Source organism: Kitasatospora sp. NPDC004531, from assembly GCF_053602195.1.
Map to the genome: position 1 here is coordinate 1 of NZ_JBSGDD010000022.1, position 55254 is coordinate 55254.

At 73.0% G+C, this 55254-nt stretch carries 55 protein-coding genes and 3 tRNA genes; 40 read left to right on the top strand and 18 right to left on the bottom strand.

The window, feature by feature from the left end; genetic code table 11:
- Both ACWEMJ_RS12380 and ACWEMJ_RS12385 read right to left on the bottom strand, forming a co-directional pair.
- On the bottom strand, positions 1-365 hold a 365-nt coding region (locus tag ACWEMJ_RS12380), incomplete at its 3' end, for a carboxyl transferase domain-containing protein (RefSeq protein WP_452136959.1).
- A 353-nt stretch (positions 366-718) separates the two neighbouring features.
- Positions 719-1123, bottom strand: coding sequence for a PLD nuclease N-terminal domain-containing protein (locus ACWEMJ_RS12385; RefSeq protein WP_452136960.1), 405 nt, complete (start codon positions 1121-1123; stop codon positions 719-721).
- A gap of 75 nt (positions 1124-1198) precedes the next feature.
- On the opposite strand from ACWEMJ_RS12385, the gene ACWEMJ_RS12390 reads away from it, so the two are divergent.
- From ACWEMJ_RS12390 to ACWEMJ_RS12410, 5 genes are all read left to right on the top strand, one after another.
- A complete protein-coding gene (locus ACWEMJ_RS12390) occupies positions 1199-2656 on the top strand; it encodes a menaquinone biosynthesis decarboxylase (protein WP_452136961.1) in 1458 nt (485 codons plus the stop codon).
- On the top strand, positions 2653-3552 hold the full coding sequence (mqnP, locus tag ACWEMJ_RS12395) for a menaquinone biosynthesis prenyltransferase MqnP (protein ID WP_452136962.1): 900 nt from the start codon (positions 2653-2655) through the stop codon (positions 3550-3552). The genes ACWEMJ_RS12390 and mqnP overlap by 4 nt, the downstream gene beginning before the upstream one ends.
- A gap of 192 nt (positions 3553-3744) precedes the next feature.
- Complete coding sequence (locus ACWEMJ_RS12400) at positions 3745-5487, top strand: RNA ligase family protein (protein ID WP_452136963.1); 1743 nt, start codon at positions 3745-3747, stop codon at positions 5485-5487.
- A gap of 1 nt (position 5488) precedes the next feature.
- A complete protein-coding gene (locus ACWEMJ_RS12405; protein ID WP_452136964.1) occupies positions 5489-8281 on the top strand; it encodes an RNA repair domain-containing protein in 2793 nt (930 codons plus the stop codon).
- A complete protein-coding gene (locus ACWEMJ_RS12410) occupies positions 8278-8655 on the top strand; it encodes a VOC family protein (RefSeq protein ID WP_452136965.1) in 378 nt (125 codons plus the stop codon). The genes ACWEMJ_RS12405 and ACWEMJ_RS12410 overlap by 4 nt, the downstream gene beginning before the upstream one ends.
- A gap of 6 nt (positions 8656-8661) precedes the next feature.
- Here the strand turns inward: ACWEMJ_RS12410 and ACWEMJ_RS12415 are convergent, their stop codons facing one another.
- Both ACWEMJ_RS12415 and ACWEMJ_RS12420 read right to left on the bottom strand, forming a co-directional pair.
- Complete coding sequence (locus tag ACWEMJ_RS12415) at positions 8662-9372, bottom strand: MOSC domain-containing protein (RefSeq protein WP_452136966.1); 711 nt, start codon at positions 9370-9372, stop codon at positions 8662-8664.
- An 82-nt stretch (positions 9373-9454) separates the two neighbouring features.
- Complete coding sequence (locus ACWEMJ_RS12420) at positions 9455-10195, bottom strand: cyclase family protein (RefSeq protein WP_452136967.1); 741 nt, start codon at positions 10193-10195, stop codon at positions 9455-9457.
- 78 nt (positions 10196-10273) lie between these two features.
- Between ACWEMJ_RS12420 and ACWEMJ_RS12425 the strand changes: the two genes are divergently transcribed.
- The 6 genes from ACWEMJ_RS12425 to ACWEMJ_RS12450 all read left to right on the top strand — a co-directional run bounded on the left by ACWEMJ_RS12425 (position 10274) and on the right by ACWEMJ_RS12450 (position 15905).
- Complete coding sequence (locus ACWEMJ_RS12425; protein ID WP_452136968.1) at positions 10274-10939, top strand: UbiX family flavin prenyltransferase; 666 nt, start codon at positions 10274-10276, stop codon at positions 10937-10939.
- Between the two features lie 117 nt (positions 10940-11056).
- Positions 11057-11518: an Lrp/AsnC family transcriptional regulator gene (locus ACWEMJ_RS12430; RefSeq protein WP_030462120.1), complete on the top strand. Its 462-nt coding sequence runs from the start codon at positions 11057-11059 to the stop codon at positions 11516-11518.
- Positions 11519-11569: 51 nt separating this feature from the next.
- Positions 11570-12535: a threonine ammonia-lyase gene (locus ACWEMJ_RS12435; protein ID WP_452136969.1), complete on the top strand. Its 966-nt coding sequence runs from the start codon at positions 11570-11572 to the stop codon at positions 12533-12535.
- Positions 12536-12587: 52 nt separating this feature from the next.
- Positions 12588-13751 (top strand): aminofutalosine synthase MqnE, encoded by a 1164-nt coding sequence (gene mqnE, locus ACWEMJ_RS12440; protein ID WP_452136970.1) that lies wholly within the window; start codon positions 12588-12590, stop codon positions 13749-13751.
- A gap of 205 nt (positions 13752-13956) precedes the next feature.
- A complete protein-coding gene (locus ACWEMJ_RS12445) occupies positions 13957-14865 on the top strand; it encodes a L,D-transpeptidase family protein (RefSeq protein ID WP_452136971.1) in 909 nt (302 codons plus the stop codon).
- A gap of 95 nt (positions 14866-14960) precedes the next feature.
- Complete coding sequence (locus tag ACWEMJ_RS12450) at positions 14961-15905, top strand: beta-ketoacyl-ACP synthase III (protein WP_452136972.1); 945 nt, start codon at positions 14961-14963, stop codon at positions 15903-15905.
- 187 nt (positions 15906-16092) lie between these two features.
- Here the strand turns inward: ACWEMJ_RS12450 and ACWEMJ_RS12455 are convergent, their stop codons facing one another.
- Entirely contained in the window at positions 16093-16734 is a 642-nt protein-coding gene (locus ACWEMJ_RS12455; RefSeq protein WP_452136973.1) for a TetR family transcriptional regulator, read from the bottom strand.
- Positions 16735-17040: 306 nt separating this feature from the next.
- On the opposite strand from ACWEMJ_RS12455, the gene ACWEMJ_RS12460 reads away from it, so the two are divergent.
- Positions 17041-19341: a serine/threonine-protein kinase gene (locus ACWEMJ_RS12460; RefSeq protein ID WP_452136974.1), complete on the top strand. Its 2301-nt coding sequence runs from the start codon at positions 17041-17043 to the stop codon at positions 19339-19341.
- A gap of 106 nt (positions 19342-19447) precedes the next feature.
- The gene (locus tag ACWEMJ_RS12465; RefSeq protein ID WP_452136975.1) at positions 19448-21061 is read left to right on the top strand and encodes a hypothetical protein; all 1614 of its coding nucleotides are present in this window, start codon (positions 19448-19450) and stop codon (positions 21059-21061) included.
- A gap of 35 nt (positions 21062-21096) precedes the next feature.
- On the opposite strand, the gene galE is transcribed toward ACWEMJ_RS12465, so the two are convergent.
- Positions 21097-22062, bottom strand: coding sequence for a UDP-glucose 4-epimerase GalE (gene galE, locus ACWEMJ_RS12470; protein WP_452136976.1), 966 nt, complete (start codon positions 22060-22062; stop codon positions 21097-21099).
- A gap of 113 nt (positions 22063-22175) precedes the next feature.
- On the opposite strand from galE, the gene ACWEMJ_RS12475 reads away from it, so the two are divergent.
- Complete coding sequence (locus ACWEMJ_RS12475) at positions 22176-23294, top strand: S1C family serine protease (RefSeq protein WP_452136977.1); 1119 nt, start codon at positions 22176-22178, stop codon at positions 23292-23294.
- Between the two features lie 82 nt (positions 23295-23376).
- Here the strand turns inward: ACWEMJ_RS12475 and ACWEMJ_RS12480 are convergent, their stop codons facing one another.
- Positions 23377-24528: a sensor histidine kinase gene (locus ACWEMJ_RS12480; protein WP_452137025.1), complete on the bottom strand. Its 1152-nt coding sequence runs from the start codon at positions 24526-24528 to the stop codon at positions 23377-23379.
- Between the two features lie 275 nt (positions 24529-24803).
- On the opposite strand from ACWEMJ_RS12480, the gene ACWEMJ_RS12485 reads away from it, so the two are divergent.
- The 16 genes from ACWEMJ_RS12485 (at position 24804) to ACWEMJ_RS12560 (ending at position 40217) form a co-directional block, all read left to right on the top strand.
- On the top strand, positions 24804-25211 hold the full coding sequence (locus ACWEMJ_RS12485; RefSeq protein WP_452136978.1) for an NADH-quinone oxidoreductase subunit A: 408 nt from the start codon (positions 24804-24806) through the stop codon (positions 25209-25211).
- Positions 25202-25843, top strand: coding sequence for an NADH-quinone oxidoreductase subunit B (locus ACWEMJ_RS12490; protein WP_452136979.1), 642 nt, complete (start codon positions 25202-25204; stop codon positions 25841-25843). Before ACWEMJ_RS12485 ends, ACWEMJ_RS12490 begins: the two co-directional genes overlap by 10 nt.
- Positions 25840-27267, top strand: coding sequence for an NADH-quinone oxidoreductase subunit C (locus tag ACWEMJ_RS12495; protein ID WP_452136980.1), 1428 nt, complete (start codon positions 25840-25842; stop codon positions 27265-27267). Before ACWEMJ_RS12490 ends, ACWEMJ_RS12495 begins: the two co-directional genes overlap by 4 nt.
- Positions 27264-28223 (top strand): complex I subunit 1/NuoH family protein, encoded by a 960-nt coding sequence (locus ACWEMJ_RS12500; protein ID WP_452136981.1) that lies wholly within the window; start codon positions 27264-27266, stop codon positions 28221-28223. The genes ACWEMJ_RS12495 and ACWEMJ_RS12500 overlap by 4 nt, the downstream gene beginning before the upstream one ends.
- Complete coding sequence (locus tag ACWEMJ_RS12505) at positions 28220-28780, top strand: NuoI/complex I 23 kDa subunit family protein (RefSeq protein ID WP_452137026.1); 561 nt, start codon at positions 28220-28222, stop codon at positions 28778-28780. The genes ACWEMJ_RS12500 and ACWEMJ_RS12505 overlap by 4 nt, the downstream gene beginning before the upstream one ends.
- Positions 28777-29394 carry an NADH-quinone oxidoreductase subunit J family protein gene (locus tag ACWEMJ_RS12510; RefSeq protein WP_452136982.1) on the top strand — a complete coding sequence of 206 codons (618 nt, stop codon included), beginning with the start codon at positions 28777-28779 and terminating at the stop codon, positions 29392-29394. Before ACWEMJ_RS12505 ends, ACWEMJ_RS12510 begins: the two co-directional genes overlap by 4 nt.
- 2 nt (positions 29395-29396) lie before the next feature.
- Positions 29397-29768, top strand: coding sequence for an NADH-quinone oxidoreductase subunit NuoK (gene nuoK, locus ACWEMJ_RS12515; RefSeq protein WP_452136983.1), 372 nt, complete (start codon positions 29397-29399; stop codon positions 29766-29768).
- Positions 29765-31717, top strand: coding sequence for an NADH-quinone oxidoreductase subunit 5 family protein (locus ACWEMJ_RS12520; RefSeq protein WP_452136984.1), 1953 nt, complete (start codon positions 29765-29767; stop codon positions 31715-31717). The genes nuoK and ACWEMJ_RS12520 overlap by 4 nt, the downstream gene beginning before the upstream one ends.
- A gap of 34 nt (positions 31718-31751) precedes the next feature.
- Entirely contained in the window at positions 31752-33278 is a 1527-nt protein-coding gene (locus ACWEMJ_RS12525; RefSeq protein WP_452136985.1) for a complex I subunit 4 family protein, read from the top strand.
- Positions 33279-33310: 32 nt separating this feature from the next.
- A complete protein-coding gene (locus tag ACWEMJ_RS12530) occupies positions 33311-34813 on the top strand; it encodes an NADH-quinone oxidoreductase subunit N (RefSeq protein ID WP_452137027.1) in 1503 nt (500 codons plus the stop codon).
- A 105-nt stretch (positions 34814-34918) separates the two neighbouring features.
- Positions 34919-35776 carry a zinc metalloprotease HtpX gene (htpX, locus tag ACWEMJ_RS12535; protein WP_035863607.1) on the top strand — a complete coding sequence of 286 codons (858 nt, stop codon included), beginning with the start codon at positions 34919-34921 and terminating at the stop codon, positions 35774-35776.
- Positions 35777-35880: 104 nt separating this feature from the next.
- Entirely contained in the window at positions 35881-37617 is a 1737-nt protein-coding gene (gene ctaD, locus ACWEMJ_RS12540; RefSeq protein WP_452137028.1) for an aa3-type cytochrome oxidase subunit I, read from the top strand.
- 88 nt (positions 37618-37705) lie between these two features.
- The gene (locus ACWEMJ_RS12545; protein ID WP_452136986.1) at positions 37706-38122 is read left to right on the top strand and encodes an SHOCT domain-containing protein; all 417 of its coding nucleotides are present in this window, start codon (positions 37706-37708) and stop codon (positions 38120-38122) included.
- Positions 38123-38471: 349 nt separating this feature from the next.
- A complete protein-coding gene (locus ACWEMJ_RS12550) occupies positions 38472-38654 on the top strand; it encodes a hypothetical protein (protein ID WP_452136987.1) in 183 nt (60 codons plus the stop codon).
- Positions 38655-38784: 130 nt separating this feature from the next.
- Positions 38785-39225, top strand: coding sequence for a sigma-70 region 4 domain-containing protein (locus ACWEMJ_RS12555; protein WP_452136988.1), 441 nt, complete (start codon positions 38785-38787; stop codon positions 39223-39225).
- Positions 39226-39404: 179 nt separating this feature from the next.
- Positions 39405-40217, top strand: coding sequence for an SAM-dependent methyltransferase (locus ACWEMJ_RS12560; protein WP_452136989.1), 813 nt, complete (start codon positions 39405-39407; stop codon positions 40215-40217).
- A 10-nt stretch (positions 40218-40227) separates the two neighbouring features.
- Here the strand turns inward: ACWEMJ_RS12560 and ACWEMJ_RS12565 are convergent, their stop codons facing one another.
- Positions 40228-41196, bottom strand: a complete 969-nt coding sequence (locus ACWEMJ_RS12565; RefSeq protein ID WP_452136990.1) for a helix-turn-helix domain-containing protein — start codon at positions 41194-41196, stop codon at positions 40228-40230.
- A 112-nt stretch (positions 41197-41308) separates the two neighbouring features.
- Positions 41309-41548 carry a DUF397 domain-containing protein gene (locus ACWEMJ_RS12570; RefSeq protein WP_380484452.1) on the bottom strand — a complete coding sequence of 80 codons (240 nt, stop codon included), beginning with the start codon at positions 41546-41548 and terminating at the stop codon, positions 41309-41311.
- A gap of 332 nt (positions 41549-41880) precedes the next feature.
- On the opposite strand from ACWEMJ_RS12570, the gene ACWEMJ_RS12575 reads away from it, so the two are divergent.
- Positions 41881-42282 (top strand): YccF domain-containing protein, encoded by a 402-nt coding sequence (locus ACWEMJ_RS12575; RefSeq protein WP_452136991.1) that lies wholly within the window; start codon positions 41881-41883, stop codon positions 42280-42282.
- 71 nt (positions 42283-42353) lie between these two features.
- Positions 42354-43121, top strand: coding sequence for a phosphotransferase enzyme family protein (locus ACWEMJ_RS12580; RefSeq protein WP_452136992.1), 768 nt, complete (start codon positions 42354-42356; stop codon positions 43119-43121).
- Here the strand turns inward: ACWEMJ_RS12580 and mug are convergent.
- Positions 43107-43679 carry a G/U mismatch-specific DNA glycosylase gene (gene mug, locus ACWEMJ_RS12585; protein ID WP_452136993.1) on the bottom strand — a complete coding sequence of 191 codons (573 nt, stop codon included), beginning with the start codon at positions 43677-43679 and terminating at the stop codon, positions 43107-43109. The genes ACWEMJ_RS12580 and mug overlap by 15 nt on opposite strands.
- 125 nt (positions 43680-43804) lie before the next feature.
- On the opposite strand from mug, the gene ACWEMJ_RS12590 reads away from it, so the two are divergent.
- Positions 43805-44242, top strand: a complete 438-nt coding sequence (locus ACWEMJ_RS12590; RefSeq protein WP_452136994.1) for a hypothetical protein — start codon at positions 43805-43807, stop codon at positions 44240-44242.
- A 10-nt stretch (positions 44243-44252) separates the two neighbouring features.
- Here ACWEMJ_RS12590 and ACWEMJ_RS12595 read toward each other — a convergent pair whose 3' ends face one another.
- The 5 genes from ACWEMJ_RS12595 to ACWEMJ_RS12615 all read right to left on the bottom strand — a co-directional run bounded on the left by ACWEMJ_RS12595 (position 44253) and on the right by ACWEMJ_RS12615 (position 48132).
- Entirely contained in the window at positions 44253-44843 is a 591-nt protein-coding gene (locus tag ACWEMJ_RS12595; protein WP_452136995.1) for a hypothetical protein, read from the bottom strand.
- A gap of 46 nt (positions 44844-44889) precedes the next feature.
- Entirely contained in the window at positions 44890-45591 is a 702-nt protein-coding gene (locus ACWEMJ_RS12600; protein WP_452136996.1) for a hypothetical protein, read from the bottom strand.
- A 115-nt stretch (positions 45592-45706) separates the two neighbouring features.
- Positions 45707-47113 carry a hypothetical protein gene (locus tag ACWEMJ_RS12605; RefSeq protein WP_452136997.1) on the bottom strand — a complete coding sequence of 469 codons (1407 nt, stop codon included), beginning with the start codon at positions 47111-47113 and terminating at the stop codon, positions 45707-45709.
- A complete protein-coding gene (locus ACWEMJ_RS12610; protein ID WP_452136998.1) occupies positions 47113-47427 on the bottom strand; it encodes a hypothetical protein in 315 nt (104 codons plus the stop codon). Before ACWEMJ_RS12610 ends, ACWEMJ_RS12605 begins: the two co-directional genes overlap by 1 nt.
- A 216-nt stretch (positions 47428-47643) precedes the next feature.
- Positions 47644-48132, bottom strand: a complete 489-nt coding sequence (locus tag ACWEMJ_RS12615) for a YajQ family cyclic di-GMP-binding protein (RefSeq protein ID WP_452136999.1) — start codon at positions 48130-48132, stop codon at positions 47644-47646.
- A 214-nt stretch (positions 48133-48346) separates the two neighbouring features.
- Here ACWEMJ_RS12615 and ACWEMJ_RS12620 point away from each other — a divergent pair.
- Positions 48347-48427 (top strand) — tRNA-Tyr (locus ACWEMJ_RS12620).
- 274 nt (positions 48428-48701) lie between these two features.
- Here ACWEMJ_RS12620 and ACWEMJ_RS12625 read toward each other — a convergent pair.
- Complete coding sequence (locus ACWEMJ_RS12625; protein ID WP_452137000.1) at positions 48702-49952, bottom strand: hydrolase; 1251 nt, start codon at positions 49950-49952, stop codon at positions 48702-48704.
- A gap of 311 nt (positions 49953-50263) precedes the next feature.
- Between ACWEMJ_RS12625 and ACWEMJ_RS12630 the strand changes: the two genes are divergently transcribed.
- The 6 genes from ACWEMJ_RS12630 (at position 50264) to ACWEMJ_RS12655 (ending at position 52785) form a co-directional block, all read left to right on the top strand.
- Positions 50264-50336: transfer RNA gene (locus ACWEMJ_RS12630), tRNA-Thr, on the top strand.
- A 42-nt stretch (positions 50337-50378) separates the two neighbouring features.
- A tRNA-Met gene (locus ACWEMJ_RS12635) sits at positions 50379-50451 on the top strand.
- Positions 50452-50534: 83 nt separating this feature from the next.
- Complete coding sequence (gene rpmG / locus ACWEMJ_RS12640; protein ID WP_006604855.1) at positions 50535-50699, top strand: 50S ribosomal protein L33; 165 nt, start codon at positions 50535-50537, stop codon at positions 50697-50699.
- A 92-nt stretch (positions 50700-50791) separates the two neighbouring features.
- The gene (locus ACWEMJ_RS12645; RefSeq protein WP_452137001.1) at positions 50792-51253 is read left to right on the top strand and encodes an FAS1-like dehydratase domain-containing protein; all 462 of its coding nucleotides are present in this window, start codon (positions 50792-50794) and stop codon (positions 51251-51253) included.
- A complete protein-coding gene (locus tag ACWEMJ_RS12650) occupies positions 51250-51678 on the top strand; it encodes a MaoC family dehydratase (protein WP_452137002.1) in 429 nt (142 codons plus the stop codon). Before ACWEMJ_RS12645 ends, ACWEMJ_RS12650 begins: the two co-directional genes overlap by 4 nt.
- A 66-nt stretch (positions 51679-51744) precedes the next feature.
- Positions 51745-52785, top strand: coding sequence for a UDP-N-acetylmuramate dehydrogenase (locus ACWEMJ_RS12655; RefSeq protein WP_452137003.1), 1041 nt, complete (start codon positions 51745-51747; stop codon positions 52783-52785).
- Here ACWEMJ_RS12655 and ACWEMJ_RS12660 read toward each other — a convergent pair.
- Both ACWEMJ_RS12660 and ACWEMJ_RS12665 read right to left on the bottom strand, forming a co-directional pair.
- The gene (locus ACWEMJ_RS12660) at positions 52782-53825 is read right to left on the bottom strand and encodes an adenosine deaminase (protein WP_452137004.1); all 1044 of its coding nucleotides are present in this window, start codon (positions 53823-53825) and stop codon (positions 52782-52784) included. The genes ACWEMJ_RS12655 and ACWEMJ_RS12660 overlap by 4 nt on opposite strands.
- A 96-nt stretch (positions 53826-53921) precedes the next feature.
- On the bottom strand, positions 53922-55160 hold the full coding sequence (locus ACWEMJ_RS12665; RefSeq protein WP_452137005.1) for a pyridoxal phosphate-dependent aminotransferase: 1239 nt from the start codon (positions 55158-55160) through the stop codon (positions 53922-53924).
- Between the last annotated feature and the right edge of the window lie 94 nt (positions 55161-55254).

Consider the following 55254-nt stretch of genomic DNA (forward strand, 5'->3'; position numbering starts at 1 on the left):
TGGGCGTGGGCCTCGCCCAGCGCGCCGCCGAAGATCCGGAAGTCGTGCGCGTAGGTGAACACGGTGCGGCCGTGGACGGTGCCCCAGCCGACGACCACGCCGTCGGTGTGCGGCTTCTTCGCCTCCAGACCGAAGCCCTGAGCACGGTGCCGGCGCAGCGGCTCCACCTCGTGGAACGAGCCCTCGTCCAGCAAAAGCTCGATCCGCTCCCGAGCGGTCAGCTTGCCCTTGGCATGCTGCGCCTCGGTGGCCTTCTCGCTGGGGCCCCGGCGGACCTGCTCGCGCAGCTCGTGGAGTTCGGCCACCCGGCTACGGGCGTCGGCCGGAGCCTCGCCGCCGACCGGCGCGTCGTGCAGGACCGTCATCTCGAACCACTCCACAAGGTCACGTGAGCCAGGGAACACCTCTTCTGCTACGACAGTACGAGCCAGTGCGCCCGCGTTTCGGCGTCGATTCCGTACAAGGTCGGAACCCGATCGCTGTAGAGGGCACACAGAAGGGGGCGCACACCCCTACCGCCGGGTCGCTTCCGGCAGGGGCCGGGGGATACCCCCCACCGGGATCGTCGGGACCGGTGAATTGGCAGGTCAGCGGCAAGATGGTGGGCATGCGAAGGCCGCCGGAACGCGGCCCTCCGGAAGGGGCGCGCGAGGGCCGGCGGCCGACTCGAACGGGACTGGGGAACGGCTGGATCGTAGGGATGCGCCAAAAGGCGGGATCAGCCCTTGGAGCCGTCCTCGGGACGCTCCTCGCCCCGGCGCAGATCCTCCTCGCGGCGGCGCAGATCCGCCTCCCACTGCTTGAGCATCTCCTCGTGCTGATCGTTGCCGCGCTTCAACGAGGCCAGGAACTCCGGGTCGTCGTCCGGCGCGAGCGGTCGCGGCCGCTCGTACCCCGCCCGCCCGGCCGCCGGCCCGTCCGGCCACGCCGCCCGGCGGCGGGCCCGGTTCTTGCCGGCCACCAGCCAGGCGATCGAGCCGACCAGCGGGAACAGCAGCACGATCAGCACCCACACCACCTTCGGCAGGTGGCGGATCTCGTCCTCGGGGGTGGTCAGACAGTCGATGAACGCCCACACCCACAGAGCCAGCAGGGCCACCGTGGGGACGACTCGCAGAAGCACAGCGCAGAACTCCGAAATACGTTCGAACAGGACCCTTGGCGGGGTCAGGTTAGCCCGTATCGGATACTGACAGGTATGGCATACGACGATCTCCGTTCCTTCCTCCGGGCCCTGGAACGGGAGGGCGACCTGAAGCGGATCAAGGTGGAGGTCGACCCCTATCTGGAGGTCGGCGAGATCGTCGACCGGGTGCAGAAGGCCAAGGGCCCCGCGCTGCTCTTCGAGAACGTCAAGGGCTCGGCGATGCCGCTGGCCATGAACGTCTTCGGTACCGAGCGCCGGCTCTCCAAGGCCCTCGGCCTGAAATCCCCCGACGACATCGCCGAGAAGATCGGCGGCCTGCTCAAGCCCGAGCTGCCGCAGGGCTTCACCGGCTTCCGCGAGGCCTTCGGCAAGCTCGCCTCGATGGCGCACGTCCCGCCGAAGAACGTGAAGTCCGGCGACGCCCCGGTGCAGGAGGTCGTGCTCACCGGAGAGGACGTCGACCTGGAGCGGCTGCCCGCGCTGTTCACCTGGCCCGAGGACGGCGGCTCCTTCTTCAACCTCGGCCTGACCCACACCAAGGACCCGGACTCGGGCGTCCGCAACCTCGGCCTGTACCGGCTGCAGCGGCACGACAAGCGCACCATCGGCATGCACTGGCAGATCCACAAGGACAGCCGCAACCACGCCGCGGTCGCCGCCAAGCGCGGCGAGAAGCTCCCCGTCGCGATCGCCTTCGGCTGCCCGCCCGCCGTCACCTACGCCGCCACCGCGCCGCTGCCCGGTGACATCGACGAGTACCTGTTCGCCGGCTTCGTCGCGGGCGAGCGGGTCCGCATGGTCGACTGCAAGACCGTCCCGCTCCAGGTCCCGGCGGACGCCGAGGTCGTCCTCGAAGGCTGGCTGGAACCCGGCGAGATGCTCCCCGAGGGCCCGTTCGGCGACCACACCGGCTTCTACACGCCGCAGGAGCCGTTCCCCGCGCTCACCATCGACTGCGTCACCATGCGCCGCCGCCCGATCCTGCAGTCCATCGTGGTCGGCCGGCCGCCCACCGAGGACGGGCCGCTCGGCAAGTTCACCGAGCGCTTCTTCCTGCCGCTGCTCAAGGTGATCATCCCGGACATCGTCGACTACGACCTGCCCGAGGCCGGCGGCTTCCACAACTGCGTGATCGTCTCGATCGACAAGAAGTACCCCAAGCACGCGCAGAAGGTCATGCACGCCATCTGGGGCGCCCACATGATGTCGCTGACCAAGCTGATCATCGTGGTGGACGCCGACTGCGACGTCCACGACTACCAGGAAGTCGCCTGGCGCGCCCTCGGCAACGTCGACTACAGCCGCGACCTGTCCGTCGTCGAAGGCCCCGTCGACCACCTCGACCACGCCTCCTACCAGCAGTTCTGGGGCGGCAAGGCCGGCATCGACGCCACCCGCAAGCTCCCCGAGGAGGGCTACACCCGCGACGGCGGCTGGCCCGAGATGGTCGCCTCCGACCCGGCGACCGCCGCCCGGGTCACCCGCCGCTGGAAGGAATACGGCCTGTGAGTACGGCCGCTTTTGAAGCCCCGAGGAGCAGGACCCGGGCGTTCCTGCGCCTGGTCATGATCGAGCACTCGATCTTCGCCCTGCCGTTCGCCTACATCGCCGCGCTCACCGCGATGTTCCTCGCCGACAAGTCCGTGCACTGGGGCGAGTTGTTGCTGGTCACCGTCTGCATGGTCGGCCTGCGGACCTTCGCGATGGCGGCCAACCGCATCATCGACCGCGAGATCGACGCCCGGAACCCGCGCACCGCCAACCGCGAACTCGTCACCGGCGCCGTCTCGCTGCGCACCGCGTACATCGGCTCCGCGATCGCGCTGGTGGTCTTCCTCGGCTCCGCGGCCCTGCTCAACACCCTCTGCCTGGTGCTGGCCCCCGTCGCCGTGATCCCGATGGTGGTCTACCCCTACGGCAAGCGGTTCACCGACTTCCCGCAGGCCATCCTCGGCCTCGCCCAGGCGATCGGCCCGGTCGGCGCCTGGCTCGCCGTCACCGGCACCTGGTCCTGGGACGCGGCCGTCCTCGGCCTCGCCGTCGGCATCTGGATCGGCGGCTTCGACCTCATCTACGCCTGCCAGGACGTCGCCGCCGACCGCGGCATGGGCGTCCGCTCGGTCCCCGCGCGGTTCGGCATCCCCGCCGCGATCAACGGCGCCCGGGTCTGCCACGCCCTCACCACCGCCCTGCTGGTCTGGTACGCCGTCCTCACCGACGCCGGCGCGTTCTTCTGGTGCGGGCTCGCCGTGGTGGCCGGCGCGTTCGTCTACGAGCACACCATCGTCAAGCCGCACGACCTCTCCCGGCTGAACCGGGCGTTCTTCTCCACCAACGGCTTCGTGGGGATCTCGCTGTTCGCCTTCGCGCTCATCGACCTGATCGCGCGCGGCCTGACTGTTTGACGACAGTCGGGCGCACAACCAGGGGCGCGGGGAACCGCGCGAGAGAGAACGCACCACGTCCGCAAGATCGCGACGCAGGACAATGACCTGCACGTGCTCGCGACCTTGCGGACGGGCCGTGCGCTTGCCGCGCAGCCCCCAGCCCGCAAAACCGTTGGCCCTGCCCGAGGCCCCGTCCCTAGGCTGGCGGCCATGCGCGTGCACTACCCCCGGACGCCGCACCTGCCGTGGTCGCCGGGTGCCGCCGCCGATGACATCCGCAGCGGTGACCTCTCCGGCCTCGCGGCGGCCGAGGTCGTCGTCACGGAGAAGCTCGACGGCGAGAACACCACCCTGTACGCGGACGGCCTGCACGCCCGTTCGCTGGACTCCGCGCACCACCCCTCCCGGACGTGGGTGAAAGCGCTGCAGGGCCGTCTCGGCCCCCGCATCCCGCCGGGCTGGCGGGTCTGCGGCGAGAACCTGTTCGCCCGGCACTCCCTCCCGTACAGCGGCCTCGACAGCTGGTTCTACGGCTTCTCGGTGTGGACGTCCGCCGACCGGTGCCTCGACTGGGACGCCACCGTCCGCTTCCTGCGCCGCCTCGGCGTCCCGACGCCGCGCGTGCTCTGGCGCGGCCGGTACGACGAACGCGCGCTGCGCGCCCTGCGGCTGGACCTGGACCGCCAGGAGGGCTACGTGGTGCGGACGGCGGCGGGCTTCGCGCGGGCGGAGTTCGGCAGCCGGGTGGCCAAGTGGGTCCGCCCGCAGCACGTCCGGACCAGTACGCACTGGATGCACGCGGCCGTGGTCGAGAACGGCCTCGGCCCGAACGCCCCGCTCTGGCACGTCCGTTCGGGCGGAGCGCCGGACGCCGCCGCGCTGGCCGAGACACTCCGCCTGCCCCAGCTCGCGCCGCTGCCCGAGCTCGCGCCGCTGCCCGAGCTCGCGCCGCTGGACGAGATGGCCGGCCGCCTGGACGAGCTCGGCCGCACCGGCGACGCCCGCCTGAACGGCGTCCTCGCCGCCGGTCTCCACACGGTCCGCCGCGAGCTGCTGCTGCCCCGCCTGGTGCCCGCCCTGGGCCTGCCGCAGGCCCGCCGGGTGGCCGACCTGGTCGGCCTGCACCCGCAGCTCGCCCGGCCGTACCCGGACGAGGAGCGGAGGGCCGGCCTGGTCCGGCTCACGCCCGCCGCCGACCTGGGGGTGCTGCACGCCCTCGCCGCCACCCTCGCCACCGGCGGCGAGGAGCGCGAGCAGGTCGCCTGGTCGGCCCTGCACGCGGAGGACGCCGGCCTGCTGGCGCCCGACCCGTTGGCGGAGCTCCGCGCGGGGCTGCGCCGGGCGCTGGAGGGCTTCGAACCGGACGTCCGCGACCGCTGCTGGGCGCAGGCCCGCGAGGCGTTCGCGGCGGGTCGGCTCACCACCGCCGAGGAGGCCCTCGCCGCGACCTGGGCCTGGCGCGAGGGCCGCTTCCCGCGCCTGACGCACCTGTGCGGCCCGGCCGGCAGCGGCAAGTCGACGTTCGCGGCGGGGCTGCCCGGCACCCGGATCGCGCTGGACGACCTGCGCGCGGCCCGCGGCTCGCGCGGCGACCAGCGCGACAACGCCGAGGTGCTGCGCGCGGGCCTCGCCGCGCTGGAGGACGCGCTGGCCGCGCCCGGCGGTGCCGCCGTCTGGGACGCCACCTCGCTCAACCGCCACCAGCGCTCCCACGTGCAGGCGATCGCCCGCCGCCGGGACGCCCTGCTGACCCAGGTGGTGCTGGTGGCCGACGAGGCCGAACTGGCCCGCCGCAACGCGGTCCGCGCGCACCCCGTCCCGCCGGAGGTGCTGACGGCGCAGCTGCACCGCTGGAGCCCGCCGTACCCGGGGCAGGCGCACCGCACCTGGTACGTGGGCGCGGGCGGCACGGTGGAGGACACGGCGGGCACTCTGGACGGCGAGGAGGACTGAGATGCGCCCCATCGAGCAGATCTGCCAGCGCATCCGCTGGGACGACCGGTTCGACCCGGCCAGGTTCACGCTGGGCGTCCGGCAGCGCGACGACCGCACCAAGCTCGTCCCGCTGGTGACCTTCACCGCCGCCGGGGACGTGCCCTGGCACCGGGTCCGGCACGTCGAGGCGGACGGCCAGGTGGTGTGGGACCGCGCCACCGGCGTCGACCTGCTCGACACCACCGCCGCCGGCCGGCGCACCGCGCCGCGCGTGCTGCCCGCGCCGTTCTTCACCCCGAGCACTCCGCACGCCTGGCACGCCGAGCGCGGCTGGCGGCCCGCCGACACCCAACCCGGCGTTCCCGTCGGGCAGTTGAGAGTCGTCACCTGGAACACGCTGTGGGACCGCTACGACCCCGAGCTGATCCACACCGCCCGCCGCCGCCCGCTGCTGCTCGCCGAGCTGGAAGCCGCCGACGCCGACGTGATCGCCCTGCAGGAGGTCGAGCCGGCCCTGGTGAAGCTGCTGTTGGCGCAGCCGTGGGTCCGGCGGGGCTACACGCTGGGCGCCGACCCGTTCGGCCGGGAGATCGACGGGCACGGGCTGCTGCTGCTCAGCCGGCTGCCCGTGCTGGAGGCCGGACGGCACGAGCTCGGCCCGCACAAGGCCGTCGCCGCGATCACCGTGCACACCGGTGAGAGCCTGCTCACCGTCGCCGCCGTCCACCTCAGCAGCGACCACTCGCCCGACGGCGCCGCCCGCAGGAAGGCCGAACTCGCCCTGCTGGCCGAGGGGTTCGGTGCGGTCGCGGGCGAGCTGCTGGTGCTCGGGGACTTCAACGACAGCACCTCGACGCCCGCCGCCGCCCTCGGCCTCGCCGACGCCTGGACGGAGGTGCACGGCCCCGAGGACCGCACCCCGACCTTCGACCCGGTCGCCAACCTGCTCGCCGCCGTCTCCTCCCTCACCGGCCGGGCCGGCCGCCTCGACCGGGTGCTGCTCCGCCCCGGCCGGGCCCGTGCCGACGATGCCCGCCTGCTCGGCCAAGTCCCCACCCGTGACGGCCTGTTCGCCTCCGACCACTACGGCGTCGCCGCCGACCTCGACCTCACCCCGGCCCCCGCCGCCGAGCGCCTCGACGCCCCGCCCACCGCCCGCACCGCCGTCGCCTGGCTGCCGCCCGAGCGGCTCCGGCCCCCGATCCAGCGCCTGCGCGCCGCACACGACCCGCAGCTCGACCGCTGGCCGCCGCACGTCAACCTGCTGTACGGCTTCGTCGCCGAACACGAATGGGACGCCGCACTGCCGCTGCTGGCCGAAGCCGCCGCCGAAGTGCCGCCGTTCACCGCCGAGTTGGCGGGCGTGCGGACCTTCGCCCAGCGGTCCGGACACACCCTCTGGCTCGACCCGGCCGCCGCCGACCCCGCCCCCTGGGCGGCCCTCCGACGCGCCCTGGAGCGCCGCTTCCCGCGCTGCCGCGCCCACGCCGACGGCTACCACCCGCACCTCACCCTCGGCCGGACGGACGACCCGCGCCGCGCCGCCGCCGACTGCGCCGCCGCGCTCCCGCCGATGACCGCCCCCGTCGGCGAACTCGTCGTCCTCGCCCGGCGCGGCGACGGCCCGATGCTCCCGCGCGCCACCGTCGCGCTCGGCACCGGCGAACTCCGCCTCCTGCCCGAGGCGTTGACCCCGGCACCTGTTGAACCGGCCGTTCCTGCAGTCGAGTTGACGGAGCGGATCGCCGCCGTCCTCCCCGGCGGGCTCCACCCCGTGGGATCCCGCCGACTGGGCTGCGCGCTGCCCGGCGCGGACCTCGACCTGGTCGCCGTACTGCCGGCCGGTGTCCAAGTCGCCTCCTTGGCAGCCGAGGTGGCCGCCGCGCTGCCCGAGGCCCGGAACATCCGCGAGGTGCGCGGCGCCCGTGTGCCCGGCCTCCGGCTGGACGTCGGCGCGCTGGCCGTCGACCTGGTGCTGGCCCCGGCCGACGGCCCGGCCGAGGACTTCGCGATCGCGTACAGCGCCGTCACCGACGCCGAGGCGGTGCTCGCCGCCGTCGGCGACCGCCACCGGGCGTTCGCCGCGCTGGCCCGCCGGGTCAAGGCGTGGACCCGGGCACGCGGCCTGGACGGCGCGCCGTACGGCCAACTCCCGTCGCTGGCCTGGACGGTGCTCGCGGCGCGGATCGTCCGGGAGAACGCCGCGGACGACCCCGACGAGCTGTTCCGCTGCTTCACCGAGGCCTGGGCCGCCTGGGACTGGCGCCACCCCGTCACCCTGCTCGGCGAACCCGCGCCCCCGCACCCCGACCCGGTGACGGTGCTGACCCCGACCGCCCCGGTCCGCAGCTGCACCACCCAGGTCGGCGCCGACGCCCGCGAACTGCTCGCCGAGGAGCTCTACCGCGCCTGGGAACTCGGCCCCGACCACCCCGAGCTGCTCGCCCCGCCCCCGCTGCACCGCCGCCACGCCGCCTGGCTGCTGCTGGACGCCGGCACCCCCGAGCGGCTCGGCGCGGTCAAGGGCCGCCTGCGCGCCCTGCTCACCGCCCTCGAACCCGCGCCCGGCGTGCACGCCTGGCCGCACCCGCTGCCGGGCCACCGGCTGGCGGTCGGCCTGGGCCCGCAGCCGCCCGACCGCGACACCCTCGACCGGATCACCGCCGCCTGGCTGCCCGGCCTGCCGGGCGTCACGGCCGCCCGCCTGCCCGGCGGCGAACTCGATCCGATCACGGAAACCCGACCGCCCGCCGCTGCGATGCGCCATGCTGGAACGAAGGACCCGACAAGATCCGGACGGGGATCACGATGATCGGCACACTGCAGTGCGTGGTGCTGGACTGCCACTACCCGGCGGGCCTGGCCCACTTCTATGCCGCCCTGCTCGGCGGCGAGGTCGACCGGCCCGACCCGCGCTGGACGCTGCACGAGGAGTGGTCCACCGTCCACCTGCCCAGTGGCCAGGTGCTCGGCTTCCAGCGCGTCGAGGACTACCGCCCGCCGATCTGGCCCGACCCCGGCCACCCGCAGCAGCTGCACCTGGACATCGAGGTCGAGGACGTCGCGGCCGTCGAACAGCGGGTGGTGGAACTCGGCGCCGAGGTCAAGGCCCGCCACGAGCGCTGGACGGTGTTCGTCGACCCGGCCGGGCACCCGTTCTGCCTGATCCCGCGCCACGGCTCCTGACCGGGCTCACGCCAGCTTCAGCACGTCCCCGACCCGCAGCCGGCCGGGCCGGGCGACGGACGCCAGCGCGCCCAGCTCGCAGTCCCGCTCGTGCGCGACGGTCTTCAGGATCTCCGGCGCGTGCGGCAGCCCGGGCTGCGCCGCCCCGACCATCACGCACCGCACGCTGGACCGGACGAACGCCAGCCGGACGCCGCCCTTCACCCGGCCCTCCCGGCCGTACCAGGCGTCCTCGGTGAACGGCGGCGTCCCGGGCGGGGTGCGCAGCAGCACGTTCGGCCGGAATCGGCGCTCGTCCACCACGGCGGACGGCACCGCCTCGGCGATCCAGTCCAGGGTGGCGGTGGTCAGCAGGCTCACCGGCAGCTCGTCGAAGTGCGAGACCGCGTCTTCGCGGGCCAGCCCGACGTCCTCCTGCTCCAGGTAGGCGCGCAGGAACGCGTCCGGGTCCGGCACCGGCATCCCCAGCGGGTCGAACAGCTCCGGGCCGTCGATCCGGCTGCCCAGCCGGGAGCTGAGCCGCAGCAGGCCGTCCATCCGCCGGAACCGCCGGGTGTTCTTCCCCGACCCGAACTTCCCGGCGCCGTCGCGCACCGCGTACAGCCGGTCGCCGACCAGTCCGCGCTCCTCCACCTCGACGGAGTCGAGCAACTCGCCGCCCGTGGACTTCACGGGGTAGCGCCACAAGCGCTCGACCACACCGACGATCTGAGACATGGCGGGAGCCTATCGCCGCCCCGCGCCGGTGGTCTAGACCAAGTCCCGGGCGTGGGCGGCCCGTTGGCCGAAACCGCTCCGCTCAGCCGATGCGCGCGACCGCCCGCACCGGCGCCCCGTCCGCCGCCGTCAACCGCATCGGGAACAGCGACACCTCCACCGGCAGCCCCGCCGCCTGCGCCGCCAGCAGCGGCGACAGGTCCGTCAGGTTCTCCGCGATCACCCCGCCGCCCTCCGGGCCCAGCAGCACCCGGTGCGCGGCCAGCGAGGGCAGCTCCGGCGCCGGGTCGTGCTCGTCCTTCAACTCGGCCAGCAGGCTGGCTACTTCAGGATTCGACGGCCCGGGATCCGGCGTCGGGTCCACCGACAGCGCGTCCACCCCGACGGTCCGCACGCCCGCCGCGACGATGGCTGCCGCGGCCTCCTCGGTCAGGTACGGATGCGCGAAGTAGCGGTCCGTTCCCCAGTACTTGGGCCACCCGGTCGCCAGTAGCAGCACCGTCCCCGGCCCCGACACCGCAAGCGCCGGCGCCAGGTGCCCGGCCGTCACCTCGCCCCGCGCCGGCAGCCCCCGCAGGTCCACCACCACCGCGGGCCCGGTGAACAACTCCAGCGGCAGCCCGTCCAACGTCGGCCACCGCACGTCCAGGTGGTACGGCGCATCCACGTGCGTCCCCGTCTGCGACCCCAGGTGCACCGCCATCACGTTCACCCCCTCCACCTCGGTCGTCAGCGCCGCCCGCAACTCCACCCCGGGATCCCCGGGGTACACCGGCATTCCGGACACCACGGGATGCGTCAGATCCACCAACTCCACAGCCATGCAGACCATTGTGGGCGCGGGAGACGGGCGCGCCCACCCGCGCGCCCACCCGCGCCCCGACCCGCGACAATGTCCCCCATGAGCACCCCCCGCCGCCCCTGGGTCGTCGGCGTCTCCGGCGCCAGCGGCACCCCCTACGCCGCCTCCGTGATCCGCGCGCTGCTGGACGCCGGCGAGTCCGTCGACCTGATCGTGAGCCGGGCCGCCCGGCTGACCATCCTGGACGAGACCGGCATCTCGTTCCGGGACGCGCACTGGAAGGCCGATCTGGCGCAGTGGCTGGCCCGGGACGAGAAGGAGCTGGACGACGTCCGCTACTGGCCCGCGGGGGACTTCGCGGCCGGCCCGTCCTCCGGCTCGTACCCGGCGAAGGGCATGCTGGTGGTCCCGGCCACCACCGGTGCCGCGGCCGGCATCGCGCTGGGCCTGTCGAAGGACCTGCTCCAGCGCACCGCCTCCGTCACGCTCAAGGAGCGCCGCCCGCTGGTGCTGTGCCTGCGCGAGACGCCGCTGACCGGCGGCACGCTGCGGCACCTGGTGTCCCTCGACGAGCAGGGCGCGGTGGTGCTGCCGGCCTCGCCGGGCTTCTACGCGGGGGGCTCGACCGCCCGGGAGCTGGTGGATTTCGTGGCCGGCCGGGTGCTCGACGCGGTGGGCGTCCCGCACGGCCTGTACCGCCGCTGGTCGGGCGCCCTCGGAGAAACCGGCAGCACCCCGGAAACCGGCTCGCGCCGGGGCGAGTGAGCGGCCTCGCCACGGGAGAGTATGTTCTCTGGGATACCCCGGTCGATCGGCGCTCGGCGCCTTGGATTCCAGAAAATGATCTTGGTTCTGGAAAGGTTCGGAAGGACGCGGCAGGTAATGGACTCTGTGGACAGACAGCTCATCCAGGCACTTCGTGAGAACGGCCGTGCCTCGTACGCCGAGCTGGGCCGTCTGGTGGGCCTCTCCGGGCCGAGCGTGACGGACCGGATCAACCGCCTTGAGCAGGCGGGCGTGATCACCGGCTACCGGGCGACCGTCAACCCGGCGACGCTGGGCTACGGCGTGACGGCGCTGATCGGCCTTCAACTGACCGACGCCGCCGACCACGACGACGTCTCGCACCGGCTGAAGGACCTCCCCGAGGTGGAGGACTGCTGGTTCATCGCGGGCGACGACTCGTACATGCTGAAGGTCCGGGTGCCGGACGTGGAGGGCCTGGAGTCGGTGGTGAAGCGGCTGTCCGGCACCAAGGGCGTCGCCCGCACCCGCACCACGGTGGTGCTCTCCACCAAGTGGGAGAACCGGGTCAGCGAATTGCCGCTGCACCTCGCCGAGTAGCGCACTAGGGTCGTCGCTTCACGAACCGTCAACTCCCGAGGATGGCCCCGAATGTCCCTGGTCGACCTGGAAGACCTGCGCGCCGCCCAGCGCCGGATCGCCGGCACGGCGGTCCGCACCCCGCTGATGCCCTGCCCGTGGGCGGAGCAGCCGGACGGGCGCCGGCTGTGGCTGAAGCCGGAAAACCTCCAGCCGACCGGGGCGTTCAAGGTCCGTGGGGCGTTCAACCGGCTGGCGGCGCTGACCGAGCAGGAGCGGGCCCGCGGCGTGGTGGCGCAGTCCAGCGGCAACCACGCCCAGGCGGTGGCGTACGCGGCGCAGCGGCTCGGCATCAAGGCGGTCGTCGTGATGCCGGACACCTCGCCCGCCGTGAAGATCGAGAACACCCGCTCGTTCGGCGCCGAGGTGCTGGTCGTCCCGGCCGACCGGCGCGACACCGTCCCGGCCGAGCTGGCCGCCGAGCACGGCTACGTGTGGGTGCCGCCGTACGACGACCCGTACATCGTGGCGGGGCAGGGCACGGTCGGCCTGGAGATCGCCGAGGACGCCCCGGACGACCTGGACACCGTGCTGGTGCCGGTCTCCGGCGGCGGCCTGATCGGCGGAACGGCGGCGGCGATCAAGCTGACCTGCCCGGGCGTGCGGGTGATAGGGGTGGAGCCGGAGCTCGCGGCGGACGCGCAGGAGAGCCTGCGCAAGGGCATCCGCACCGCCTGGCCGATCGCCGACACCTACCGGACCATCGCCGACGGCCTGCGCACCCCGTCGGTGGGCGTGCTCCCGTTCGAGCACCTCACCGCGTACGTGGACGACATCGTCACCGTCTCCGAGCAGGAGATCCGTGACACTGTCGCGCTGCTGGCCCGCCGCGGCCGGCTGGTCGCCGAGCCGTCCGGCGCGGTCGCCCCGGCGGCCTTCTTCCACCGGGCCGAGCAACTCGGCGGCCGGGTCTTCGCGGCGGTGGTCAGCGGCGGGAACGTGGAGCCCGCCCTGCTGGCCGAGCTGCTGGCGCTCTAGGCGTAGTCTCGACTGGCCAACGAATCGAAGGACCGAGGAGGCGGAGCGCCGCATGGACGCAGGGCTCAAGCGCGAGCTGGAGGCGAAGGTCTACGCCGGTGAGCGGCTGACCCGCGAGGACGGGATCGCGCTCTACGAGAGCGACGACCTGGCCTGGCTGGGCGGCCTGGCCCACCACGTGCGGACGCAGAAGAACGGCGACGTCGTCCACTTCAACGTCAACCGCCACCTCAACATGACCAACGTGTGCAGCGCCTCCTGCGCGTACTGCTCGTTCCAGCGCAAGCCGGGCGAGAAGGACGCGTACACGATGCGCATCGAGGAGGCCGTCCGGCTCGCCAAGGCGATGGAGTCGGAGTCCCTCACCGAGCTGCACATCGTCAACGGCCTGCACCCGACCCTGCCGTGGCGCTACTACCCGCGCTCGCTCAAGGAGCTGAAGGCCGCGCTGCCGAACGTCTCGCTGAAGGCGTTCACCGCGACCGAGATCCACTGGTTCGAGCGGATCAGCGGCCTGTCGGCGAGCGAGATCCTGGACGAGCTGATCGAGGCCGGCCTGGAGTCGCTGACCGGCGGCGGCGCGGAGATCTTCGACTGGGAGGTCCGCCAGCACATCGTCGACCACGACACCCACTGGGAGGACTGGTCGCGGATCCACCGCCTGGCGCACGAGAAGGGCCTCAAGACCCCGGCCACCATGCTGTACGGCCACATCGAGGAGCCCCGCCACCGGGTCGACCACGTGCTGCGGCTGCGTGAGCTGCAGGACGAGACCGGCGGCTTCCAGGTCTTCATCCCGCTGCGCTACCAGCACGACTTCCACGACTCCAAGGACGGCAAGGTCCGCAACCGCCTGATGGAGCGCACCGAGATGGCCACCGGCGCCGAGGCGCTGAAGACCTTCGCGGTGTCCCGTCTGCTGTTCGACAACGTCCCGCACGTCAAGGTGTTCTGGGTGATGCACGGCGTCACCACCGCGCAGCTGGCGCTCAGCCACGGCGCGGACGACATGGACGGCTCGGTGGTCGAGTACAAGATCACCCACGACGCGGACAACTTCGGCACCCCGAACAAGCTGGGCCGCGACGACCTGCTCCAGCTGATCCGGGACGCCGGCTTCCGCCCGGTCGAGCGCAACACCCGCTACGAGATCATCCGCGAGTACGAGGGCCCCGACCTGCTGCGCCGGGAGACCCCGCAGGCGATGCGCCTCTGACGCCCCGCCCGCACGCTCCCACGCGCGCCCGGCGGCCGGTTTCCGGCCGCCGGGCGCGCGTGCAATCCAGGGGGCGCGTGGGGCTGCCGTGCACCACCCGGCACGCCGCCCACCACCGGAGATGCAACTCCGGGCTCGTACGCTCACAGGCTCATCACACAGCCCGGGTTCCACGGCGTCCCCCGGGTCTGGGAGGATCGGCGACATGTCCGGTTCCCATCGCTCCGCCTCGCACCGCCGCTCGGCCCCCGCGCCGGCCCCCCTGGGCGAGCACGAGCAGACCCAGGGCCGAGCCGCGAGCCGCCGCCGTCGCAAGCCGAAGCCGCGCCGCGCCGCCAAGCTCACCGTCGGCACCGCGACGCTGCTGGCCCTGACGGCCGGCTGGTTCACCGTCGGCCCGGGCCGCGGCTTCGAGGGCGAGACCGCCAGCGCCGCACCGGACCGCGAGCCCGAGGCCGCCCCCGTCAAGGCCGCCGACTCGCGCACCGAGCCCCCGGCCGCCGACCGCTCCGCCCGCGACCGGATCACCTCCATCCCGGGCCTCGGCACCGACTGGAACGCCAAGATCCCCGCCGAGACCCGCCAGGTGCTGGTCGCCAGCGGCAAGGACAAGAACTCCTCGGACAACACCGTCACGCTGTGGACCCGCGGCGACGACGGCGGCTGGCGGGCCGGCCAGTCCTGGCCCGCCCACAACGCCTACAAGGGCTGGACCAGCGACCACCGCTCCGGCGACCTGCGCAGCCCGATCGGCCTGTTCTCGCTCACCGACGCCGGCGGCCGCAACGCCGACCCCGGCTCCAAGCTGCCGTACGACCACAACCCCAAGTTCGTGATGGGCGGCCGCGGCTTCAACAACGAACCGCTGGCCGGTTCCTTCGACTACGTGGTCGCGATCAACTACAACCGGGTGGTCGGCTCCTCCCCGCTCGACGGCCGCTTCCCGGAGGGCGCGGCCAAGGGCGGCGGCATCTGGCTGCACCTCGACCACGGCGGCCCCACCCACGGCTGCGTCTCGCTGACCGAGGACCACATGGTCGAGCTGATCAAGACCCTGGACCCCGCCCTGCACCCGATGATCGCCATGGGAGACGCCCAGTCGCTGGCGGCATGACGGATTCCGGTTGTCAGGCCCCTACAGCTTCCGGCATCCGATCCTGTACCAGGGCGTTACCGCCCGACTCGTCGGTAACCCGGTTGAGTGGCAGTATGACCGCCTCCCGCATCGTGGCGCTGGGCCACTACCAGCCGCCGAAGATCCTCACCAACGACGATCTCTCGGCGATGGTCGACACCGACGACCAGTGGATCCGGAGCCGGGTCGGCATCCGCACCCGGCACATCGCCGAGGACGAGACCCTGGTCGACCTCGCCGCGGGCGCCGCCCAGAAGGCCCTGGCCCGCGCGGGAGTCACCCCCGACCAGATCGACCTGGTCGCCATCGCCACCTGCACCGCCCTGGACCGCAGCCCCAACACCGCCGCCGCGGTCGCCGCCCGGCTCGGCATCCCCACCCCCGCCGCGTACGACGTGAACACCGTCTGCTCGGGCTTCTCCTACGCGCTGGCCACCGCCGACCACGCCATCCGGGCCGGCGCCGCCACCCGCGCCCTGGTGATCGGCGCCGAGCGGATGTCCGACATCGTGGACTGGACCGACCGCACCACCTGCGTGATCTTCGCGGACGGCGCCGGCGCGGCCGTCCTGGAGGCCGTCCCCGACGAGCGCTCCGGCATCGGGCCGGTGGTGTGGGGCTCCGAGCCGGAGAAGGGCGAGGCGGTGGTGATCAGCGGCTGGCAGCCGATCATCAGCCAGCAGGGCCAGACCGTCTTCCGCTGGGCCACCACCCAGGTCGCCCCGCTGGCCCGCCGGGCCTGCGAGAAGGCCGGCCTGGACCCGTCCGAGCTGCGCGGCTTCGTCGCCCACCAGGCCAACCTGCGGATCATCGACGCCATCGCCGGCAAGCTCGGCCTGGCCGAGGACGCGGTGGTCGCCCGCGACGTGATCGAATCCGGCAACACCTCCGCCGCCTCCATCCCGCTCGCCCTGTCCAAGCTGGTCGAGCGCGGCGAGCTGCACAGCGGCGACCCGGTGCTGCTGTTCGGCTTCGGCGGCGGCCTCGCCTACGCGGGCCAGGTCGTGCGCTGCCCCTGACGGGCGGCCCGACCCGCGAACACGGCGCAGGGGCGGTCGGGAGACACTCTCCCGACCGCCCCTGCGCTTCTTGATTCCGGTGCGGATGACGCCCCGCGGTACGTCGGCGAACCTCCCCCGAGGACACGGCCGCGTCCGACGCACCCCGGACAGGAACCGGGGCCGGGCGCCAGTGGACTGGTCTCTGTTACTTCGGCGGCTTCTTTCCGGTGACTCCGAGGTACACCTGGAGCGCCAAGCTGGGCTTGAGGTCCTTGACCTTCACGCCCCACGAGGTGAACGCCTTCGAGTGCTCCGCGGCCGCGGCCAGCAACGTCACCAGGGCGCCGGCGACCGCCGACCCGTCGACCGTCTTGTCGGTCTTGCCCTGCGTGTTGCGAACCGCCTCGGCGAGTGGATGCGCCACCGAGTTGAGGACCTTCATACGGATCTTGAAGAACCGCTTGTCCCCTTCCGCTGCACCGAGCGTGACCACTCGGAGAATGGCGTCATTCTTGCGCCAGAAGGCGAGGAATCCGTCCACCAGTTCTTCAGAAGTGGCGAAGCCGGTCTTTCCCGCCCAGGACTTTCCATCGACGAGCTCTTTGAGCCCGGCGCTGTCCTCGGCCATTTCCTCGGCGATCTCAAGGACTGCGCCCTCGACATCCGGGAAGTACTGGTAGAAGGTCGCGGGGGAGGTACCCGCCATACGGGCGACGTCGATGACCTTGACGTCCCGGTACGGCGACGTGCTGAGCATCTCGCGGAGGCAGTCGAGCAGCTTCTGCCGCGTCTCCTGTCCGCGCCGCCCGGCGACGCGACCGTCGACGGTGCGAACTTGTCCTGTCATGCCGTCAGCTTACCGTGGCACGATCTTGGCGCGATTCGGTAGTGCGACTATTAGTCCGCCCGTGGGGAGAATCAACGACTTTTCAGCGTGTGTTGTTGCCCCCCCGTGCACTGATGACCTCACAGCGTGACGGCAAGTCAGCTTCGACGGGTTCGAGCGGGTCGGCGGGCCCCCTCGGGGGCACGCCCGGGGCCGGGCCGGGGCGGGTGACACGGGCGGGGGAGATTGGCTCCAGGACGGCGGGCATTGGAGAATCGGGGGCGCGCCACCGCCGGGGGGCGTTGGCGAAGGGGAGGTGGCTGCGGAGTGGACCAGCTGACGGCGCACGATCCGAGGCGGATCGGGCCCTTCGAGGTGCTCGCCCGGCTCGGCGCGGGCGGCATGGGCCTGGTGTACCTGGCCCGGTCGGCCTCGGGCCGCCGGGTGGCCATCAAGACCGTCCGCAGCGAACTGGCCGAGGACAACCTGTTCCGGGTCCGCTTCGCCCGCGAGATCGCCGCCGCCAAGACGGTCGGCGGCTTCTACACCGCCGCCGTGGTGGACGCCGACGCCGACGCCGCCGTGCCCTGGCTGGCCACCGCCTACGTGCCCGCGCCCTCGCTGGAGGACCTGGTCACCGACTGCGGCCCGCTGCCCGCCGACGCCGTCCGCTGGCTGACCGCGGGCATCGCCGAGGCCCTGCAGTCCATCCACGCCGCCGGGCTGGTGCACCGCGACCTCAAGCCGTCCAACGTGCTGGTCGTCGAGGACGGCCCGCGGGTGATCGACTTCGGGATCGCGGCCGGCGTGTCGAGCACCCGGCTCACCATGACCAACGTCGCGGTCGGCACCCCCGCCTACATGTCGCCCGAGCAGGCCCGCGACAGCCGCAGCGTCACCGGCGCCAGCGACGTGTTCTCGCTCGGCTCGCTGGTGGTGTTCTGCGCCACCGGCCACCCGCCGTACCGGGGCACCAACCCGGTCGAGACGGTGTTCCAGCTGCTGCGCGACCAGCCCGACCTGTCCGGGCTGCCCGCCGAGCTGGTCGATCTGGTCCGGGCCTGCATGCGGCCCGCGCCCGAGCACCGGCCGACGCCCGCGCAGATCCAGGCCGAACTGGCCCCGCACCTGTTCTCCCGGGCCGACGCCTCCGGCGAGGCCGGGGACTGGCTGCCGCCCGCCGCGCTCGACCTGATCGAGGCCAAGCGCAGCAGCCGCCGCCCGGTCAGCCAGCAGCCGCCGCCGCCCCGGCCGGTCGCGGTGCCGCCGCAGCCGGCCGCCCCGCCGCTCTCGCAGGCCGCGCCGGTCGGCGCGCCGTCCGAGGCCGAGGTGGCCACCGAGCGGGTCCGGCCGCACCACGGGGCGGCGGCCGGCGCGCCCGGCGACGGCGGGATCCGGCTGGCCGGCGCGCACGTGCCGATAGGCCCCGGCCCCCGGGTGGAGCCGGTGGCCCCGTCCGCCGCCCCGGTCGGCACCGACTGGGTGCGCCGCACCTCCGCCCCCGCGGCCCTGCCGCCCGCCCCGCCGCAGCCGCCCGCCGCCCGCTGGCGGCCCTGGCGGTTCCGGATGTCCAACGACGTGTGGGGCACCCCCGTGGTCGCCGACGGGACGCTGTTCGTCTCCAGCTTCGAGGTGCACGCCCTCGACATCGGCTCCGGCGAGCGCCGCTGGAAGACCCGCGACGTCGCCTGGGCGCTGGCCGTGGACGGCGGCCGGGTGCACGCCGCCGACGGCCCGCACCTGTACACCGTCGACTCCGTCGACGGCACCGAGCGCTGGCGCACCTCCCTGGACGGCTGGGTGTACTCCCTGGACGCCGCCGACGGCGTGCTCTGCTGCGGCATCCGCGGCGGCGGCGTGCAGCTGCGCTCGGCCGCCAGCGGCGCCGAACTGTGGCGCGCCGACGACGCCCAGCAGGAGTACGAGAACCCGCAGTCCGGCCCCGCGCTGATCGCCGGCGCCGCCTACTACCAGGGCTCCGGCCGCCTGCACTGCGTGGACCCGCGCGGCAGCGGGGTGCGCTGGGCCGTCCCGGTCAGCGGCAAGGTCCCGGCCCGCCCGGTGGAGCGCGGCGGCGTGCTGTACCTGACCTCCGGCCAGCGGGTGCACGCGCTGGACGCCGCCACCGGCGCCGAGCGCTGGCGCTTCGACGCGCCCGTGGTGCTGTTCACCCCGCCCGCGGTGGACGACCGGGCGGTGTACGTCGCCGACTACCTCGGCACCCTGTACGCCCTGGACGCCGCCACCGGCCACGGCCTGTGGCACGCCGCCACCGCCTCCCGGCAGGGCGCCGAGCCCGCCGTGGTCGCCGACGGCACCGTGCTGCTGGGCTCCGGCGACACCCTGTTCGCCTTCGACAGCGCCACCGGCCGGGAACGCTGGCGCTACGCGGCGCGCGCCGACCTGGTCGGCTCCCCGGCCGTCGCCGACGGCCTGGTCCACCTGGGCAGCCGCGACCACTCGCTGCACACCCTGGAACTCGCCACCGGCCGGCTGCGCTGGGAACTCGGCACCAAGGGCGAACTGACCGGCTCCCCGGTCGCCGTCGACGGCCGGGTCTTCGTCGGCTCCAAGGACCGCTGCGTGTACGCGCTGGACTCCTTCTACGGCACGGCCGTCCCGCACTGATGTTCGGCCGGTATTCGCCGTAGGGGGACGACCGCCGGTCGCGCCATGCCGTACCCTCCCGGAACGATCACCGCGATGCGGTGATCGACCAAGGGAGGGAACCCGTATGTCCATCGCCTTCGACCGGCGCCGCTCCGCCGTCGCCGCGGCCGCCCTCGGCGTGGTGCTCGCCGCCACCGGGGCCGTCGCCCCCTCGGCGGGTGCCGCCGTGCACACGGTCGCGCCGACCGGCCTGCGCACCATGCCCAGCACCGACTGCGCCGGCGGCAGCGTGCTCGGCCTCACCGACGTCACGCTGTTCGCCGACGCCTCGGACTCCGGGTCCGTGGAGTTCCAGCTGCTGCGCTCCGGTACCGGGGCGACCGTCGAGGACGTCACCCTGTCCGCCACTCCGGGAACCGCCGCGGTCCACCAGGTGTCCCGCACCCTGCTGACGGCCGCGGCCGGCGGGGCGGTCACCGACTTCGACTGGAAGGCCCGCGCCCAGGGCGGACAGGTGCCCGGCGACTGGTCCGCCACCTGCCACTTCCGCTACGACCCGACCGTGCCCACCGCCGCTCCGACGGTGTCCGTCCCCAGCGGGCTGGTGATCGGCACGCCCGCGCAGATCACGGTGACCGCCGGGCCCGGCGACCCGCCCGCCGCCTACACGGTCCAGGTCGGCAGCGACGCCCCGAAGACCGTCACCGCCGACGCCTCCGGTGCCGCGGTCGCCACCGTCACCCCCGTCAGCGGGTACAGCAACCTGAAGGTCACCCCGCTGTCCCCGGGCGGGAACCCGGGCCCGGCGGCCACCGTCGGGCTGTACGCGGCGCAGCCGCCGCAGCCGCCGCAGACCGCGCGGGTCGCCGGTGACATCGACGGCGACGGTGTGCCCGACCTGCTGCTGGTCGGCGGGCAGACCGGCCTCGGCGACGGCCTGTGGCTCGCCAAGGGCCTGGGCGGCGGCGCGCTCGCCCCCGCCGTCCAGGTCGGTGCGGCCGGTACCGGGCGGAACGCGCCGGGCAGCGCCGCCGACTGGAACGGCGTGCTGGCGATCGGCGGCCGCTTCAACGGCAGCACGGCGGACAGCGTGCTGGCCTACTTGCCGAGCGTGGGCACCGGCACCGCGCTGCCCTACGCGGCCGGCGCGTTCGACCCGTCCAGGTCGGTCAACATCGGGCCGCAGGTCTTCGACGACGGCACCAGGCGGGTCGAGCGGATCGCCGACGGCGGTGAGCTGTACCAGGCCGGGAACGGCTCCCCGACCGGCAACAGCACCGTGGACAACCTGCTGGTGCTGGCCGGCGGCAAGCTGAACCTGATCGGCAGCGCCGGCATCCCCGGCGCCTACGGGTCGCTGTGGACGTCCGTCGAGCTGAGCGACACCAACCCGGCCGGCACCGGGGACTGGCACGGCTGGTCCATCACCACCGCGGTGCTCGGCGCGGGGCGCCAGCCCGGCCTGTTCGCCCGCAACGACGCGGACGGCTCGCTCTACTACTACGCCGCCTCGAAGCTGACCGGGCCGTTCCTCGGCGACCCGATCGGCGCCCCGGTGCTGGTCGCCGTCGGCGGCTGGGACGCGGCGAGCAAGCCGATCCTGCGGGGCACCGACCTGGACGGCGACGGCCTCGCCGACCTGTGGGCGGTGGACGCGCAGGGCAACGCCACCGGCTACCGCTTCGACGGCACCGCGCTGACCGCGCTGGCCACCTCGTCGGTCCTGCCGGCGAACTGATCCGGAGCCCGTGGGCCCCGGAGCGAGTCCGGGGCCTACGGGTGGCGGTGCTGCCAGCCGGCCCAGGCGGAGGCGACCATGGCGCGCACGTCGTGGCGGGCCGTCCAGTCGAGTTCGCGGCGGATCAGCTCGGCGGAGGCCACCACCCGGGCCGGGTCGCCGGGGCGGCGGGCGGTCACCTCGGGCGCGGTGTCCAGGCCGGTGACCTCGGCGATCTCGGCGAGCATCTCGCGCACCGAGGCGCCGCGGCCGGTGCCGATGTTGAGGGTCAGCCGGACCTGCCCGTCGGTGTCCAGCCGGCGGACGGCGGCGACGTGCGCGGAGGCGACGTCCGAGACGTGGATGTAGTCGCGGACGCAGGTGCCGTCCGGCGTCGGGTAGTCGTCGCCGAAGATCAGCGGGGGCAGCCCGGCGGTGAGGCGCTGGAAGGCCAGCGGCACCAGGTTGGCCGCGCCCGGGTCGGACAGCTCGGGGGAGGCCGCGCCCGCCACGTTGAAGTAGCGCAGCGAGACCGCGGACAGCCCGTACGCCTCGGCGCAGGCGTTCAGCAGCCACTCGCCGGCCAGCTTGGTCTCGCCGTAGGGGTTCATCGGCAGGCACGGCGTGGACTCGGTGACCAGGTCGACGTCCGGCATGCCGTAGACGGCGGCGGAGGAGGACAGCACCACCCGGCGCACGCCCGCGTCCACCGCGGCGGCCAGCACGATCCGCAGGCCCTCCACGTTCTCGTGGTAGTAGCGCAGCGGCTGGGCGACCGACTCGCCGACCTGCTTGCGGGCGGCCAGGTGCAGCACGCCGGTGACGCCGTGCTCGGCGAGGACGCGGTCCAGCAGCGGGCGGTCCAGCGTGGAGCCCGTCACCAGGGGGACGCCGGGAGGCAGGTGGGCGGCCGCGCCGGTGCTCAGGTCGTCGAGGACGACCACGGACTCGCCGGCCGCGGCCAGCTCCCGTACGACATGACCACCGATGTAGCCGGCCCCGCCCGTGATCAACCAGGTCATGGCCCCGATCCTAGACGGCCGCCTTCCGGGGGCCGGAGGGTGTGTCTGGCCAGGGATTCGGACATTTCGCTGAAATGCTGACAAAGTTCTGCCCTGCGACCGGAGGTGCTGCCGTGCGCCCGAAGAAGGAACCGACCCGCCCGCTGCCGGCCGGACCCCGGCCCACCGGCCCCAAGCTGTGGCTCGGCCCGGCGGCGCTGCTGGCCTCGACGGCGCTGCTTCTCACCGGCTGCTCGGGCGGCGGCAAGGGCTCCGGGTCGAACACGGCGGCCGGCGCCGCCGCCACCACCGCGCCCGCCCCGTCCAGCAGCAACCAGCTGGAGCAGGACTACCAGCAGGTGATCTCGCAGGTGCTGCCCTCGGTGGTGCAGATCACCGCGGGCGACAGCCTCGGCTCCGGGATCGTCTTCGACGACCGGGGCGACATCGTCACCAACGCGCACGTGGTCGGCACCGCGCAGACCTTCACCGTGACGCTGGCCAACAGCACCAGACCGCTGGACGCCACCCTGGTGGGCAGCTACCCGCAGTCCGACCTCGCGGTGATCAGGCTGAGCAGCCCGCCCGGGGGGCTCAAGCCCGCGACCTTCGCGGACAGCGCCAAGGTCGCGGTCGGTCAGATCACGCTGGCCATGGGCAGCCCGCTGGGCCTGTCCAGCAGCGTCACCCAGGGCATCGTCTCGGCGGTCGGGCGGACCGTCAGCGAGCCGCAGAACGCCGGCTCGCCCGGCGCCACCATCGGCAACATGGTGCAGACCTCGTCCGCCATCAACCCCGGCAACAGCGGCGGAGCGCTGGTCAACCTCTCCAGCCAGGTGATCGGGATCAACACGCTGACCGCCGTGGACCCGGAGCTGGGCGGCTCGGCCGCGCCCGGCATCGGCTTCGCGATCCCCGCCGCCACCGTGACCAGCATCGCCAACCAGCTGATCAAGGACGGCAAGGTCAGCAACTCCGGGCGGGCCGCGCTCGGGGTGACCGTCCGCCCGTTCTTCGACTCGAACTTCCAGCCCGCCGGGGCGGCGGTCGTCTCGGTGGCCTCCGGCGGCCCGGCCGCCTCCGCCGGGCTGCAGGCGGGCGACGTGATCACCAGGATCAACGACACCACGATCACCAGCCCCTCCGCGCTGACCACCGCGCTCGCCTCCTTCTCGCCCGGCGACAAGGTGACCGTCGGCTACCAGCGCGACGGCAAGGACCAGAGCGCCGACGTCACGCTCGGGACGCTGTAGCCCCGCCCGCTCGGACCCGGAGTGCCGTACCGCGCAAGGGAGACGGCACCCCGGGTCCGTTCACGCCGGCCACCGGCCGCCGTCAGCTCTTTCCGGCCCGGGTGCGCCAGGGGAGCTCGACCGTCACCGCCGTCGGGCCGCCGGCCGGGCTGTCCACCACGAACACCCCGTCCACCGACTCGGCGCGCTCGGCCAGACCCGTCAGCCCGCCGCCCGGGCGTATCTCGGCACCGCCCCTGCCGTCGTCCTGCACCGTCAGCATCAGCCGGTCCTCCTGCCGCCACACGTCCACCGAGGCGGAGCGGGCGCCGGAGTGCTTGGAGGCGTTGGTGAGCAGCTCGCTGACGGTGAAGTAGGCGATGCCCTCGACTGCCGAATCGGGGCGCCCCTCGCCCAGCTCCACGTGCACCTTGACGCCGCCGGGCAGCGTGCAGCGGGCCGCGACCGAGGACAGCGCCGCATCCAGGCCGCGGTCGGTCAGCACCGCCGGGTGGATGCCCCGGGCCAGATCGCGCAGCTCCTGCAGGGCGAGCTTCACCTCGCCGTGCGCCGCGTCGACCATCTTCTGCGCGGCCACCGGGTCCTCCGTCAGCTTCTCCTTGGCCAGGCCGAGATCCATCGCCAGCGCCACCAGCCGGGCCTGCGCGCCGTCGTGCAGATCCCGCTCGATGCGGCGCAGATCGGCCGCCGCGTGATCGACCACCGCACCCCGGTCGTCCTCCAGCTCGCGGACCCGCTCGACCAGCGCGCCCGGCGACAGCAGGCCCTCCGCCAGCAGCCGGGAGACCCACGCCAGCCCCCGCATCGCCCACGGCAGCACCGGCCAGCCGACCGTCAGCAGCACCACCGTCACCGTGAAGCTGATGATGCCCCAGGGCAGCATCAGCAGGCAGTACAGCGCGCTGCGCCAGCTCAGCCCGTCCGACAGCGAGGCGATCACCCAGCCGGCCACCCCGGGGCGGGCGGCCACCAGCGGCGGCGGCTCGGCGACCCGGCTGCCCAGCGAGGCCCGGGCCCGGATCCGGCCCAGCCGGCCGAACAGCCGGCAGCACGTCAGCCCGAAGGCCAGCAACGGCAGCCCCACCACCGTCACCGTCATGCCGATGCCCGCCGTCAGCAGCGTTGCCATCACCGTGAAGGCGGCCAGGCCGATCGGCAGGTTCAGCAACTCGTGCTGGACCCGCTGCCACATCTCCGCCCCGTACAGCGACGGACGCTTCGCCCCGTCCTTCATGGTCGGCGCCCTCTCCTGGTGCTCGCCGGTCTCTTGACGATCACCAGCATCCAGGTTGCGGACCACGCGCCGCCATGGTGCTGCACTCCGTCTTCGTCCGGGGGTTATCCCCACCCCCGGTGCTGAACCCCGCTGCCGCCGGGCCCGCAAGCCAATTCCGACGGGTGTCCACCGGACGTCTTGCAGAACGGGCGGATGGGGGAGTAGACGAGCGGTGCACATAGACTCCCGCGATAGCGATGGTTATGGACGGGCAAAGAAGAAGGGCGTGACCCATGGAGTGGCAGCCGCTCGCTGCCGACCCCGCCGCCGGCAGCGGCTACTTCGACGCCTACGCGGCGATCGGCCTGCTGGCGGTCATCGGCGTCCTCTTCGTCGCGGTGGCGTTCACCGCCAACCGCCTGCTGCGGCCGGTGGTCGACACCCCGGAGAAACTGCTCGCCTACGAGTGCGGCGTCGACCCGGTCGGCGAGGGCTGGGCGCACACCCAGATCCGCTACTACGTCTACGCCTTCCTGTACGTGATCTTCGCGGTCGACGCGATCTACCTGTTCCCGTGGGCCACGGTGTTCGCCGCCGCGGGTTTCGGGGCGGTCACGCTGGTGGAGATGTTCGTCTTCATCGGCTTCCTCGCGGTCGGACTGCTCTACGCCTGGAAGAAGGGCGTTCTGGAATGGACGTGACGCACTCCCACGGGACGCCCGGTCAGGGCCCGGTCCCGCTCGGTATCCCCGACCCGGCCAACCCCGGCGCCGCCGTCGAGCAGCGCCGCCTCGGCCCGCTCGCCCGGCTCGCCCCGGACCCGGTCAAGGTGGTGCTCAACTGGGGCCGCCGCTACAGCCTCTGGTGCTTCAACTTCGGACTCGCCTGCTGCGCGATCGAGTTCATCGCCGCGTCCATGGCCAAGCACGACTTCATCCGGATGGGTGTCATTCCGTTCGCGCCCGGCCCCCGCCAGGCCGACCTGATGATCGTCTCGGGCACCGTCACCGACAAGATGGCCCCCGCCGTCAAGCGCCTGTACGAGCAGATGCCCGAACCCAAGTACGTCATCTCCTTCGGCGCCTGCGCCAACTCCGGCGGCCCCTACTGGGACTCCTACTCCGTCACCAAGGGCGTCGACCAGATCATCCCGGTCGACGTCTACGTGCCCGGCTGCCCGCCCCGGCCCGAGGCGCTGCTCCAGGGCATCCTCAAGCTCCAGGAGAAGATCGCCGCCGAGGACGTCCCGCAGCGCTATTCCACACCCGCCGCCGCGCTGCGCCGCCCGCTGCAGGCCGCGCCCGCCCCTGCCGTCGAGGAGGGCGAACGGTGACCGAGACCCCCGAGGCCCCGTCCGCCGCCGAGCAGGCCGCCGCCGCGATCGGCCCCTGGGCGACCGCCGCCGAGGCGTACGACCTGCTCACCGTCACCGTCCCCGCCGAGCACTGGATCGAGGCGCTCACCGCCGCCCGCGACGGCCTCGGCCTGACGTTCCTGGACTGGCTGAGCGCCGTCGACGAACTCGCCGAGGGCTTCGCCGTCTGCGCCCACCTGGCCGCCGTCGGCGAGCCCGGCCGGGTGCGCCGACTGCTGCTGCGCACCCGGGTGCCGCGCGAGCAGGCCGCGCTGCCGACCGCCGTCGGGGTGTACGCCGGCGCCGCCTGGCACGAGCGGGAGACCCGCGAGATGTTCGGCATCGAGTTCCCCGGCCACCCCCACCCGGCCACCCTGCTGCTGCCGGACGGCTTCGAGGGCCACCCGCTGCGCAAGGACTTCGTGCTCGCCGCCCGGGTCGCCAAGGACTGGCCCGGCGCCAAGGAGCCCGGCGAGTCCGAGCACGGCGGCGGCCCGGCCCGGCGCAAGATGCTGCCGCCCGGCGTCCCCGACCCCAACGAGTGGGGCCCCCTCAAGGGCACCCTCCCCCCGGTCGCCGAACGCCCCGCCCGCGCGGCCCGCGCCGGCGCGGCAGCCGCCGACCGTCCCCGCCGCACCCGCACCGCCGAGTCGGCTGCGCCCGCCGCCGATGCGCCGCCGGTGCGCGCGGACCGTCCGCGCCGCAGCCGCAGCGTCGGCGAAGGTTCGGTCAGCCAGGCCGTGCCCGAGCCGCCGGCCACTCCCGAGGCCCCGCGCCGCACCGCCAGGACCCAGTCCTCCGACGCCCCGTGGCACGCACCCGTCCCGGCCCACGACAAGCCCGCGGCGGACGAGGCGGCGGAGCCCGAGGCGGCGGAGTCCGAGGGTACGGAGGCGAAGCCCGCGCGGCCCGGTGCGGTGGAAGCGACACCTGCGGCCGAGCCGACCGAGTCCGTTCAGGCTGCGCCTGCGCCGACCGGGCCGGTAGAGCCCGAGGTGGCGCAGCCGAAGGTCGAGAGGCCGGCGACCGCTCAGGCCGGGCCCACGGGGCCGACGGCCGCGGAACCCGAGGCAGCGGAGCCTGCGGCGGCGAAGCCCGCTGACGCGCACCCCGAGCCTGCGAAGCCCAAGGCGGTGGAGCCTGCTGACGTCCAGCTCGGGTCCACGGAGCCGACGGCCGGGGAGCCTGAGCTCGCGCAGCCTGCGGCGGCGAAGCCCGCTGCCGCGAAGCCCGAGCCCGCTGACGCGCACCCCGAGCCTGCGGAGGCGGGGCCCGCGAAACCCGCTGCCGTGGAGCCCGAGGCGGCCGGCCCCGAGCCCGCCGGTGGTGATTCCGGACAGTCCGAGACCGAACAGCAGCAGCCCCCGCGGCCCGACGATGCGCAGAACGGAGACAGCGCGTGAACCTTCTCGACACGCTGCTGCGTTGTGTCGGCACGCTGGTGGTGTTCCTGGTGCTGCCGCTGGTGGTCGGGCAGACCGAGCACAAGGTGATGGCGCACATGCAGGGCCGGCTCGGCCCGATGTACGCGGGCGGGTTCCACGGCTGGGCGCAGCTGGTGGCCGACGGCGTGAAGTTCGCGCAGAAGGAGGACGTCGTCCCGGCGGGGGCGGACCGGCGGATCTTCCGGTTGGCGCCGGCGGTCGCGCTGCTGCCGTACCTGCTGGTGCTGCTGGTGATCCCGGTCGGCCCGAACGGGCTGGTCGGGCAGGCGGTGGACGCGGGGATCTTCTTCGTGCTGGCGGTCATGGGCATCGGCGTGCTGGGCTCGCTGATGGCCGGCTGGGCGTCGGCGAACAAGTTCTCGCTGCTGGGCGCGTTGCGGACGGCCGCGCAGCTGATGTCGTACGAGCTGCCGATGCTGCTCGCGGCGGCGTCGGTGGCGATGGCGGCGGGCACGGTGTCGCTGCCGGGGATCGTGGAGTCGTTCCACTGGTGGTGGCTGCCGTGGCAGCTGGTCGGCGGGTTCGTGTTCTTCACGGCGGGCCTGGCCGAGTTGCAGCGTCCGCCGTTCGACATGCCGGTGGCCGACTCGGAGATCATCTTCGGCGCGTACACCGAGTACACCGGTCTGCGTTTCGCGCTGTTCCTGCTCGCCGAGTACGCGGGCATCGTGGTGCTCTGCGGGCTGACCACGGTGCTGTTCCTGGGCGGTTGGCACGGCCCGTTCTCCGACAGCCTGGGCTGGCTGTGGACGCTGCTGAAGACCTTCGCGCTGGCGTTCGTGGTGCTCTGGCTGCGGGTCACCTACCCGCGGCTGCGCGAGGACCAGCTGATGCGCTTCGCGTGGACGGTGCTGATCCCGCTCGCCCTGGCCCAGCTCGCCCTCACCGGCATCGTCAAGGTGGCGATCTCCTGATGAAGTTTCCCGGCTCCGGCCTGGCCAAGGGCCTGGCCGTCACCATGCGGACGATGACGCGCAAGACCGTCACCGCGCAGTACCCGGACGTGCAGCCCGAGCTGCCGCCGCGTTCGCGCGGGGTGATCGCGCTGCTGGAGGAGAACTGCACAGTCTGCATGCTGTGCGCCCGCGAGTGCCCGGACTGGTGCATCTACATCGACTCCCACAAGGAGACGCTGCCCGCCGCCGACCCGAACGCCCGCGCCCGCACCCGCAACGTGCTGGACCGCTTCGCCATCGACTTCTCGCTCTGCATGTACTGCGGGATCTGCATCGAGGTGTGCCCGTTCGACGCGCTGTTCTGGTCGCCGGAGTTCGAGTACGCGGAGACCGACATCCGCGAGCTCACCCACGAGCGCGACCGGCTGCGCGAGTGGATGTGGACGGTGCCGCCGCCGCCCGCGCACGACGCCGCGGCGGAGGAGCCCAAGGAGATCGCCATGGCCCGCAAGGCCGCCGACAAGCTGGCGGCCGCCGCGGCCGCCGCTGCCGCCGAGGAGGGTGAGCGGAGTTGAGCACCCTGCTGGCCGCGGCGGGCTCGCTGGAGCCCGCCGCGCGCTCGTACCTCTCGCCGACCGGGCAGGAGATCGTCTTCCTGCTGGTCGGTGTCCTCGTGCTGGGCGCGGCCGTCGTCTCGGTGACCACCAAGCAGCTGGTGCACGCCGCGCTGTGGCTGGTGGTGGCGCTGGGCGGGCTGGCCGTCGAGTTCCTGCTGCTGACGGCCGAGTTCGTGGCCTGGGTGCAGGTGCTGGTGTACCTGGGCTCGGTGGTCGTGCTGGTGCTGTTCGGCCTGATGCTGACCCGCGCCCCGATCGGTCGCTCCCCGGACGCCGACTCCGGCAACCGCCCGGCGGCGCTGGCCGTCGGCGTGGCCTCCGCCGCGACCCTGGTGACGCTGGTGGTGGACGCGTTCCGCTCGTCCTGGATCGACCTGTCCGGCCCGGCCGGGACCACCCGGCTCACCGGCGAGTTCCTGTTCTCGCACTGGGTGCTGCCGTTCGAGGCGCTGTCGGTGCTGCTGCTGGCCGCCCTGGTCGGCGCGATCGTGCTGTCCCGCACCAAGGGCGACCGGACGAAGCCCCGCCCCGGGAACCTGCGCACCGCCCTGACGAAGACGAAGGAGCGCTGAGCGTGCACCTCGCCTACCCCGCCGTCCTCGCCGTGCTGCTGTTCAGCGTCGGCGTGTACGGCGTGCTCGCCCGGCGCAACGTCGTCCTGGTGCTGATGTCGGTCGAGCTGATGCTCAACGCCGTCAACCTGAACCTGGTCGCCTTCGACGTCTGGCTGCGCGACACCCTGCACGCCGGCCAGGCGCTCACCCTGTTCACCATCACCATCGCCGCCGCCGAGATCGGCCTCGGCCTGGCCGTCGTGCTGCTGGTGTACCGCACCCGCCGCACCGCCGCCGTCGACCGGGTCACCGCGCTCGGCGACCGGCACGAGGCGGACGACCCGGACCGGTCGGCCGAAGCTGCCGAGGAGAAGGAGCAGGCCGCCGCATGAACCTCGCGCTGCCGATCCTCGTCCCCGTCCTGCCCGCGCTCGGCGCCGCCGCCGGCCTGGCCACCGGACGCCGCCACCCCGCGCTGGCCCGCCCGATCGCCGTGCTGCCGGTCGCGGTGTCCGCCGTCCTCGCCCTGGTCACGGCCCTGCAACTGGGCACCGGCACCACCCTGGACGCCGGCACCCGGCTCGCCCCCACCGGCGGCCCGGAGATCACCCTGGCCCTGCACCTGGACGGCTTCAGCTCGCTGATCTCGGTGCTGGTCGGCCTGGTCGCCACCTGCGTGCAGATCTACTCCACCGCCTACCTGAAGGACGACCCGCGCTACCCGTCGTACGCGGCGCTGGTCTCGCTGTTCACCGCCGCGATGTACCTGGTCGTCTTCTCCGGCGACCTGATCGTGCTGCTGGTCGGCTGGGAAGTCATGGGCATCTGCTCGTACTTCCTGATCGGCCACCACTGGGAGACCGCCGACGCCCGGGCCGCCTCGCTGAAGGCCTTCCTGGTCACCAAGCTCGGCGACGTGCCGTTCCTGTTCGGCCTGTTCCTGCTCGGCGCGGACGCCGGGACGTTCCGGATCGGCGAGGTGCTGAACGCCGACCTGCACCACCCCACGCTGATCGCCCTGCTGCTGCTCGCCGGCGTGGCCGGCAAGAGCGCCCAGTTCCCGCTGCACACCTGGCTGCCCGACGCGATGGCCGGCCCGACGCCGGTCTCCGCGCTGATCCACGCCGCCACCATGGTCGCCGCCGGCGTTTACCTGGTCGCCCGGCTGCTGCCGGTCTTCCTGCAGTCCTCCGCCGCCCTGGTCGTACTGGCCGTGATGGCCGCCGTCACCATGGTCGGCTCCGCCCTGTGCGCCCTCGCCCAGGACGACCTGAAACGCGTCCTCGCCTACTCGACGGTCGGCCAGCTCGGCTACATGGCCGGCGCGCTGGCCTCCGGCGACCGCCAGGCCGCGGTGTTCCACCTGGTCTCGCACGGCGCGTTCAAGGCGCTGCTGTTCCTCGGCGCCGGCGTGGTCATCCATGCCGCCCACACCAACTCGCTCAGCGCGATGGCCCGCATGGACGGCCTGCGCCACCGCATCCCCGACGCCTGGTGGACCATGGGCATCGGCCTGGCCGCGCTGGTCGGCCTGCCGCCGCTGGCCGGCTTCTTCTCCAAGGAGTCGGTGCTCACCGCCGCCGAGCACGCCGCCCACGGCGAGGCCCTCAGCGGCAGCCTCGGCCCCGCCTCCGCCGTCCCCACCGCCGTCGGCTGGACGGTCCTGGTGGCCGGCCTGCTCACCGCGCTGCTCACCGCCGTCTACGCCACCCGGCTGTGGCTGGCCGTCTTCTACGGCCGCACCGCCGACGGCGGCTCGCTCGCCCCGCAGCCCGGCGCCCCGTACTCCCCGGAGGTCGACGAGGCCGACCCCGGCCACGCCGAACCGGCCGCGATGCGCTGGCCGCTGTGGGTGCTCGCCGTCCCCGCGATGGCCTTCGGCCTGACCGGGCTGCGCACCGACTGGCTGCCCGACCTGCTCGACGGCGAGTCGCTGCGCCCGTCCCTCACCACCGGCGTGCTCGGCACCGGCATCGCCGTGGCCGGACTGCTGATCGGCTGGGCCGCCTGGCGCACCGTCACCGCCCGCACCCCCGCCGACCGGCCCGCCGGCGACCCGGCCCGGCTGCTGCTCGGCCCGCTGTACCGGCCCGCCCAGCACGGCTTCGGCGTCGACCGGCTGTACAGCACCCTGTTCGTCCGGCCCACCGAGGCCGCCGCCCGACTGGTCCGGTTCCTGGACCGCGCCGTGGTGGAGACCTACGTCCGCGGCGCGGGCGCCGCACCGGGCTGGCTCGGCCGCGCCGTCCGCTTCGCCCAGACCGGCAACGCCCAGGGCTACCTGAGCGCGCTGCTCGCCGGGGCCGTCCTGCTCGTCGTCCTGGTGGCGGTGGGATCGTGACGCACCCCCAGACTCCCGCCCCTAGGAGCCACCGATGAACGCTGTCCTCATCGCCCTCCTGGCCCTGCCGCTGCTCGGCGCCGCCCTGATGCTCGCCCCGATCGGCGACCGCCGGGCCCTGCGCCTCGGCACCACCGTCACCGGCGCCACCCTGCTGCTGGCGATCGCCCTCGCCGCCGGCTTCGACCACGGCGAGCCCGGCCGGATGCAGGCCGTCACCGACGTGTCCTGGATCCCCGCGCTGGACGTCCGCCTGCACCTCGGCACGGACGGCATCTCGCTGCCGCTGCTGGTGCTCACCGCGCTGCTCACCTTCCTGTGCGCGCTCTACTCGGTGAAGAAGCTCCCCGAGGGCCCCGGCGGCCGCGCCTTCACCGGGCTGCTGCTCCTGCTGGAGACCGGCATGCTCGCCACCTTCGCGGTGCTCGACCTGGTGCTGTTCTTCCTGGCCTTCGAGATCGTGCTGATCCCGATGTACTTCCTGATCTCCCGCTGGGGCAGCGGACAGAAGGTCGCGGCCGCGAACCGGTTCATCCTGTACACCCTGCTCGGCTCCGCCGTGATGCTGCTCGGCTTCCTGCTGATCGGCGTCAAGGCCGGCACCTTCGACATGGTGAAGCTCGCCGACGCGCACGGCTCCGGGCTCTCGCACACCACCCAGCTGATCGCCGCGCTGGCGATCCTGGTCGGCCTCGCCGTCAAGGCGCCCGCCTGGCCGCTGCACTCCTGGCTGCCCGACGCGCACACCGCCGCCCCGACCGCCGGCTCGGTGCTGCTGGCCGGCGTCATGCTCAAGATGGGCACCTACGGCCTGGTCCGCGTCCTGCTGCCGATCGTCCCGGACGGCGCCGCCACCTACGCCCCGTACCTGGGCGCGTTCGCCGCCGTCGGCATCGTCTACGGCTCGCTGGCCTGCCTGGCCCTCGCGCGGACGGGCGCCAAGGGCGACCTGAAGCGGCTGATCGCGTACTCCTCGGTCGGCCACATGGGCTTCGTGCTGCTCGGCATCGCCTCGCTCACCCCGACCGGCCTGAACGGCGCGCTGTTCGCCAACATCGCGCACGGCCTGATCACCGGCCTGCTGTTCTTCGTGGTCGGCGCGGTCAAGGACCGCTACGGCACCGCCGACCTGGACACCCTCGCCGGGGCCACCGGCGCCGCCCTGTACGGCCGCGCGCCGCGGATCGGCGCCCTGCTGGCGTTCGCCGCCGTCGCCAGCCTCGGCCTGCCCGGCCTGGCCGGATTCTGGGGCGAACTGCTCGCCATGTACGGCGCGTTCGACCCGGCCGACGGCCTCTCCCGGCCCGCCTTCGTCACCTACATGGCACTGGCCGGCCTCGGCACCCTGCTGACCGCCGGCTACCTGCTGGTCGTGGTCCGCCGGGTCTGCATGGGCGACCCGAAGCAGCCCGCCCCGGTCGCCGACCTGCCCGACCTGCGCGGCTACGAGGCCGCCAGCTGGACGCCGCTCGCCGCGCTCACCCTGGTGGCGGGCCTGTGGCCGGCGCTGCTGCTCGGCCTCTCCGACCCGGCCGTCAAGCACCTCCTCGGGAGCGGCTGATGACCACCACACACGACCTGGGGCAGCCCCTCATGACTCCGCTCGCCGTCGCCGACCCGGGCGCCCTGATCCAGTCCGTCGACTGGGTGGCCGTCGCCCCGCCGCTGATCGCCGCGCTCACCGCCCTCGCCGTGCTGGTCGCCGACCTCTTCCTGCCCGCCGCCCGCAAGCGCCTGCTCGGCCGGCTGAGCGCGGCCGGGCTGCTCGCCGCGCTGGCCATGCTGCTGCCGCTGGTGCTCGGCGACACCCGCTCCACCTTCTGCTTCACCACCGGCGGCTGCTCCTACACCGCCGACCGGTTCGCACTCGCCTTCCAGCTGCTCGCCCTCGGCGGCGCGCTGCTCACCGCCCTGCTCTCGCTGCACACCGTCGAGGACGAGAAACTGCCCGGCGGCGAGTACTGGTTCCTGCTGCTCTCCTCCGCCTGCGGCGCCGCCCTGCTGCCCGCCGCCCGCGACCTCGCCACCCTGGTGATCGCCCTGGAGGTCGCCACCCTGCCCGCCTTCGCCCTGGTGGCGCTGCGCCGGGACGGCCGGGGCGCGGAGAGCGCGCTCAAGTTCTTCCTCTCCTCCGTCACCGCGACCGCCGTGATGCTGCTCGGTGTCAGCTTCGTCTACGCCGCCGCCGGCACCCTCCAGCTCCAGGGCATCGCCGACGGCCTGGCACACGCCCCCGCCCAGCTGAAGCCGCTGGCCGAGGCGGGCGCGGTGCTCACCCTGATCGGGTTCGCGTTCAAGACCGCCGCCGTCCCGTTCCACTTCTGGGTGCCCGACACCTACGTTGGCGCGCCGCTCCCGGTGGCCGGCTACCTGTCGGTGGTCGGCAAGGCCGCGGGCCTCTCCGGCCTGGCGCTGGTCACCACCGTCGCGTTCCGTCCGTACGGCCACACCTGGGGCCTGGTGCTGGCGGTGCTGGCCGCGCTGACCATGACGGTCGGCAACGCGGCGGCGCTGCGCCAGCGCGCCGACACCCCGCACGGCGCGGTGCGGCTGCTCGCCTGGTCCTCGGTCGGCCAGGCCGGCTACCTGCTGGTGCCGCTGGCCGCCGCCGGGTACGCCGACTCCGCCGACCCGCTGGGCGCGACGGTCGCGTACGCGCTGATCTACGGCCTGGTGAACCTGGGCGCGTTCGGCGTGGTCGCGCTGGTCGGCGGCACGGGCCGGCTGGACGCGTTCCGCGGGCTGGCCTCGCGCAACCGCTGGGCGGCGTTCGCGCTGGCGTTCTTCCTGCTCTGCCTGGCCGGCCTGCCGCCGGGCGTGGTCGGCCTGTTCGGCAAGGTCGTGGTGTTCCGGGCGGCCGTGGACGCGGGCCTGGGCTGGCTGGCCGTGGTGATGGCGGTGAACGTGGTGATCGCGCTCGCCTACTACCTGAAGTGGACGGCCCTGCTGTTCGCCCCGGCCGACTCCGCGGACCTCGCCGCGCCGCGTGTCCCGGCCTCGCTGACCGCCGCGCTGGGCCTCGCCGCGAGCGGCGCCGCGGTGCTGTCGGTGGCCCCGCAACTGGTGCTCCAGGTGGTGTCGGGCAGCCTGTTCTGACCTGTGGTCGAATGCCGGAGGGAACGATCGGGCCAGCTCGGCGCGTTGATCCCGGCAGAAGGAGGCTGCTCCGCCGGCCTCCCCGGCACCACAGGAGGGCCCGCAGTGCACCGCCACCACAACGGATTGCGGACGGCCGTCCTGCTCGGCGGCCTCTCCGCGCTGATCCTGGTGATCGGCAGCTTCTTCGGCCGCACCGGCCTGCTGGTGGCGCTGCTGATCGCGCTCGGCACCAACGCCTACGCGTACTGGAACAGCGACAAGCTGGCGCTGCGCGCGATGCGGGCCCGGCCGGTCAGCGAGATCGAGGCCCCGCAGCTGTACCGGATCGTCCGCGAGCTCTCCACCGCCGCCCGGCAGCCGATGCCCAGGCTCTACATCTCGCCCACCCCCGCGCCGAATGCTTTCGCCACCGGCCGCAACCCGCGCAACGCGGCGGTCTGCTGCACCGACGGCATCCTCCAGCTGCTGGACGAGCGCGAGCTGCGCGGGGTGCTCGGCCACGAGCTCAGCCACGTCTACAACCGGGACATCCTGATCTCCTCGGTGGCCGGCGCGCTCGCCTCGGTGGTGATGTTCCTGGTCAACTTCGCCTGGCTGATCCCGTTCGGCCGCTCCGAGGACGACGACGGCCCGGGCCTGTTCGGCATGCTGCTGATCATGATCCTGGGGCCGATCGCCGCGAGCCTGATCCAGCTGGCCGTCAGCCGCTCCCGCGAGTACCAGGCCGACGCCGACGGCGCCCGGATCACCGGCGACCCGCTGGCCCTGGCCAGTGCGCTGCGCAAGCTGGACGCCGGCACCCAGCGCCTGCCGCTGCCGCCCGAGCCGCAGCTGCAGACGGCCAGTCACATGATGATCGCCAACCCGTTCCGGCCCGGCGAGGTCGGCGCGAAGCTGTTCTCCACCCACCCGCCGATGCGCGAGCGGATCGACCGCCTGGAGCGGATGGCCGGGCGCTGACTCCTTCGGGGGAGGGCCCGGCGAGCGTCCGGTCCGGCCCCGGGCCCCGCTGGTAGTGCTGGACGCACTGCCAGACCCGAGGCCGGAGGTGCGGTGCGGTGACGATGCTGCCGAGCGATGCCGAACTGGGCGGCCCGACCGCCCCGCCACCCGCCCCGCAGGTGCCGCGCCGCCGCTTCGGCCGGGCCACCCGCCCCCGCCGGGGCCGCGCGCTGGTGAGCTGGCTGACCACCACCGACCACAAGCAGATCGGCACCCTGTACCTGGTCACCTCGTTCGCGTTCTTCCTGATCGGCGGGGTGCTGGCGCTGCTGATGCGGGCCGAACTGGCCCGGCCGGGGACGCAGATCCTCTCCAACGAGCAGTTCAACCAGGCGTTCACCATCCACGGCACGATCATGCTGCTGATGTTCGCCACCCCTCTCTTCGCCGGCTTCGCGAACTGGTTCATGCCGCTCCAGGTCGGTGCCCCCGACGTCGCCTTCCCCCGGCTGAACGCCTTCGCGTACTGGCTGTACCTGTTCGGCTCGCTGATCGTGGTGGCCGGGTTCCTGCTCCCCGGCGGCGCGGCCGACTTCGGCTGGTTCGCCTACGCGCCGCTGAACAGCGCGGTGCACTCGCCGAACATCGGCGCCGACCTGTGGATCATGGGCCTGGCGTTCTCCGGCTTCGGCACCATCCTCGGCTCGGTCAACTTCGTCGCCACCATCGCCTGCCTGCGCGCGCCCGGCATGACGATGTTCCGGATGTCGATCTTCTGCTGGAACGTGCTGCTGACCGCCGTGCTGATCCTGATGGCGTTCCCGGTGCTGGCCGCCGCGCTGCTCTGCCTGGAGGCCGACCGCAAGTTCGGCGCGCACGTCTTCGACCCGGCCAACGGCGGTGCGATCCTGTGGCAGCACCTGTTCTGGTTCTTCGGGCACCCGGAGGTCTACATCATCGCGCTGCCGTTCTTCGGCATCGTCTCGGAGATCCTCCCGGTGTTCAGCCGCAAGCCGATGTTCGGCTACTCCGGCCTGATCGGCGCCACCATCGCCATCGCCGGCCTGTCGATCACGGTCTGGGCGCACCACATGTTCGTCACCGGGCAGGTGCTGCTGCCGTTCTTCTCCTTCATGACCTTCCTGATCGCCGTCCCGACCGGGGTGAAGTTCTTCAACTGGCTGGGCACCATGTGGCGCGGCTCGCTCTCCTTCGAGACCCCGATGCTCTGGTCGGTGGGCTTCCTGGTGACCTTCCTGTTCGGCGGCCTTACCGGCGTGGTGCTGGCCTCGCCGCCGCTCGACTTCCACGTCTCCGACAGCTACTTCGTGGTCGCGCACTTCCACTACGTGGTGTTCGGGACGGTGGTGTTCGCGATGTTCGCGGGCTTCTACTTCTGGTGGCCGAAGATGACCGGCCGGATGCTGGACGAGCGGCTCGGGAAGATCCACTTCTGGACGCTGTTCGTCGGCTTCCACACCACCTTCCTGGTCCAGCACTGGCTCGGCGCGGAGGGCATGCCGCGCCGCTACGCCGACTACCTCGCGGCGGACGGCTTCACCGCCCTCAACACGGTGTCGAGCATCGGCTCGTTCCTGCTCGGCCTGTCCACCCTGCCGTTCCTCTACAACGTCTGGCGGACCGTCGGGCACGCGCCGAAGGTGGACGTCGACGACCCGTGGGGCTACGGCCGCTCGCTGGAGTGGGCGACCTCCTGCCCGCCGCCCCGGCACAACTTCGTCACCCTGCCGCGGATCCGCTCCGAGTCCCCGGCGTTCGACCTGCACCACCCCGACATCGCCGAGTTCGACCGGCAGCAGAACAGCCCGGCCGGGGTCCTGCCGCCCGACGTGCGATGACCGTTTCGCGGTGATACGAATCGATTCGTCCCTCCGCCGTGCGAGGCACGGGGACGATCGGTCTGACCGTGTGCGGGATCGGAGCGTCATGGACTACCCGTTGCTCAACATCTTCTGGACGATGCTGGAGCTGTTCCTCTGGATCCTCTGGTTCTTCCTGCTGTTCAAGATCATCACGGACATCTTCCGCAGCCAGGACATGGGCGGCGGCGCGAAGGCCGGCTGGACCGTGCTGGTGATCCTGCTGCCCTTCCTCGGTGTGCTGGTCTACCTGATCGTCCGCGGCGGCTCCATGCACGAACGCGACATCGCCCAGGCCAAACAGGCGGACGCCGCGCTCCAGGACTACATCCGCCGCGCCGCCGGCACCGCGCCGCCCCAGGGCGCCTCCGCCGGGGCCGCCACCGGTCACGTGGACGACCTCGCCAGACTGGCCGAACTCCGCAACAGCGGCGCGCTCTCCGAGGAGGAGTACCAGCGCGCCAAGGACAAACTGCTCGCCTGACCGGCTCCCGTGAGGCCCGCCCCGGTGCGGGCCTCACGGCTGTGCGGCGATGGCCGCGGTTGATCGGATCCGAGTGCGCCGGGACCGGATCCGACCGGTCGAACCGGGCGTCCGACAGGGGGGATTGCGCAGGTCGATCGGCGGCGGATCGGACGCTCGCGGCCGGTAGATTCTGCTGCACGGCCACCCCCTCGAACGGGGGCTGCCCCGCCCGGTGCGGCAACACCGGACGAGGCGGTGCGGGCCGATCAGAGGAGGTAGCACACCTGTGAATGACCGACCCTCCCGGGAAAGCGCGAGGCTTCCCGAAGTCGTCCACGCTAGCAGGGCCGAACGCCCGGGCGTGGGATTGCGCAGGGTTCGCGCGGTCGCCGGCGCCGTCCGGCTGCGGGCCCTGCTGGCGGCGCCGCTGCTGGTCTGGGCGGTGACCGCCGCCGGCCCGATCGAGTGGGAGCGCGCCGCCCTGGTGCTCGGCCTGCTGCGGCTCTGCCGGGACGCCCACGTCGAGTGGAGCCGGACCGACCTGCGCTGACCCGACCGACGACCGCCCGGGCCGCCCGCTGCGGCACCCGGGCGGGCCGTCGTTCGTTCCACCTCGCACCGACCCACCCCACCCCGCCGCGCCCACGCCCCGTTCCGGGCTGACGTCGAAGGAGCCATGGGTGTCCCGTTCACACGAGCCCGCGACGGCCGACTGCGGCTACGACGCGTTCGTCCAACTCCACTGCCGCGGCTACCAGGCGTACGCCCGGGCCAGGCTCGGCGACGGCGCGCTGGCCGGCCGGGTGGTGGAACAGGTGCTGCGCCGCGCCGAGTCGAGCTGGACGCAGGCGCTGAACGACGGCCCGGCCGCGTTCACCTGGCGGGTGCTGCACGACAGCGTCACGCTCGCCAGCCGGCAGGCCTGCGACCTCGAACTGGACCGGCTGCACCGGGCGTTGCCCGCCCGGGTCGCCGACGCCGCGCTGCTGCACGGGCTGCTCGGCATGGCGCCGCGGGAGGCGGCCGAGCTGATGGGCCTCAACGAGCCGCAGCTGCACGTCCAGTTGATGGCGGCCCGGCGGATGCTGGCCGCCGGCGGAGGGGAGGGCGCCGAGGTCTGAACCGGGCGGACGGCGCGCGGCCCCGTAGCGCACGGCCGAGCCGCGTTCGCCACGCTTCGCCATACCCGTATGGGGTTTCACCCTTGCGGGTAGTTTGGCGTGGCCGCACGCGGCCGAAGCTCCGATGGTCCGTCAGAATTGCTGCGGTGCAGCGGAGTTGGAGCTTAGGGGTCGGTGGCGTGACCGAGGAAGCAGGAGCGTTTCCGCAGTTCGACCCGGAGCGGCCCAGCACGGCGCGGATGCACGACTGGCTGCTCGGCGGCCGGAACAACTACGACGCCGACCGGCTGGCCGGCGAGGAGCTGCTGCGGATCGCCCCGGGCGCGCGCGAACTCGCCCGCAGCAACCGGGAGTTCCTGATCCGGGCGGTGCGGCACATCGCCGGCCGGTACGGCATCCGGCAGTTCCTCGACCACGGCTCCGGCCTGCCGACCCGGGAGAACGTGCACCAGGTCGCCCAGGCCGTGCACGAGGACTGCAAGGTCGTCTACATCGACAACGACCCGATGGTGCTCTCCTACGGCCGCGCGCTGCTGGACGAGAACCCGAACGTGACGATCCTGCCCGCCGACCTGGTGGAGACCGAGCGGATCCGGGCGGCCGTGGAGGGCCGCATCGACTTCGCCCTGCCGGTCGCCGTGCTGTTCGTCTCCGTCCTGCACTGCCTGCCGGACAGCAAGGACCCGCGCGCCGTGATCGAGCGCACGGTGCGCCAACTGGCCGCCGGCAGCGTGGTGGTGGCCTGCCAGCTGGTCAGCGGCAGCGGCCGGATCCGCCGGCAGGTGAGCAGCCTGATGGCCGAGCGGACCGGCGGGCGCTGGGGCCGGGTGCGGACGGAGGAGGAGGTCCGGCGGTTCTTCGACGTCGACCGGCTCACCGTCCAGCGGCCGGGCCTGACCGACGTCGCGCACTGGACGCCGGAGGAGGCGCCGGAGGCCCGCCCGGCCGCCCGGGAGTGGTTCGAGTTCGGCGGGCTGGCCACCGTGGACTGAGCGGGGCGGCCTACCGGCGCGCGTGGTGGGCCCACAGCGCCTCGGCGATCAGCCGGCGGCTCTGGTCGCGGCCCGGCGCCAGGCGGACGGCGTCGTCGATCACCGTCCGCAGGTCCCGGAACTCGTCCGAGGAGGTCTCGCCCTCCAGCGGGCCCCGGTAGTAGTCGCCGCGCCCGGCCCACTCGTTGTAGATCACGGACGGCACCGCGAAGAGCTGGCCCTCGAAGTCCAGCCTGGTCAGCGAGGACACCTGCAGCGCCAGCGGTTGGTCCATCGGGATGACCCGCACGCCGATCCCGGGCGTCTCGACGTAGCGGAGCAGCAGCTCCAGCTGCTCCACCATCAGCTCGCGCGAGCCGATCACCTGGCGCAGCACGCTCTCCCGGATGAAGAACACCGAGCGCGGCGGCTGTGCGGCGAAGAACCGGCGGGTCCGCTCCGCGCGCAGTTTGACCACCTGCTCCGCCAGGTGCCGCTGGCTGGGCAGCAGGGTCTGCTCGGTGACCGCCCTGCGGTAGGCGTCGCTCTGCAGCAGGCCCGGGACGAAGCCGGTCTCCACCGAGTACAGCGCGGTGGCCCGACTCTCCAGCTCGCTCAGGCGCACCATGCCCTCCGGGACCGCGTCCCGGTAGGCGGTCCGGAACGAGGACGCCCAGCCGGGAACGGAGGCGTCCCGGGCCAGGCCCATCAGCTGGTCGAACCCGGGCCCGACCGGCACCCCCAGCTCCTTGAGGATCAGGGCGATCCCCTCCGGCTTGTCGATCCGGATCGCGCCCGCCTCGATCCGGGAGTAGACCGTGGCGGAGTAGCCGGTCCGCTTCGCCAGCCACTTCTGCGGCCGGTGGCCCCGGAGCGCCTTCAGCTGCGCGCCGAGCAGCATGGCCGGCAGCGGCCAGGATTCGCCCCCGCCGGCCATGGGCTGCGGGCGCCGGAACGGAACGACGTTCCCGCTGTCCCCATCACGTCCAGCTGCGGACATGAAATCCCCCTCGCGTCAATTAATCCAACCTCTGCGGGAAGGTGAATATAGCCGACGCGAGGGGGGTATGACGACAGGTCCCCATAGCGGAGAATGTCGTCAGCTCATGTGATTAGACGGCCATGTGATCGAATTCGCCATTTCGGGCGCCGTCGAGATATGCCGCGATCTCCTGGACGCTGAAGATCAGCGCCGGGCCCGACGGGTCCAGGCTGTGCCGGACGGCCACCCGGCCGTCGTCCATCTTGCGCATCTCCACGCACTGGCCCACGTTCGAGCTGCGCCGGGCCTTCACCCAGGGCGTCTTCGCCTCGATCAGGTCCGCCGCCATGCCGTTGGTGTACTCGCTCATACCAAGCGCCTCCTGTTGATGCGGTCGCCGGCGGAGCCCCTCCGGCGGACCGGAGGGGCTCTGCTGAGCGGCCTGCGCAATCCCGCGCGAAATTGCGCGGCTCGGGCGAGACGAAATCATTCACTGTCGGAATCGGGGCGCGCCATTCCCTGATGGGGTGAACCGCGGCGAGATCTGAACACTTGTTATCAGAGCTTGATCGAATCAGCTGCGGAATGGTCGGGCAGTTGGTCGGCCAACCGGAAAAGGGCGCCGTGCGGCGGCCTGCGGCGGGGTGTACTCGGGCGACAGGCCCTGGAGACGGCGGGGCCGGACCGTGGGACGCTGGAAGCATGAAGCTGATCAACTTCCTGCTCAACGTCATCTGGCTGCTGTTCTGCGGCCTGTGGATGGCGCTCGGGTACGCCCTCGCCGGGATCATCTGCTTCGTGCTGATCATCACGATCCCGTTCGGCATCGCGTCGTTCCGGCTGGCCGGGTTCATGCTGTGGCCGTTCGGCCGGACCACCGTGGTGCGCGCCGACGCCGGTGCGCCGTCCTGCGTGGGGAACGTGATCTGGCTGGTGTTCGCCGGGTGGTGGCTGGCGATCGGTCACATCGTGACGTCGATCCCGCTGTTCCTGTCGATCATCGGCATCCCGTTCGGCTGGGCGAACCTGAAGATGGTGCCGATCTCGCTCACCCCGCTGGGCCGTGAGGTGATCCGCACCGACGACGGATTCGGCGCCCGCTGACCGGAGAAAAGCGGTTGGCAGCCCCCGGGCGCCGGGGTAGAACCCTGCGTGGACAGAGGGGCGGGTGCGTGATGGACGGCGAGATCCTGGTCGGCGGCGTCAACCGGGTGGAGCGGGTCGGGGCACGGGTGCTGCGGCCGACCGGGCCGTGGTCGCCGGCCGTGCACGGGCTGCTCGGGCACCTGCGGGCCCACGGCTTCACCGCCGGGCCCGCCTTCCACGGGCTGACGGCGGACGGGCGGGAGATCCTCGACTTCCTGCCCGGCGAGGTCTCCGACTACCCGGCCACCCCCGCCGCCGCCTCCCGCACCGCCCTGCTGAGCGCGGCCCGGGTGCTGCGCGCCCTGCACGACGCTGGCGCCGGGTACGCGGCCGAGGGGTGGATGCTGCCCGCCCGCGAACCCGCCGAGGTGATCTGCCACGGCGACTACGCCCCGCACAACTGCGTACTGGACGGCGACCGGGTGGTCGGCGTGATCGACTTCGACACCGCGCACCCCGGCCCCCGGCTGTGGGACGTCGCCTTCGCGGTCTACCGCTGGGCCCCCACCACCGCCCCCGGGAACGCCGACGGCTTCGGCACGCCCGACGAACAGGCCGCCCGCGCCCGGGAGTTCTGCGACGCGTACGGCCTCGGCGCGGCCGACCGGGCCGGGCTGGTGGACGCGCTGGCGGCCCGACTGCACGCCCTGGTCGACTTCATGCGGGCCGAGGCCGCCGCCGGCAGCGCCGCGTTCGCCTCCCACCTGGCCGACGGGCACCACCTGATGTACCTCTCGGACGCCGCCTACGTGCTGCGCGAGCGGGAGCGCTTCGAGCGGGCGCTACTGGGCGGCTGACGCCTCCAGGTGCTCGCGCAGGGCACGGAACTCGGCGGTGATCCCGTCCACGGTGTAGTGCGCGTTCAGCCCGCTCGGGTTCGGCAGCACCCAGACCTCGGTGTCGCCGATCGTCTCCGGCTGCCGCCCGACCGCCGCCTTCGGGCGTCCGAACGCGGCCCGGTACGCGCCGATGCCGAGGACCGCGAGGACCCGCGGCCGCAGCCGCAGCACCCGTTCGACGAGGGCCTCGCCGCCCGCCCGGTACTCCTCGGCGGTCAGCTCGGCGGCCTTCGCGGTGGTGCGGGCTACCACGTTGGTGATGCCCAGGCCGAGCGCGAGCAGTTCCTCCTGCTCGTCCGGCCCCAACTGCCGCGGGGTGAAGCCGGACCGGTGCAGGGCCGGCCAGAAGCGGTTGCCCGGACGGGCGAAGTGGTGGCCGGTGGCGCCCGACCAGAGGCCCGGGTTGATGCCGCAGAACAGCACCCGCAGGCCGGGTGCGGCCACATCCGGGACAGTGGCGTCCTGGGCGGCGGCGAGCTGCTCGGCGGTCGGGCGGGGCGGGGGTGTGCGGGTCATCGGACCACTCTGCCGTACTCGTTGGCGGCCGCGCGTACTTGATCCGTTCATGCCGGGTATATCGGATGGATAGCCAGTTCGATTGTTTTCCGGACCAGATGACTTTTCGGGCCGAGAATGGGGTGGTGCCATACGAACTGAACGCCCTGATCGCCACCGATGAGCTGATCACCGTCGTGGCGGCCGAGCTCCCGATCGCGCGGGTCACCCGCCTGCCCCACGGGCTGGCGATCGTTCCGATGACGGACGAACTCCACCAGGCGCTCGCCCACCCGTCCACCGCGCCCGACTACGACTTCAAGCGGTTCCCCTCCGGCTTCGCCCTGCGCATCGCCGGCTGGTCCAAGGCCGCCCCGATCGGCTACGCCGAGATCGACGCCGAGCACCCCGCCGGCCGCCGCGCCGCCCTCTGGTACGACGGCCACATCACCCTCGGCCCGCTCACCCCCGCCGACGGCGACCCCCTGGCCCGCGTCCTCTCCGCCCTCGGCGCCCCGCCCACCGGCCTGCCCGAACTCACCGCCGCCCTCGACGCCCACCGCACCACCCCGCCGGAGGCCTGACCGGGCCGGCTCAGGCCGCCGCGATCCGGTCCGCGAGCCCGGCGTACCCGACCGGCTCGCCGCACACCCGCCGCACGGTGGCCAGGACTGCGCTGTCCCGCACCCGCCCGTCCGCCAGGGCCGCGCGGGAGGTCACGTAGAAGCTCCACTGCGCGACGTCCAGCGGGTCGTAGTCGGCGTGGCTGCGGGCGGTGTGCAGCGCGAAGACATAGACGTCGGCGTTGTACGACGGCTCCGCGGCCGTCCCGCCCTCCGGCGTCCAGACGCGCCCGCGCAGCCGGGAGAACTGGATCCGCGACAGCTCCCGCTGCCCCCACACCTGCAGGTAGGCGCTGGTCTTCACCTCGATCCGCAGCCCGCCCGGCGCCAGCACGTCGAAGCACTCCCACTCCTGGTTGCGGACGGTCGCGCCGACCGCCCGGTGCACCAGGAACTCCGCGAGCAGCCCGCGCGTGGTGTTCGTCCGCAGATCGGGCATCGCGTACCGCCAGAAGTCCAACACCGACCCGGCATCCGCGCCCCGAAACCCCTCACTGCCGTCCAACGGCGCCAGCACGGCGGGCGCCAACCACCCGTCGGGCAGAGGCAGTCCGAGCGTCATCTGCCCACCCTCCCACGGCAGATGGGGCCGCGAACGGCGGAGCAGCTCATTGCCCGTCGTACCGGACGGCGACGCCGCCGAGTTCCTTCGCCACCTGGTCGGCGAGTTCGTGATCGCAGAGGTTGATCGACCAGTTCGCGGCCGTGGCCAGGGCTGCCGGCACTCCGCGATGGGCGACGGCGGAGCGCAGCGCCCTGTCCCGGTCGGTGTCGCTGCCGTAGAGCCGCAGGGTCGCGCAGTTGGGGGGACGGCCGACCTTGCCCCCGGTGCGGCAGGTCAGTGAGCCGGCGGCTCCGGGTTTCCGCTCCTCGCAGCCGACGGCGGCGTCGAGGGCCGCGGTGAGCCGGTCGACGCTGTCGTATCGGGGCGAGGCCGGGATCGACGGCAGCGGGTGGTCGGGGATCTCCTGCTCGTCACCGGGGAGTACGACGCCGCCGAGGGCCTGGGCGATCTGCGGTGCGAAGGCGGGGTCGACGACGTTGATGCGCCAGTTCCCGGCGGCCACGAAGGTCTGGTGGAACTCCGTGCGCCCCGCTGCGATCGCGTCCCCGATGTCGTCCCGTGTGTAGCGGCTCGGGTCGAACACATCCACGACGTACTCGAAGCTGCTGCCGCCGAGGGCCGCAGTGCAGCCGATCCGCGACCCCCCGTTAATCGTGTTGCTCAACGTGACGCCGCACGGGATGCCTGCCTTGCCGAGCACATCCACGACGGCGTCCGCGCTGGTGAACTGAGGTGCGGTTGGCACGTTCGAGGGCATGGGGACGCGTGGCGGCGGACCGCCGCTTCCACAAGAGGCCAGGGAAGCGGCGGACAGCAGCATGAGCAGCGTTCGGACGAGGTTGGGCCGGCGCATCAGGTGCTCAGCCTGCCGGTGGTACGGGGGCCGGGCCGGGGCTCGGCGCCGGCACACCGGGTGCCGGCGCGGGTGATGTGCCCGGCGGGGGGAGGACCGGTGGACGGGGTTGGTCCGGGGGCAGCGGGGCGGTGCCGCGTTCGCCGGTGCTCACTCCCGGACCGGCGTAGATCGGGTTCACGTTGACGTTGTGATCGTTGGGAGTCCGGGCCGCGAGCTCGTCGAGGGCCTTGCGTCGCTCCGCCTCGGGCAGGTTGTTCCACGCGTCCGCGTCGCGCAGCGATTGCTGCAGACCGTCCCAGTTGTCCGAGCGGTCCTTGATGGCTGCGCCGCGGTGTGAACCGTCGTCGCCGTACAGGGCGTTGGAGTCGCGCACCTGGGGTGTGTCGGCCGCGTACAGCAGGAACAGCTGCTTGTCGGTGCCGGCCCCGTGCGGGTTCTTCTGGAGCTGCTGCAGGTAGTAGGCGCTCAGCCGGACGTCCTCGCTCGGGTTCTCCTCGATGTACTTCGCCAGCTGGGAGTCGCTGAGGCCGGAGAGGCCTGCGAACGCGTTCGGGTTGTCCCTGATCACGCTCCGGGCGGTCGCGAGCTTGACGTGGGTGATGCCGAGGGACTTGTCCGGCTTGAGGCTCTCCTCCGCGGACCAGTTGGCCATGCGCCCCGCAGCGGTCAGCGGTCCGTCCAGGCCGGGTTCCTGGTTCTGGTACCACTGCTGCTCCTGCCACATGATGGCGAGCAGCAGGTCCGTGCTGATGCCGGTCTCGGCGGATGCCCGGCGGGCCGCCTCGATCATCTCGGGTGGGACGTTGATCCGATGGGGCCCGTTCTGCGCGCTCTGCAGCCGCATGGCGATCGCGAGCGCGCTGTTGCCGTCGCGGTCGAGTGCTTCCTGGACTGTCTTGGAGCTTTCGACGACGGCCAGTTGGGCCAGGGTGCGAAGCTCGTCGGCTGCTGTCGTGTCCGCAGCGCCGGCGTCGCGCAGCGCCGCGGTGATCAGAGCCTGCGCCCGGTCGATCTGCTCGCCGAGGTCCGCGGCCCCGGCAGGGCCGGTGAGCACAGGGTCGGTGTAGACGCTGCCGTCCTGACGGACCTTCAGCTGATGGCCGTGAGCGAAGTCGAGCGCCCCGTGCAGGGCTCGCTGGGCGTTCGCCATTGCGGTGGCGAGTCGGTCGTAGACCTTGGCGAGGTCGCGCATGGAGAGGGCCGCGGCCTCGTAGGCGTCCGCATGCCGGGCGAAGCGGGTTCGGGCGGAGTCCCCGGCCGGGCTCACCCACGCGCTGCCGAGAGTGCGGGCGACCTCCTCGCGTGCGACCGCGGCCACGTTTTCGCAGTGCCTGGCCGTGGTCAGCGCGTCGTCGCACGCCTTCTGCCAGAGCTGAGGCTGAGCGCGATCCAGATCGTCGAGTGTCAGCATCAGGCACCCCGCAGCCACTGGGCGTCACCGGAGAGCGCTTCGGCCGTCCGGCCGTCCGTGGCGACGTAGTTGTTCGCCGATGCCCTGAGCGCTTCGGCGGCTGCTTCGACCTCGTCCGCCTCCTTGTGCAGGCGGTCCCTCCAGGCGGTGACGCACTGGGAGTTGGCGCCGGCCGCCTGCCATCCGCGATGTGCGCTGCCCGCTGTCTCCGCGTCATCCAGCATGAACCCCCGGCGGCTGTCCGCGCCGGCCTCCAGCATGGAGGCGGCTGCACGTCGGACGCTGCCCGGATCGATGTCGATGTCGGCTCGCAAGTCATCCCCCCAAGGTGACTCGTTGTGCATCGATCTTGACGTTCGGTAGGACGAGCCCGGTTCGTGGACGGTTCCCGAGCATGCAGATCTCCGGACTGCGGGCCGTGTGCCTCGGCCCGACGGCCGACGTCGGGGGCCCCCGCGAACGGCGAAAGGGCGCGCCGGGGGACCGGTGCGCCCTTTCGGTGCCGGGGGTCCGGCAGCGTCGCTGTCGGGTCAGCGGTAGTTGACGAACTGCAGGGCGAAGTCGAGGTCCTTGCCCTTCAGCAGGGCCTGGACGGCCTGCAGGTCGTCGCGCGACTTCGAGGTGACCCGCAGCTCGTCGCCCTGGACCTGGGCCTTGACGCCCTTGGGGCCCTCGTCGCGGATGATCTTCGCCACCTTCTTGGCATCCTCGGTGGTGATGCCCTCCTTGATGTCGGCGAAGATCTTGTACTCCTTGCCGGACAGGTGCGGCTCGGCCGCGTCCAGCGCCTTCAGCGACAGCCCGCGCTTCACGAACTTGGTCTGCAGCACGTCCAGGATCGCCCGGACCCGCTCCTCGCCGTTGGCCTTCATCTCGATCTTCTCGCCGGACCGCTTGATCTCGGCGCCCACGTTCTTGAAGTCGAAGCGGGTGGCGATCTCGCGGGAGGTCTGGTTGATCGCGTTGTCGACCTCCTGCCACTCGACCTTCGAGACGATGTCGAAACTGGAGTCGGCCATGGGTGTTGGTCTCCTTGAACTACTGGCTGCACGGTCTGCGCCACCCGCCACCGGCGGGCGACGCCCCAGCCTATCCAGCCCCCCGCGCCACTGCCCGCAGCAGCTCGCGCCCGACCTTGATCATCACGTGACGAAACAAGTGGCAGACCACCCCCCAACATCGGGTATCGTTTACGACGTCGAACGGGGCAGCGCCCCACGAGACACCATCCCTGGCGGGTTGCCCGAGCGGCCAAAGGGAGCAGACTGTAAATCTGTCGCGCAAGCTACGCAGGTTCGAACCCTGCACCCGCCACTGGATAGTGGAACAGCCCCCGAGCTGCGGAGACGCAGAGCGGGGGCTTTTTCGTTGGCCGGGGAGGGGGTGGGGTCGCGAGCATGGGCGGTATGGAGTTTCCCGGGGGGCGGCCGGTGGCGCCGCGGATGTTGTTGGTTCGGCGGGTCGGCTGGTTTGTGCTGGAGCGGCCGGTGTTCGTGGCCGCGGGCTGTGTGTTCCGGGTGACGCGGGATGCTCTGGTGGTCGAGCATCCTTCGGGGGAGCGGCGGCGGTATCCGGGGGAGGTGGTCCGTTAGCCGGGGTGGTTCTGGCGGGGGAGGGCGAGGGCCACGGTGTCGGCGAATTCGCGGACGGCGCTGGTGCGGGAGACGACGCGGCCGCAGTGGACGACCAGGCGGGAGTGGCCGCCGGCGAAGGCGCCGATCAGGCTGTCGCCGCGGACGGCGAGGAGTTCGGCGGGGAAGCCGGCGTCGACGCGGACGGGGGGCAGGCCGAGGGCGGCGCGGGCCTGGGTGGAGACGGCGTCGTAGGCGGCTTCGGGGGAGAGCGCGCCCCCGGCGGCGAGCAGGCGGGCGGTGTCGAGGGGGTCGGCCCGGCCGACGGGGTTGGCGGCGTCGCGGAGGCTGCCCGCGCCGGCCGTGAGGGAGACCCTGGCGTGGGCCAACTCGCGTACCAGGGAGGGGTGCAGGCCGGGCGGCGGCCCTTCGAGGCCGGTGCAGCCGCCGTTCTGCGGGAGGCAGGCGACGCGCATCCCGGAGTCGGCAAGGACGGTGGAGCCGCCGGGCGGGAGTGCGCTGCACGGCCCGAGGGTGACCCGCGGCCGGTGCGGGGCCAGCGCGGCGACCAGGCGGGCCAGCTGGGCGCGGTCGGCGGCGTCGGTGTGCAGGTCGACCGGGCAGTCGGCCTCGGCAGCGGCGCCGAGCAGGATCTGCACGTAACCGATCGGGTCGGGGTCGAGGTCGGGGCAGCCGCCGGCCGCGTCCGCGCCGAGTTTGAGGGCGTCGCGCAGCTGGGCCCGCCCGTCGGCGCCGGCCAGGCCGGTGAGCAGCCGGGGCATCGCGACGGCCTGGAGTTCGGCGAGCCCGCGCAGCGACTGACGGGCGGTGAGGACGGCCTCCAGCCGCCCGAGTCCGTGCACGTCGCCGATCCGGACGTGGGTGCGCTGGGCGGTGGCCCCGTAGCCGAGCGAGGTGAGCGCGGCCTCGGTGACCCGGCGGACCACGTCCGCGGGCCCGTCCGGCGGCGGCGCGGGCAGGGCGGCGGAGAACGCGTCGTCGTAGTGGCCGTGCGGTTCGGCGGGGGCGGGCAGCAGCAGGTAGCCGGAGAGGTCGATGCGGGCACCGGTGGTGACGGTGGGCTGGCCGGGCAGCGCGGGCAGCGGGCCGAGGCTGCCGACGGTGCCGACGGCCTGGATGCGGTCGCCGCTGATCCGGACGTCCACCACTCGGCCGTCGATCAGCCGGGCTCCGGTGAGCAGCAGGACCGGCCCGTGCCCGAGCGGGTTGGCGCCCGGCGGCCGGTCGCCGTCGCTGGGTTCGCTCATCGGCCCGTTCCCTCCAGTCCCGTTGACCGCCCGGCGGCCCTGGGGCCGGGTTGCGGGGGCGGCCTGCGGCGCGCCCCCGCGAGAGGTCGCTGACGGCCGAGCCTATGGCGCGCCCGGCCGGGACGCTCGGACCCCGGGTCGTCGCCCGTGTCGTGGGAGGGCGGCCTTGGCGAAGGGCCGGTTCCGGTTGCGCCGGGGGTCGAACGGGTGTCGGGTGGCGGCTCGTCAGTGCGGCCCCGCCGACCTGCGGAGATCGGCCGCGGATACGGATTTCACCTCTGGCCCGGAACCGTGTAATCTCTTCCTCGTTCGCCCCTATAGCTCAGTCGGTAGAGCGTCTCCATGGTAAGGAGAAGGTCTGCGGTTCGATTCCGCATGGGGGCTCTGGTGAAAGGCTCCTCGCTCCGGTGGGGTTCCGATCATCAAAGCGGTGTAGCTCAGTTGGTAGAGCAAGCGGCTCATAATCGCTGTGTCACCGGTTCAAGTCCGGTCACCGCTACCCCGCGTAGTCGATCGGGGGTACTACTCCCGATCGGCTACTCTTGTCTGTGTTCTTATTCGTTGTCCCAGGAAGGCACTCCCGTGGCTGCCACCGACGTCCGCCCGAAGATCACGCTGGCCTGCGTGGAGTGCAAGGAGCGGAACTACATCACCAAGAAGAACCGGCGCAACGACCCGGACCGTCTTGAGATGAAGAAGCACTGCCCGCGTTGCAACTCTCACACGGCGCACCGCGAGACCCGCTGACTTTGCCTCGACTCCAGGCCGCTCCCCACTACGGGGCGCGGCCTGGAGTCATTTCTGCACATGGTTCCGACGCACCATCGGAGGATTTGCGCATGCCGCTCGACCCCTCGTTCATCGGGCGGACGTACCCGCCCACCGCGCCGTACGAGGTCGGCCGGGAGAAGATCCGCGAGTTCGCCGCCGCGATCGGCGACGCGAACCCGGCGTACACCGACGCCGAGGCCGCCAAGTCGCTCGGCCACCCGGACGTGATCGCCCCGCCGACCTTCCCCTTCATGCTGTCCTTCCAGGCGGCGGCGCAGGTGGTGAACGACCCGGAGCTGGGGCTCGACTACAGCCGGGTGGTGCACGGCGACCAGAAGTTCCTGTACTCCCGCCCGGCCCGGGTCGGCGACCGGCTCTCGGTGACGGTCTCCATCGACGCGATCAAGTCGCTGGCCGGCAACGACGTGCTGACCGTCCGCGGTGAGGTGCACGACGCCAGCGGCGAGCACGTGGTGACGTCGATCATGACGCTGGTGGCCCGCGCCGCCGACGAAGCCGGGGAGGAGTGACCGTGACGGTCCGCTTTGACGAGGTCCAGGTCGGCACCGAGCTGCCGGCCCAGTCGTTCCCGGTGACCCGGGCCACGCTGGTCCAGTACGCGGGGGCGTCGGGGGACTTCAACCCGATCCACTGGAACGAGAAGTTCGCCCGCGAGGTCGGCCTGCCGGACGTGATCGCGCACGGCATGTTCACCATGGCCGAGGCCGCCCGGGTGGTCACCGACTGGGTCGGCGACCCGGCCGCGGTGGTCGAGTACGGCGTCCGCTTCACCAAGCCGGTGGTCGTCCCGAACGACGGCGTCGGCGCCACCATCGAGGTCACTGGCAAGGTCGCCGCGCTGCTGGACGGCAACCGGGTGCGGGTGGACCTGGTGGCGACCAGCGACGGCCAGAAGGTGCTGGGCATGTCCCGCGCCGTGGTCCAGCTGGCCTGAGCCGGCGCCCCCGGGGCCGGCGGCCGCAGCCGACCGGCCCGTGCGGCGGACGGTTACGCTGGGGCGGTGATTGAGCAGATGGACGCACCGCTGGCCCCGTTGACGACGCTGCGCCTCGGCGGCCCCGCCCGCCGCCTGGTGACGGCCGAGACGGACGCCGAGGTGGTCGCCGCGGTCCGCGCCGCCGACCGGGCCGGCGAGCCGCTGCTGGTGATCGGCGGCGGCTCCAACCTGGTGATCGCCGACGCGGGCTTCCCCGGCACCGTCCTGCGGATCGCCACCACCGGGTTCACGCTCGACGGCACCCTGCTGGAGCTCGCCGCTGGCGAGGTCTGGTCGGACGCGGTGGCCCGCACCGTCGACGCCGGCCTCGCGGGCATCGAGTTCCTGGCCGGCATCCCGGGCTCGGCCGGCGCGACCCCGGTGCAGAACGTCGGCGCGTACGGCCAGGAGGTCGCCGAGACCATCACCGAGGTGGTCGCCCACGACCGCCTGCTCGACGAGACGGTGACGCTGACCGGCGCCGAGTGCGCCTTCTCCTACCGGCACAGCCGCTTCAAGGCCGACCCGGACCGCTACGTGGTGCTGCGGGTCCGCTTCCGGCTCGCCGACGAGGGCGGGCTGTCCTCCCCGGTGAAGTACGCCGAGGTGGCCCGCTCGCTGGGCGTCGAGGCCGGGGCGCGGGTGAAGCTCGCCGAGGCGCACGCCGAGGTGCTGCGGCTGCGGGCCGGCAAGGGCATGGTGCTCGACCCCGCCGACCACGACACCTGGTCGGCCGGCTCCTTCTTCACCAACCCCGTCCTGACGGACGCCCAATTCGCGGAGTTCACCGCCCGGTTGGGCGGTCTTGAGGCCCCCGGCTACCCGGCCGGCGCGGGCCGCACCAAGACCTCGGCGGCCTGGCTGATCGACAACGCCGGCTTCCGCAAGGGCCACGGCGCCGGCCCCGCCACGCTCTCCACCAAGCACACCCTGGCCCTCACCAACCGCGGCTCGGCCACCACCGAGGACCTGCTCGCCCTCGCCCGCGAGGTGCGGGACGGCGTGCGCGCGGCCTTCGGGGTGGACCTGGTCAACGAGCCGGTGATGGTCGGCGTCAGCCTCTAGAGCGAAACGGCCGGGACGGGCTCGTCCACCAGCCAGGCGTCGATGTCCGCCAGCAGCTCCTTGACGACGTGCTCTGGCGCCCGCGAGGAGCGCACCGACTGCCGTGCCAGCTCGGCCAGTTCGGCGTCGGTGAACCCGTGCGACGTGCGGGCCAGGGTGTACTGGTCGGCCAGCCGGGAGCCGAACAGCAGCGGGTCGTCGGCGCCCAGCGCCAGCGGCACCCCGGCCTCGAACAGGGTGCGCAGCGGGACGTCCTCGGGCCGCTCGTAGACGCCGAGCGCGACGTTCGAGGCCGGGCAGACCTCGCAGGTGACCTGCCGGTCGGCGAGTCGCTGCAGCAGCCGCGGGTCCTCGGCGGCCCGCACGCCGTGGCCGATCCGCCCGGCGCCCAGGTCGTCCAGGCAGTCGCGGACCGAACCCGGCCCGGCCAGCTCCCCGCCGTGCGGCGCGGCCAGCAGCCCGCCGCTCCGGGCGATCGCGAACGCCCGGTCGAAGTCCCGTGCCAGGCCCCGCCGTTCGTCGTTCGACAGGCCGAAGCCGATGACGCCCCGATCGGTGTAGCGGACGGCCAGCCGGGCCAGCGTGCGGGCGTCCATCGGCGACTTCATCCGGTTCGCCGCGACCAGCACCCGGATGCCCACCCCGGTGGCCTCGGAGGCCTCCCGGACGGCGTCCAGGATCAGCTCCAGGGTCGGGGTGAGGCCGCCCAGCAGCGGCGCGTACGAGGTCGGGTCGACCTGGATCTCCAGCCAGCGGGAGCCGTCGGCCCGCTCGTCCTCGGCGGTCTCCAGGACCAGCCGGCGGATGTCGGACTCGTCGCGCAGGCAGGAGCGCGCGGTGTCGTACAGCCGCTGGAACCGGAACCAGCCGCGTTCGTCGGTCGCCCGGAGTTTCGGCGGACGGCCCGAACTGAGCGCCTCCGGCAGCCGGACGCCGTGCTTGTCGGCCAGCTCCAGCAGCGTCGCGGGGCGCATCGAACCGGTGAAATGCAGGTGGAGGTGAGCCTTCGGGAGGCTCCGGACATCACGCAGGCGATCCATTCACCGATCCTGCCGCATAACCCGCCGAAACCGGAACCGCCCCCCGCACGTCGCCCGAACGGGTGAGGTGCGAGGGGCGGTCGAAGCCCGCAGGGGTCAGGCGCGGGCCTCGCCCAGCAGCTTCTGCATCCGGCTGACGCCCTCGACCAGGTCGGCGTCGCCCAGCGCGTACGACAGCCGCAGGTAGCCGGGGGTGCCGAAGGCCTCGCCCGGGACGACCGCGACCTCGGCCTCGTCCAGGATCAGCGCGGCCAGCTCGGCGGAGGTCTGCGGGCGCTTGCCCCGGATCTCCTTGCCCAGCAGCGACTTGACGGACGGGTAGGCGTAGAACGCGCCCTGCGGCTCGGGGCAGTACACGCCCTCGATCTCGTTCAGCATCGCCACGACGGTGCGGCGGCGGCGGTCGAACGCGGTCTTCATCTCGTCCACCGCGGACAGGTCGCCGGCCACCGCCGCCAGCGCGGCGCGCTGCGCCACGTTGGAGACGTTGGAGGTGGCGTGCGACTGCAGGTTGGCGGCGGCGGCCACCACGTCCTTCGGGCCGATCAGCCAGCCCACCCGCCAGCCGGTCATGGCGTAGGTCTTCGCCACGCCGTTGACCACGATGCACTTGTCGGCGAGCTCGGGCAGCAGGGCCGGCAGCGAGGTGAAGGTCGCGTCGCCGTACACCAGGTGCTCGTAGATCTCGTCGGTGAGCACCCACAGGCCGTGCTCCAGCGCCCAGCGGCCGATCGCCTCGGCCTCGGCCTCGGTGTACACCGCGCCGGTCGGGTTGGACGGCGAGACGAACAGCACCACCTTGGTGTTCGCGGTGCGGGCGGCCTCCAGCTGCGCCACCGAGACCTTGTAGCCGCTGGTCTCGTCCGCGACCACCTCGACCGGGGTGCCGCCGGCGAGCTTCACGGCCTCCGGGTAGGTGGTCCAGTACGGGGCCGGGATGATCACCTCGTCGCCCGGGTCGAGGATCGCGGCGAAGGCGTTGTAGATCGCCTGCTTGCCGCCGTTGGTCACCAGCACCTGCGAGGCGTCCACCTGGTAGCCGGAGTCGCGCAGCGTCTTGGCGGCGATCGCGGCCTTCAGCTCCGGCAGGCCGCCGGCCGGGGTGTAGCGGTGGTTCGCCGGGTCCTGGCAGGCCGCGACGGCGGCGTCGACGATGTAGCCGGGCGTCGGGAAGTCGGGCTCGCCGGCGCCGAAGCCGATCACCGGACGGCCGGCCGCCTTGAGGGCCTTGGCCTTGGCGTCGACGGCGAGGGTGGCCGACTCGGCGATGGCGCCGACCCGGGCGGAGACCCGGCGGTTCGCGGGGAGGACGTTCTCGGGGGTGGGTGCGCTCATGCCTTGCATGGTCCCAGACCGCACGGGGCGCGGGCATCGCGGTTCCACCATGCGTACCGGCGCGTTCCAACATCCGTACGCCGCCGCCGACCGG

Bases quoted from the DNA above. Each gene is read 5' to 3' on its own strand.
- ACWEMJ_RS12625 (WP_452137000.1), bottom strand. From the start codon at position 49,952: ATGAGCGAACCCAGCGACGGCGACCGGCCGCCGGGCGCCAACCCGCTC.
- ACWEMJ_RS12520 (WP_452136984.1), top strand. From the start codon at position 29,765: ATGAACCTCGCGCTGCCGATCCTCGTCCCCGTCCTGCCCGCGCTCGGC.
- ACWEMJ_RS12410 (WP_452136965.1), top strand. From the start codon at position 8,278: ATGATCGGCACACTGCAGTGCGTGGTGCTGGACTGCCACTACCCGGCG.
- ACWEMJ_RS12545 (WP_452136986.1), top strand. From the start codon at position 37,706: ATGGACTACCCGTTGCTCAACATCTTCTGGACGATGCTGGAGCTGTTC.
- ACWEMJ_RS12595 (WP_452136995.1), bottom strand. From the start codon at position 44,843: ATGACGCTCGGACTGCCTCTGCCCGACGGGTGGTTGGCGCCCGCCGTG.
- mug (WP_452136993.1), bottom strand. From the start codon at position 43,679: ATGACCCGCACACCCCCGCCCCGCCCGACCGCCGAGCAGCTCGCCGCC.
- ACWEMJ_RS12405 (WP_452136964.1), top strand. From the start codon at position 5,489: ATGCGCCCCATCGAGCAGATCTGCCAGCGCATCCGCTGGGACGACCGG.
- ACWEMJ_RS12665 (WP_452137005.1), bottom strand. From the start codon at position 55,160: ATGAGCGCACCCACCCCCGAGAACGTCCTCCCCGCGAACCGCCGGGTC.
- ACWEMJ_RS12390 (WP_452136961.1), top strand. From the start codon at position 1,199: ATGGCATACGACGATCTCCGTTCCTTCCTCCGGGCCCTGGAACGGGAG.
- ACWEMJ_RS12615 (WP_452136999.1), bottom strand. From the start codon at position 48,132: ATGGCCGACTCCAGTTTCGACATCGTCTCGAAGGTCGAGTGGCAGGAG.
- ACWEMJ_RS12660 (WP_452137004.1), bottom strand. From the start codon at position 53,825: ATGGATCGCCTGCGTGATGTCCGGAGCCTCCCGAAGGCTCACCTCCAC.
- ACWEMJ_RS12400 (WP_452136963.1), top strand. From the start codon at position 3,745: ATGCGCGTGCACTACCCCCGGACGCCGCACCTGCCGTGGTCGCCGGGT.
- ACWEMJ_RS12445 (WP_452136971.1), top strand. From the start codon at position 13,957: ATGTCCGGTTCCCATCGCTCCGCCTCGCACCGCCGCTCGGCCCCCGCG.
- ACWEMJ_RS12525 (WP_452136985.1), top strand. From the start codon at position 31,752: ATGAACGCTGTCCTCATCGCCCTCCTGGCCCTGCCGCTGCTCGGCGCC.
- mqnE (WP_452136970.1), top strand. From the start codon at position 12,588: ATGGACGCAGGGCTCAAGCGCGAGCTGGAGGCGAAGGTCTACGCCGGT.
- ACWEMJ_RS12580 (WP_452136992.1), top strand. From the start codon at position 42,354: ATGGACGGCGAGATCCTGGTCGGCGGCGTCAACCGGGTGGAGCGGGTC.
- ACWEMJ_RS12485 (WP_452136978.1), top strand. From the start codon at position 24,804: ATGGAGTGGCAGCCGCTCGCTGCCGACCCCGCCGCCGGCAGCGGCTAC.
- ACWEMJ_RS12575 (WP_452136991.1), top strand. From the start codon at position 41,881: ATGAAGCTGATCAACTTCCTGCTCAACGTCATCTGGCTGCTGTTCTGC.
- ACWEMJ_RS12570 (WP_380484452.1), bottom strand. From the start codon at position 41,548: ATGAGCGAGTACACCAACGGCATGGCGGCGGACCTGATCGAGGCGAAG.
- ACWEMJ_RS12420 (WP_452136967.1), bottom strand. From the start codon at position 10,195: ATGGCTGTGGAGTTGGTGGATCTGACGCATCCCGTGGTGTCCGGAATG.
- ACWEMJ_RS12530 (WP_452137027.1), top strand. From the start codon at position 33,311: ATGACTCCGCTCGCCGTCGCCGACCCGGGCGCCCTGATCCAGTCCGTC.
- ACWEMJ_RS12605 (WP_452136997.1), bottom strand. From the start codon at position 47,113: ATGCTGACACTCGACGATCTGGATCGCGCTCAGCCTCAGCTCTGGCAG.
- ACWEMJ_RS12645 (WP_452137001.1), top strand. From the start codon at position 50,792: ATGCCGCTCGACCCCTCGTTCATCGGGCGGACGTACCCGCCCACCGCG.
- ACWEMJ_RS12450 (WP_452136972.1), top strand. From the start codon at position 14,961: ATGACCGCCTCCCGCATCGTGGCGCTGGGCCACTACCAGCCGCCGAAG.
- ACWEMJ_RS12455 (WP_452136973.1), bottom strand. From the start codon at position 16,734: ATGACAGGACAAGTTCGCACCGTCGACGGTCGCGTCGCCGGGCGGCGC.
- ACWEMJ_RS12415 (WP_452136966.1), bottom strand. From the start codon at position 9,372: ATGTCTCAGATCGTCGGTGTGGTCGAGCGCTTGTGGCGCTACCCCGTG.
- ACWEMJ_RS12430 (WP_030462120.1), top strand. From the start codon at position 11,057: ATGGACTCTGTGGACAGACAGCTCATCCAGGCACTTCGTGAGAACGGC.
- ACWEMJ_RS12480 (WP_452137025.1), bottom strand. From the start codon at position 24,528: ATGAAGGACGGGGCGAAGCGTCCGTCGCTGTACGGGGCGGAGATGTGG.
- ACWEMJ_RS12435 (WP_452136969.1), top strand. From the start codon at position 11,570: ATGTCCCTGGTCGACCTGGAAGACCTGCGCGCCGCCCAGCGCCGGATC.
- ACWEMJ_RS12425 (WP_452136968.1), top strand. From the start codon at position 10,274: ATGAGCACCCCCCGCCGCCCCTGGGTCGTCGGCGTCTCCGGCGCCAGC.
- ACWEMJ_RS12490 (WP_452136979.1), top strand. From the start codon at position 25,202: ATGGACGTGACGCACTCCCACGGGACGCCCGGTCAGGGCCCGGTCCCG.
- galE (WP_452136976.1), bottom strand. From the start codon at position 22,062: ATGACCTGGTTGATCACGGGCGGGGCCGGCTACATCGGTGGTCATGTC.
- ACWEMJ_RS12565 (WP_452136990.1), bottom strand. From the start codon at position 41,196: ATGTCCGCAGCTGGACGTGATGGGGACAGCGGGAACGTCGTTCCGTTC.
- ctaD (WP_452137028.1), top strand. From the start codon at position 35,881: ATGCTGCCGAGCGATGCCGAACTGGGCGGCCCGACCGCCCCGCCACCC.
- ACWEMJ_RS12465 (WP_452136975.1), top strand. From the start codon at position 19,448: ATGTCCATCGCCTTCGACCGGCGCCGCTCCGCCGTCGCCGCGGCCGCC.